Annotated in this window: 63 protein-coding genes, 1 tRNA gene and 1 riboswitch (2 of these 65 cut by a window edge); of the genes, 27 read left to right on the plus strand and 37 right to left on the minus strand. The window is 40.9% G+C overall.

The window, feature by feature from the left end:
- Positions 1-25: the 5' portion of a hypothetical protein gene (locus DFR59_RS20205; protein WP_170137254.1), read on the minus strand. It extends 137 nt beyond the left edge of the window; the window shows 25 of its 162 coding nt (coding positions 1-25); its start codon is at positions 23-25; the stop codon falls past the left edge of the window.
- Between the two features lie 100 nt (positions 26-125).
- Entirely contained in the window at positions 126-1,475 is a 1,350-nt protein-coding gene (locus DFR59_RS01720) for a TrkH family potassium uptake protein (protein ID WP_114743901.1), read from the minus strand.
- 178 nt (positions 1,476-1,653) lie between these two features.
- Here DFR59_RS01720 and DFR59_RS01725 point away from each other — a divergent pair, with 178 nt between their 5' ends.
- The gene (locus tag DFR59_RS01725; RefSeq protein ID WP_114743902.1) at positions 1,654-1,842 is read left to right on the plus strand and encodes an alpha/beta-type small acid-soluble spore protein; all 189 of its coding nucleotides are present in this window, start codon (positions 1,654-1,656) and stop codon (positions 1,840-1,842) included.
- Positions 1,843-1,978: 136 nt separating this feature from the next.
- On the opposite strand, the gene DFR59_RS01730 is transcribed toward DFR59_RS01725, so the two are convergent.
- The 8 genes from DFR59_RS01730 to DFR59_RS01765 all read right to left on the minus strand — a co-directional run bounded on the left by DFR59_RS01730 (position 1,979) and on the right by DFR59_RS01765 (position 13,076).
- Positions 1,979-3,130: an anti-sigma factor domain-containing protein gene (locus DFR59_RS01730; RefSeq protein WP_114743903.1), complete on the minus strand. Its 1,152-nt coding sequence runs from the start codon at positions 3,128-3,130 to the stop codon at positions 1,979-1,981.
- A complete protein-coding gene (gene sigI / locus DFR59_RS01735) occupies positions 3,127-3,873 on the minus strand; it encodes an RNA polymerase sigma factor SigI (protein WP_114743904.1) in 747 nt (248 codons plus the stop codon). Before sigI ends, DFR59_RS01730 begins: the two co-directional genes overlap by 4 nt.
- Positions 3,874-4,029: 156 nt before the next feature.
- Positions 4,030-5,484 (minus strand): DUF5667 domain-containing protein, encoded by a 1,455-nt coding sequence (locus tag DFR59_RS01740; RefSeq protein ID WP_114743905.1) that lies wholly within the window; start codon positions 5,482-5,484, stop codon positions 4,030-4,032.
- Positions 5,485-5,661: 177 nt separating this feature from the next.
- Positions 5,662-6,420 carry a TerC family protein gene (locus DFR59_RS01745; protein ID WP_114743906.1) on the minus strand — a complete coding sequence of 253 codons (759 nt, stop codon included), beginning with the start codon at positions 6,418-6,420 and terminating at the stop codon, positions 5,662-5,664.
- Positions 6,421-6,452: 32 nt separating this feature from the next.
- A riboswitch (yybP-ykoY riboswitch) is annotated at positions 6,453-6,607 on the minus strand.
- A 56-nt stretch (positions 6,608-6,663) separates the two neighbouring features.
- Complete coding sequence (locus DFR59_RS01750; RefSeq protein WP_114743907.1) at positions 6,664-7,128, minus strand: hypothetical protein; 465 nt, start codon at positions 7,126-7,128, stop codon at positions 6,664-6,666.
- A gap of 133 nt (positions 7,129-7,261) precedes the next feature.
- Positions 7,262-8,800, minus strand: a complete 1,539-nt coding sequence (locus DFR59_RS01755) for an aldehyde dehydrogenase family protein (protein ID WP_114743908.1) — start codon at positions 8,798-8,800, stop codon at positions 7,262-7,264.
- A gap of 15 nt (positions 8,801-8,815) precedes the next feature.
- Positions 8,816-9,910 carry an SDR family oxidoreductase gene (locus tag DFR59_RS01760; RefSeq protein ID WP_114743909.1) on the minus strand — a complete coding sequence of 365 codons (1,095 nt, stop codon included), beginning with the start codon at positions 9,908-9,910 and terminating at the stop codon, positions 8,816-8,818.
- A gap of 94 nt (positions 9,911-10,004) precedes the next feature.
- Entirely contained in the window at positions 10,005-13,076 is a 3,072-nt protein-coding gene (locus tag DFR59_RS01765) for an efflux RND transporter permease subunit (RefSeq protein ID WP_114743910.1), read from the minus strand.
- 182 nt (positions 13,077-13,258) lie between these two features.
- Here DFR59_RS01765 and DFR59_RS01770 point away from each other — a divergent pair, with 182 nt between their 5' ends.
- Complete coding sequence (locus tag DFR59_RS01770; RefSeq protein WP_114743911.1) at positions 13,259-14,128, plus strand: hypothetical protein; 870 nt, start codon at positions 13,259-13,261, stop codon at positions 14,126-14,128.
- Between the two features lie 29 nt (positions 14,129-14,157).
- On the opposite strand, the gene DFR59_RS01775 is transcribed toward DFR59_RS01770, so the two are convergent.
- The 4 genes from DFR59_RS01775 to DFR59_RS01790 all read right to left on the minus strand — a co-directional run bounded on the left by DFR59_RS01775 (position 14,158) and on the right by DFR59_RS01790 (position 17,579).
- Complete coding sequence (locus DFR59_RS01775) at positions 14,158-15,738, minus strand: peptide chain release factor 3 (protein WP_114743912.1); 1,581 nt, start codon at positions 15,736-15,738, stop codon at positions 14,158-14,160.
- Between the two features lie 42 nt (positions 15,739-15,780).
- Entirely contained in the window at positions 15,781-16,020 is a 240-nt protein-coding gene (locus tag DFR59_RS01780) for a YueH family protein (protein ID WP_114743913.1), read from the minus strand.
- A 124-nt stretch (positions 16,021-16,144) separates the two neighbouring features.
- Positions 16,145-16,537 carry a M67 family metallopeptidase gene (locus DFR59_RS01785; protein WP_114743914.1) on the minus strand — a complete coding sequence of 131 codons (393 nt, stop codon included), beginning with the start codon at positions 16,535-16,537 and terminating at the stop codon, positions 16,145-16,147.
- A 19-nt stretch (positions 16,538-16,556) separates the two neighbouring features.
- Positions 16,557-17,579: a coiled-coil domain-containing protein gene (locus DFR59_RS01790; RefSeq protein WP_114743915.1), complete on the minus strand. Its 1,023-nt coding sequence runs from the start codon at positions 17,577-17,579 to the stop codon at positions 16,557-16,559.
- 237 nt (positions 17,580-17,816) lie between these two features.
- Between DFR59_RS01790 and DFR59_RS01795 the strand changes: the two genes are divergently transcribed.
- The 3 genes from DFR59_RS01795 to DFR59_RS01805 all read left to right on the plus strand — a co-directional run bounded on the left by DFR59_RS01795 (position 17,817) and on the right by DFR59_RS01805 (position 19,469).
- On the plus strand, positions 17,817-18,515 hold the full coding sequence (locus tag DFR59_RS01795; RefSeq protein ID WP_114743916.1) for a BMQ_0737 family morphogenetic spore coat protein: 699 nt from the start codon (positions 17,817-17,819) through the stop codon (positions 18,513-18,515).
- Between the two features lie 79 nt (positions 18,516-18,594).
- Positions 18,595-19,134, plus strand: coding sequence for a hypothetical protein (locus tag DFR59_RS01800; RefSeq protein ID WP_114743917.1), 540 nt, complete (start codon positions 18,595-18,597; stop codon positions 19,132-19,134).
- A 17-nt stretch (positions 19,135-19,151) separates the two neighbouring features.
- A complete protein-coding gene (locus tag DFR59_RS01805; protein ID WP_114743918.1) occupies positions 19,152-19,469 on the plus strand; it encodes a hypothetical protein in 318 nt (105 codons plus the stop codon).
- 20 nt (positions 19,470-19,489) lie between these two features.
- Here the strand turns inward: DFR59_RS01805 and DFR59_RS01810 are convergent, their stop codons facing one another.
- Positions 19,490-19,963: a glutathione peroxidase gene (locus tag DFR59_RS01810; RefSeq protein ID WP_114743919.1), complete on the minus strand. Its 474-nt coding sequence runs from the start codon at positions 19,961-19,963 to the stop codon at positions 19,490-19,492.
- Between the two features lie 149 nt (positions 19,964-20,112).
- Between DFR59_RS01810 and DFR59_RS01815 the strand changes: the two genes are divergently transcribed.
- Positions 20,113-21,180, plus strand: coding sequence for an FUSC family protein (locus DFR59_RS01815; RefSeq protein WP_158538285.1), 1,068 nt, complete (start codon positions 20,113-20,115; stop codon positions 21,178-21,180).
- 17 nt (positions 21,181-21,197) lie between these two features.
- Here DFR59_RS01815 and DFR59_RS01820 read toward each other — a convergent pair whose 3' ends face one another.
- The 3 genes from DFR59_RS01820 to DFR59_RS01830 all read right to left on the minus strand — a co-directional run bounded on the left by DFR59_RS01820 (position 21,198) and on the right by DFR59_RS01830 (position 23,885).
- A complete protein-coding gene (locus DFR59_RS01820) occupies positions 21,198-22,280 on the minus strand; it encodes a GGDEF domain-containing protein (RefSeq protein ID WP_114743921.1) in 1,083 nt (360 codons plus the stop codon).
- Positions 22,281-22,346: 66 nt separating this feature from the next.
- Entirely contained in the window at positions 22,347-22,811 is a 465-nt protein-coding gene (locus DFR59_RS01825; RefSeq protein WP_114743922.1) for a hypothetical protein, read from the minus strand.
- A 15-nt stretch (positions 22,812-22,826) separates the two neighbouring features.
- Positions 22,827-23,885 (minus strand): M42 family metallopeptidase, encoded by a 1,059-nt coding sequence (locus DFR59_RS01830; RefSeq protein WP_114743923.1) that lies wholly within the window; start codon positions 23,883-23,885, stop codon positions 22,827-22,829.
- Positions 23,886-24,174: 289 nt separating this feature from the next.
- Here DFR59_RS01830 and DFR59_RS01835 point away from each other — a divergent pair, with 289 nt between their 5' ends.
- Positions 24,175-24,627 carry an SACOL1771 family peroxiredoxin gene (locus tag DFR59_RS01835; RefSeq protein ID WP_114743924.1) on the plus strand — a complete coding sequence of 151 codons (453 nt, stop codon included), beginning with the start codon at positions 24,175-24,177 and terminating at the stop codon, positions 24,625-24,627.
- 31 nt (positions 24,628-24,658) lie between these two features.
- Here the strand turns inward: DFR59_RS01835 and DFR59_RS01840 are convergent, their stop codons facing one another.
- The gene (locus tag DFR59_RS01840) at positions 24,659-26,521 is read right to left on the minus strand and encodes a motility associated factor glycosyltransferase family protein (RefSeq protein WP_114743925.1); all 1,863 of its coding nucleotides are present in this window, start codon (positions 26,519-26,521) and stop codon (positions 24,659-24,661) included.
- A gap of 206 nt (positions 26,522-26,727) precedes the next feature.
- Between DFR59_RS01840 and DFR59_RS01845 the strand changes: the two genes are divergently transcribed.
- From DFR59_RS01845 to DFR59_RS01895, 11 genes are all read left to right on the plus strand, one after another.
- The gene (locus DFR59_RS01845; RefSeq protein WP_114743926.1) at positions 26,728-27,729 is read left to right on the plus strand and encodes a UDP-N-acetylglucosamine 4,6-dehydratase family protein; all 1,002 of its coding nucleotides are present in this window, start codon (positions 26,728-26,730) and stop codon (positions 27,727-27,729) included.
- Between the two features lie 13 nt (positions 27,730-27,742).
- Positions 27,743-28,450: an acylneuraminate cytidylyltransferase family protein gene (locus tag DFR59_RS01850; protein ID WP_114743927.1), complete on the plus strand. Its 708-nt coding sequence runs from the start codon at positions 27,743-27,745 to the stop codon at positions 28,448-28,450.
- Entirely contained in the window at positions 28,419-29,453 is a 1,035-nt protein-coding gene (gene neuB / locus DFR59_RS01855) for an N-acetylneuraminate synthase (RefSeq protein ID WP_114743928.1), read from the plus strand. Before DFR59_RS01850 ends, neuB begins: the two co-directional genes overlap by 32 nt.
- Positions 29,450-30,613 carry a UDP-N-acetylglucosamine 2-epimerase gene (gene neuC, locus DFR59_RS01860; protein WP_114743929.1) on the plus strand — a complete coding sequence of 388 codons (1,164 nt, stop codon included), beginning with the start codon at positions 29,450-29,452 and terminating at the stop codon, positions 30,611-30,613. The genes neuB and neuC overlap by 4 nt, the downstream gene beginning before the upstream one ends.
- Positions 30,614-30,627: 14 nt before the next feature.
- The gene (locus DFR59_RS01865) at positions 30,628-31,266 is read left to right on the plus strand and encodes an acetyltransferase (RefSeq protein ID WP_114743930.1); all 639 of its coding nucleotides are present in this window, start codon (positions 30,628-30,630) and stop codon (positions 31,264-31,266) included.
- Complete coding sequence (locus DFR59_RS01870; RefSeq protein ID WP_114743931.1) at positions 31,263-32,417, plus strand: aminotransferase class I/II-fold pyridoxal phosphate-dependent enzyme; 1,155 nt, start codon at positions 31,263-31,265, stop codon at positions 32,415-32,417. The genes DFR59_RS01865 and DFR59_RS01870 overlap by 4 nt, the downstream gene beginning before the upstream one ends.
- A 238-nt stretch (positions 32,418-32,655) precedes the next feature.
- On the plus strand, positions 32,656-34,029 hold the full coding sequence (locus DFR59_RS01875; protein WP_114743932.1) for a peptide MFS transporter: 1,374 nt from the start codon (positions 32,656-32,658) through the stop codon (positions 34,027-34,029).
- A gap of 165 nt (positions 34,030-34,194) precedes the next feature.
- A complete protein-coding gene (locus DFR59_RS01880; RefSeq protein WP_114743933.1) occupies positions 34,195-34,437 on the plus strand; it encodes a FeoA family protein in 243 nt (80 codons plus the stop codon).
- The gene (feoB, locus tag DFR59_RS01885; RefSeq protein ID WP_114743934.1) at positions 34,422-36,419 is read left to right on the plus strand and encodes a ferrous iron transport protein B; all 1,998 of its coding nucleotides are present in this window, start codon (positions 34,422-34,424) and stop codon (positions 36,417-36,419) included. Before DFR59_RS01880 ends, feoB begins: the two co-directional genes overlap by 16 nt.
- 12 nt (positions 36,420-36,431) lie before the next feature.
- Positions 36,432-36,590, plus strand: a complete 159-nt coding sequence (locus tag DFR59_RS01890) for a FeoB-associated Cys-rich membrane protein (protein ID WP_114743935.1) — start codon at positions 36,432-36,434, stop codon at positions 36,588-36,590.
- 109 nt (positions 36,591-36,699) lie between these two features.
- Entirely contained in the window at positions 36,700-37,110 is a 411-nt protein-coding gene (locus DFR59_RS01895) for a hypothetical protein (RefSeq protein WP_114743936.1), read from the plus strand.
- Between the two features lie 68 nt (positions 37,111-37,178).
- On the opposite strand, the gene DFR59_RS01900 is transcribed toward DFR59_RS01895, so the two are convergent.
- Positions 37,179-37,250, minus strand: a tRNA-Val gene (locus DFR59_RS01900).
- A 164-nt stretch (positions 37,251-37,414) separates the two neighbouring features.
- Between DFR59_RS01900 and DFR59_RS01905 the strand changes: the two genes are divergently transcribed.
- From DFR59_RS01905 to DFR59_RS01925, 5 genes are all read left to right on the plus strand, one after another.
- A complete protein-coding gene (locus DFR59_RS01905) occupies positions 37,415-37,708 on the plus strand; it encodes a DUF3243 domain-containing protein (RefSeq protein ID WP_114744233.1) in 294 nt (97 codons plus the stop codon).
- Positions 37,709-37,883: 175 nt separating this feature from the next.
- A complete protein-coding gene (locus DFR59_RS01910) occupies positions 37,884-38,606 on the plus strand; it encodes an alpha/beta hydrolase (protein ID WP_114743937.1) in 723 nt (240 codons plus the stop codon).
- A 147-nt stretch (positions 38,607-38,753) separates the two neighbouring features.
- Positions 38,754-39,266: a YjcG family protein gene (locus DFR59_RS01915; RefSeq protein ID WP_114743938.1), complete on the plus strand. Its 513-nt coding sequence runs from the start codon at positions 38,754-38,756 to the stop codon at positions 39,264-39,266.
- Positions 39,267-39,269: 3 nt separating this feature from the next.
- Complete coding sequence (locus tag DFR59_RS01920) at positions 39,270-39,692, plus strand: GNAT family N-acetyltransferase (RefSeq protein ID WP_114743939.1); 423 nt, start codon at positions 39,270-39,272, stop codon at positions 39,690-39,692.
- A 110-nt stretch (positions 39,693-39,802) separates the two neighbouring features.
- Positions 39,803-40,492 carry a DUF421 domain-containing protein gene (locus DFR59_RS01925; RefSeq protein WP_114743940.1) on the plus strand — a complete coding sequence of 230 codons (690 nt, stop codon included), beginning with the start codon at positions 39,803-39,805 and terminating at the stop codon, positions 40,490-40,492.
- On the opposite strand, the gene DFR59_RS01930 is transcribed toward DFR59_RS01925, so the two are convergent.
- The 8 genes from DFR59_RS01930 to DFR59_RS01965 form a co-directional block, all read right to left on the minus strand.
- Entirely contained in the window at positions 40,489-40,770 is a 282-nt protein-coding gene (locus DFR59_RS01930; protein ID WP_114743941.1) for a hypothetical protein, read from the minus strand. The genes DFR59_RS01925 and DFR59_RS01930 overlap by 4 nt on opposite strands.
- Positions 40,771-40,923: 153 nt before the next feature.
- Positions 40,924-41,178, minus strand: coding sequence for a sporulation-specific transcription regulator SpoVIF (gene spoVIF / locus DFR59_RS01935; RefSeq protein ID WP_114743942.1), 255 nt, complete (start codon positions 41,176-41,178; stop codon positions 40,924-40,926).
- A gap of 147 nt (positions 41,179-41,325) precedes the next feature.
- Complete coding sequence (locus tag DFR59_RS01940; protein ID WP_114743943.1) at positions 41,326-41,451, minus strand: YjcZ family sporulation protein; 126 nt, start codon at positions 41,449-41,451, stop codon at positions 41,326-41,328.
- A gap of 136 nt (positions 41,452-41,587) precedes the next feature.
- Entirely contained in the window at positions 41,588-41,944 is a 357-nt protein-coding gene (gene spoVAE, locus DFR59_RS01945) for a stage V sporulation protein AE (protein WP_114743944.1), read from the minus strand.
- 27 nt (positions 41,945-41,971) lie between these two features.
- On the minus strand, positions 41,972-42,988 hold the full coding sequence (spoVAD, locus tag DFR59_RS01950) for a stage V sporulation protein AD (RefSeq protein WP_114743945.1): 1,017 nt from the start codon (positions 42,986-42,988) through the stop codon (positions 41,972-41,974).
- Positions 42,988-43,458, minus strand: a complete 471-nt coding sequence (spoVAC, locus tag DFR59_RS01955) for a stage V sporulation protein AC (protein ID WP_114743946.1) — start codon at positions 43,456-43,458, stop codon at positions 42,988-42,990. The genes spoVAD and spoVAC overlap by 1 nt, the downstream gene beginning before the upstream one ends.
- 15 nt (positions 43,459-43,473) lie before the next feature.
- Complete coding sequence (locus DFR59_RS01960; RefSeq protein ID WP_114743947.1) at positions 43,474-43,938, minus strand: YhcN/YlaJ family sporulation lipoprotein; 465 nt, start codon at positions 43,936-43,938, stop codon at positions 43,474-43,476.
- Between the two features lie 378 nt (positions 43,939-44,316).
- Positions 44,317-44,673 carry a DUF1360 domain-containing protein gene (locus DFR59_RS01965; RefSeq protein WP_114743948.1) on the minus strand — a complete coding sequence of 119 codons (357 nt, stop codon included), beginning with the start codon at positions 44,671-44,673 and terminating at the stop codon, positions 44,317-44,319.
- Positions 44,674-44,799: 126 nt separating this feature from the next.
- On the opposite strand from DFR59_RS01965, the gene DFR59_RS01970 reads away from it, so the two are divergent.
- The gene (locus DFR59_RS01970; protein WP_114743949.1) at positions 44,800-45,330 is read left to right on the plus strand and encodes a CotY/CotZ family spore coat protein; all 531 of its coding nucleotides are present in this window, start codon (positions 44,800-44,802) and stop codon (positions 45,328-45,330) included.
- Between the two features lie 38 nt (positions 45,331-45,368).
- On the opposite strand, the gene DFR59_RS01975 is transcribed toward DFR59_RS01970, so the two are convergent.
- From DFR59_RS01975 to mgtE, 5 genes are all read right to left on the minus strand, one after another.
- Positions 45,369-45,860, minus strand: a complete 492-nt coding sequence (locus DFR59_RS01975) for a CotO family spore coat protein (protein ID WP_114743950.1) — start codon at positions 45,858-45,860, stop codon at positions 45,369-45,371.
- Between the two features lie 268 nt (positions 45,861-46,128).
- Positions 46,129-46,905 carry an enoyl-ACP reductase FabI gene (gene fabI, locus DFR59_RS01980; RefSeq protein WP_114743951.1) on the minus strand — a complete coding sequence of 259 codons (777 nt, stop codon included), beginning with the start codon at positions 46,903-46,905 and terminating at the stop codon, positions 46,129-46,131.
- Positions 46,906-46,983: 78 nt separating this feature from the next.
- Positions 46,984-47,472: a DinB family protein gene (locus DFR59_RS01985; protein ID WP_114743952.1), complete on the minus strand. Its 489-nt coding sequence runs from the start codon at positions 47,470-47,472 to the stop codon at positions 46,984-46,986.
- 117 nt (positions 47,473-47,589) lie between these two features.
- Positions 47,590-49,449, minus strand: a complete 1,860-nt coding sequence (locus DFR59_RS01990; RefSeq protein ID WP_114743953.1) for a monovalent cation:proton antiporter family protein — start codon at positions 49,447-49,449, stop codon at positions 47,590-47,592.
- A gap of 45 nt (positions 49,450-49,494) precedes the next feature.
- Positions 49,495-50,844, minus strand: coding sequence for a magnesium transporter (gene mgtE, locus DFR59_RS01995; RefSeq protein WP_425454687.1), 1,350 nt, complete (start codon positions 50,842-50,844; stop codon positions 49,495-49,497).
- A 205-nt stretch (positions 50,845-51,049) separates the two neighbouring features.
- Between mgtE and prpE the strand changes: the two genes are divergently transcribed.
- Positions 51,050-51,787, plus strand: coding sequence for a bis(5'-nucleosyl)-tetraphosphatase PrpE (gene prpE, locus DFR59_RS02000; RefSeq protein WP_114744235.1), 738 nt, complete (start codon positions 51,050-51,052; stop codon positions 51,785-51,787).
- A gap of 12 nt (positions 51,788-51,799) precedes the next feature.
- Here prpE and DFR59_RS02005 read toward each other — a convergent pair whose 3' ends face one another.
- The 4 genes from DFR59_RS02005 to DFR59_RS02020 are packed head-to-tail and all read right to left on the minus strand — an operon-like array spanning position 51,800 to position 54,575.
- A complete protein-coding gene (locus DFR59_RS02005) occupies positions 51,800-52,696 on the minus strand; it encodes an RluA family pseudouridine synthase (protein ID WP_114743954.1) in 897 nt (298 codons plus the stop codon).
- A 12-nt stretch (positions 52,697-52,708) separates the two neighbouring features.
- Positions 52,709-53,503, minus strand: a complete 795-nt coding sequence (locus DFR59_RS02010) for an NAD kinase (RefSeq protein ID WP_114743955.1) — start codon at positions 53,501-53,503, stop codon at positions 52,709-52,711.
- 26 nt (positions 53,504-53,529) lie between these two features.
- Positions 53,530-54,174 carry a GTP diphosphokinase gene (gene yjbM / locus DFR59_RS02015; RefSeq protein WP_114743956.1) on the minus strand — a complete coding sequence of 215 codons (645 nt, stop codon included), beginning with the start codon at positions 54,172-54,174 and terminating at the stop codon, positions 53,530-53,532.
- A gap of 26 nt (positions 54,175-54,200) precedes the next feature.
- Positions 54,201-54,575, minus strand: coding sequence for a UPF0738 family protein (locus DFR59_RS02020; protein ID WP_114743957.1), 375 nt, complete (start codon positions 54,573-54,575; stop codon positions 54,201-54,203).
- 128 nt (positions 54,576-54,703) lie between these two features.
- On the opposite strand from DFR59_RS02020, the gene DFR59_RS02025 reads away from it, so the two are divergent.
- Positions 54,704-55,282, plus strand: coding sequence for a CYTH domain-containing protein (locus DFR59_RS02025; protein ID WP_114743958.1), 579 nt, complete (start codon positions 54,704-54,706; stop codon positions 55,280-55,282).
- Between the two features lie 23 nt (positions 55,283-55,305).
- Positions 55,306-55,874, plus strand: the 5' portion of a protein-coding gene (locus DFR59_RS20465; protein ID WP_170137255.1) for a lytic transglycosylase domain-containing protein. Its footprint extends 76 nt past the window's final position; the window shows 569 of its 645 coding nt (coding positions 1-569); it begins with the start codon at positions 55,306-55,308; the stop codon falls past the right edge of the window.

The raw sequence follows: 55,874 nt of genomic DNA on the forward strand, positions 1-55,874 counted from the left end.
TGAATTGAGCTTTTCTTTTCGCCATGATGATCTCCCCTTTTCATATGTCTAGGGTATTATCATTCCTCACTTTCAAAAAAATCAATCCCGTATCAATTTGGATATGCTTGAATTACTTGCCTATACTATCCGATGATGACCCTTTCTTTTGGGTAGCGGTATTTTACTGCTTCTTCCTTCCCGAACATGAATAAGAAGGATAAAATCCCCACTCTTCCAATGAACATAAGAATGATGATGATCCATTTTCCAACTACTGAAAGCTCCGGGGTGATGCCGAGGGACAAGCCCGTCGTTCCAAACGCTGAACAGACCTCGAACATAATGGATAAAATCGACTGATGTTTTTCAGTATATGACATGATGATGACTGAAAAAGAACAAATAAGAAATGCAGTAAAACTGACAACATAAGATTTTATGATATCATCTTCCATTACTTCTCTTCTGAATACCTTGATGGTTTTTCTCCCTCTAGAAAAGTGATAGAGGGTCAACACATTGATGGCAAAGGTTGTCGTACGAATACCACCACCGACAGAACTCGGTGATGCACCGATGAACATAAGTACGCACAGGAGAAGGATGGTTGGTCTGGAAAATTCATTGACATCGAGAGTAGCAAGACCGCCGTTTCTGGTTGTTACTGATTGGAAAAGTGCATAAAATAAGCTTTCGTGCCATGACTTCCCTTTGAAGAAGTGGTCCCATTCCAATATGATAATGCCTAATGTTCCAATGATGATTAGGGCGAAAAATGTGAATGTGGTCAACTTGGTATATAGAGAAAAATGGTTCCTCTTAGGTTTTTTACGATTAAAGAAATAATCTTTTGTTTCAATTAGAACAGGAAATCCAATGGCGCCTAATATTAACAAAAGCATATTGATAATCTGGACAAAATAATCATGTTTGTACATAAATAAGGATGATCCGGTTATGTCGAATCCGGCATTCGTCGTTGCACTGACAGAAGCAAAAAGGCCGTGCAGAAGAGCCTCTTCCCACGTGGGATAATACTTTAAAAAGTAAAGCCCTAAAATGGCGGCTCCAGCCAATTCAATCAGTAGAATCAAACTGAGTATTTCCCTTAATAACCTTACTAGACCAGAAAGACTCGTCTGATTTTGATCCGTCATAATCAGCTGACGTTCTTTCAATCCAATTTTCTTGCGAAGGATAAGCCAAATAAATGTTCCAAGTGTCATAATCCCGATCCCTCCGAATTGGAGGACAAACATAAGAATAAAAATCCCAAGCGTATTAAATGTTTCTGAAATATCGACTGTAGAAAGCCCTGTGACGCTCACTGCACTTGCCGCAACAAATATCGCGTCGAGAAAACTCCAATGTGCTTTTGGATGTCGTGCAATTGGGAGACTGAGCAGGATGGTAGAAACGGTCACTGCAAGGAGATAAAATACTACGATTGCTTGTGCAGGGGATAATCCTCTGATTTTTAACTTTAATGACATTGCAGCAAAATCCCTTTCCTTAGTATCAATTTCTATCTTATAGAAAATAAATGCGAAATAAAAGGGTTAACAGGGAGTTTTATATGAAATATGATACCATTTACCATTCATTAAAAATCATGCGCGCAGCATAATAAGAAAACCAGAAATGGAATACCTTTTGAAAGGGGGAATTTTCATGGCAAACAGAAATAAATTGATTGTCCCTGGTGTTGAACAATATTTGGATCAAATCAAATATGAAATCGCACAAGAATTCGGCGTCACTTTAAGCTCTGATACTGCTGCACGTGCAAACGGTTCTGTCGGCGGTGAAATCACAAAGCGCTTGGTTAAACAAGCACAATCTCAGCTAAAAGGCCAATAACAGGTTGAACACTGCCATAAATGGCACTGGATAGATGCTGCATTCAAGGATGCGCACTGTGCTTCAATCGGTTTTATAATAAAAAATGAGAGCCGAAGAATTTTCTTCGGCTCTCATTCTAAATATGCATTATATTTCAATCTCTATGATTTTCTCTAGAGTTCCCTTTGCCTTGCCCGTGTTCATCATGACCTTCTGGATTCCAGTTATGCCCCTTCTTGCCCCAGCTGTTTCCGTGCCCTTCATCCTTGTTTGAATGACGGTTCCCATCGTTCTTTTCATGGTGGTTCCACTCATGTCCCTTGCCGAAGTCTCCATCATTTTTTGGCGGATACACATTTTTATTTTTCTCTGAACCATTCCCCGGATTGAAAGGATGATTACTAGTTGTAGATCCATTCTTTTTTTGCTGACCGGGATTATTTTGATTCTTGTTGTTCCGAGGAATGACGGCTTCTTTTCCATTGCCTTTTGATGAAGGTGCTTCCCCTTTATTTGCTGCTCCCTTATTTTGTTCAGAAGGACTTTTTTGCTGTTTTGGCTCAGCCTCTTTCTTTTTCGGTGGTACTTTTGTCTTTATTTTTTCAGGATTTTCTTTCTCTGTTAGAGCTTTTTCATTTTGCTCTTTTAAATATTTTCCTGTTGTTAGACCTTTTGCGGCTGCATCTTTTCTTTCTTGTGGCGTCCCTTTAATGGCAACCAAGTGGGCATCCAATGCTTTTGTTTCACTTTCGAGGGTTGTTATGGCATCGTTTAAGGACTTCGTAAAGCCATTAGTAGCTTTTTCACCAGGAACTGTCGCAATCACAATATTATGTTGCGGTTTTAAATATCCCTCTTTTTTGCTCTCTTCCATGATTTGAATAGCAGCTGCCTTGATGGATTGGTGCTTCTTCAAATCAATATTTTTCAAGATGCGTTTGCCATCGTTATTGTAGGCATGTGCTTCAATGACTTTCATACCTTTATTAATATTTAATTCAATGCTTGGATTTATATCAATTGATACGTACGCGTATACTTCTTCTTCATAAAAAAATGGCTGCAGCAGCAGGAATGCCAACATGATAACTGCAGCTGAAGCAGCAGCCATTCCGGATTTTGTCATCCATTTTGAGAATGCTGCATTGATCTTTTTCCTCTTAGACCCCTCATAAGAAAAAAAAGAAACTTCTTCTCCTATCTCATACGTACGCCTTTCTTTCTGCCCCTTCAGAAATTGGCCGTCCGCAGTGAGCATGATAAGGTAATCTTCTTTAATATCCATGATGATTCCCTTTTTATTCATAAGCCTAACCGCCCTTTTAAATAATCCTTTAAAAATATAAAATCCCCTGATAATATCAATACGACTGAAATGATATACTTCCGGTTTCTCTCTATTGTTTTCCGGCTGACATTTACATGCTCTTCTATTTTCTTTATAGGCAGCCTCTTTTTTTCAAAGAGGTAATTTTTAAATTCATCTGTCCCTGCAACGATCTGTGCAACCCCAATTGCATTGATGCGGGCATCTTCATGCTTTGGAGACTCATTCATCAATTCGTCCAGTGACAAGTCAAACTCCAATAGAGTCTGCTGGTAGCGAATTATCTCTTCTTTACGGAGCTCTTGCTCTTTTTTCTTTTTATATTCCTCAAACGATAGTGTTTCTTCAAGTGTCCCATTCGATTGGTCTTCTTCTTTTTCAAACGGGCTTACAGCCAAACTGATATCATTGTACTTCCCATTTTTACGGATATAATCGATTACTTTTCTCTTAATGATGACTTCTGAAAAGCTTAAAAGAGAGTTTCCTTTGTCTTGATTGAATTTCAGTATCGAATCATGGAACGCCATGAGTCCAATGCTGAATTCATCATCGCTTTCTGTGATGTATTTTTTGCATACAGAGGAAACCGTTTTTTTGACAAATGGCTTGTAGGACTGCAGAACTTCTGTAACTGCATCATCATTGCCATTTTGTATTTCCACGGCTAATTCTTCCAACGATTTTTTCTTTTTGCGAGCCATGAACAATAAACCCAGCATTTTCTCACCTCATCCTAGGCCATATTATACCACGATTTAAATTTCATCGTTTTTTAGGATGGAAAGAGGCAGCATTGACTGCCTCTTTTGATCGTTTATCGTTCATGATGAATCTGATCATCATAGTCTCATCCTTGATCAAAGTATTTATGGTTATTAATGATGTCCGCCGTGCTCTTCGTGTCCGTTATTTCCATGATTATGATTTCCGCCTTGGTGCCCTTTGTTTTCACCATCATGATTCTTAGTGAAATCTACATGGCGGTCTTGTTCATCTTCATATCTTTGCACATTTTCATGGGATTTTTCTGCGTTTGCTTTTTTCATCATTTCTCTTGCTTTTTCTTGCATTTCTTTCTTTTCTTGTTGTTCTTTTGCTTTTGCTGCTTTCCATTGTGCTTGCAGCTCATCTTTTTTCTCTTTCCAGGCTTTTGGCTGATGCTTTTGGATTGGAGCGGCTTTAGCAGCGTCGTCGTCTTTATTGTCTGATTCTTTTGTTTGTGTATCTGCATCCTGCGTATCTTGTTTGGAATCTGCTTCAGGAGCTTCTGTCTTCACAGCATCTTCCGTGCTTTGATCCCTTGACTCTTCAGTTGTTGGGGTTTCTGTAGGTATTGTTGGAGCAGTATCATCTGATTTTGCTTCTTCCTTTTCTTTCTTTTCGTGTTTCTTTTTATCTTTCTTTTCTTCCATCTTTGCAAGATGCTTTTCAATAGCATCTAATTTTTTTGCTAGTTTGGCATAGCTTTTTTCGATATTCTTTTCCAAAGCTGCTTTTGCTTTTGGATTTTTGACATGCTCCAAAGCTGCTTTTAGTGCCACGATGTTTTGTGTCATCATTTCTTGCAATTGGTCGATGACTTCTTGATCGCTCAATTGATCTTCATCTTTTTGCTCGTCCTGAACGGCTCCATCATCAGTAGTTGCCTCTTCGTCATCTTTTACTTCAGATGCTTGATCTTGATCGATGACTTCACCATTTTGGTCATTCACTTCTGTGGTTTCGTCTACAGCAGCATCATCTGATTTGTCTTCTGAAGCATTGCTGTCATCTTTGACCTCTCCGCTTTGCTCTTCAGAGGATTGCTCATCTGCAGTGACCGTGTCGTCCTTGTTTTCATCACTTTGTTCAACCGTTGATTCATCAGAGGATTTTTCCTGGTCATTATCCACTTTTTCCTGTGCTTCTTTCATGGAACTTAAAGCATCTTTAATGGTTTTGATTGCCAAGTCTTCTTTTCCTTCTGCAAAAAGAGCCTCAGCTTCTGCCAATCTTTCAGAAGCATATTGGGAAAGCAGTTTTGCTTCCTTTTCATCATTCATGGTAAATGCAAGTTTGATGTTTTCTAAAGCCAGTTTTGCAAAATAAAAGAAGTCTCCAGGCAATAGGGATGGCGCTTCTGTTTTGCTTTCGTCTACTTGTTTGATGGCGTCTTCAATTGCTTTTGAAGCATCTGTTCCGCTCATATTATCCGGCATGGAAACGCTGTCAGCCGGAATCGGATCTGTCGCTTTTGTTTCGGATGCGTGTGCAAATGTGTTAGTTAAAAAGAATGTACCTGCTACTAATAGTGCTAATGATGTTTTTGCTGCTTTTGATTTTTTTGTCATTTTTTTCACCTCTGCGAATTTTTATCCAGCGATCGCTTTCATTAAATTAGAATACGCAGCACCAATCAATTTTTAGGGGGGTTCTATCGAAAAGTATCGTATTTTCAATATTTTTAGTTATATTATCCTAAGTAAAACATGACAAAAGACCGCCCCTAAGGCGGTCTTTTGTTTAGGTTAAGCTGTCATTTTTGAGCTTTGCCGCTTGGAAATGAAGAAGCCTCCAATGGCCAAAGTTAATAGGATAATCCAAAATGTCAGTTTCCATCCTGTGCTTTCTGGGAAGTGATGGTGTAGCAGGCTTACGTTTGGATGAGAAACGGCAAGTACTGCAAGCTTCACACCTACCCACCCCACGATTAGGAATGCGGTGGTTTCTAGTGCAGGGTATTTTTCAAGGAGGCGTACAAACCAATTGGCTGCAAAACGGATGATGACCAATCCGATTATTCCTCCCAGAAACATAATGGTAAATTGCCCGCCATCAATTCCTCCGATTTCTCCCCACCCCGCGGGTCTAACAGTCACAGCAAGCGCCACGGCTGCAAGCATGGAATCAATAGCAAAAGCGATATCAGCAATTTCGACTTTTAATACTGTCATCCAAAAGGAGCTCTTTCTCTTCGGTTTATCCGAAAGAGTATCCTGCTCCTTTGACTTTCCTAGAATATGATGCAGGCATATGTACAATAGATATGCCGCACCAAGCGCCTGCACCTGCCAGATATCAGCCAGGAATGAAATCAGGAACAGCGCTGCAAACCTGAATACAAATGCCCCAAGCAGTCCATAAAACAATGCTTTCTTTTGCTCGTCTTTCGGAAGGTGCTTCACCATGACTGCCATAACGACAGCATTGTCTGCGGCGAGGATGCCCTCAAGTCCGATCAGGACGAGAAGAACCCACCCGTATTCCATTACCATTGATAACTCCATATTGATCCCTCCAATTAAGTATTTGACGAAATTCCTTAATTGACAGGATCCAAATAAAAAGAGACCTCTGCCATTAAGGCAAAGGTCTCGCTAAACCGTTCAAGGTCAATAAAGCCGATGGAATACTCCATGTAATGACGACTTTATTTGGGTGATTAACCCAACGCTACTCCCCTTCGACTTTCGTCTGTGAGTCATTCAATTAATATGATTATAAAAGATATAAATAAATATTTCAATCTTTCAATAAACTTTTTTTCGAACAATTAGTGAACGAATCAGGAACCCGATTCCAAGCCCGGGAAGCAGTGCAAGTATAGGGAGGAAAACAGGTCCTGGGAATAGGTTAAATAAGTAAACTCTTGGAGCATACATCAACCCCACTGTCACTAAATAAGCACCGAAAGCAAACGGAAGATAGGTAAACTGTTCTTTTTCTTTCAGTGATAGTTTATAGGCATCCCACATTGCAAACATATAAAGACATGGATAGAACATAAGCCACTGATAATCAACTATTTCAGCTGCTTGACCCGTTTCTCCCAAAAAACTGAGCATGATGGCTTTATTAAAATGACTCATCATATTAAATAAAATCTCAAGGGAAACGAATAGTATTCCTTTCACAAGTGATCCCGCAAGAAGCTGCGGAAAGCCCGGAAGTGCGATAGACCAAAGGATTGCCTCTAATTTATCAAGCTCTTTCATATATCAATCAGCCTTTATTCTTGGGATTTCGACAATGTTGCTGACAGCAGCAGTTACATTCCCTCATACCAAGTCTTCCCCATTCACTTGTTAATTATCATAAATTCTTCCACTAAATTCGCATGGAGGTTACTTACTTCTTTAAAAGCCTTGCGTATGCATCAACAAATTTTAAATAGTTCTTCCTTTTACCGAAGTAGCTTTTAAACAATTTAATAAACAATGGATATTTCCCTTCATATGGGAACCATTGAACTTCTGTCCTTCTTTTACCGGAATCCTCCAACACGGCTTTTTCGTGGCAGAATATCTGTATCCCCTGCTCTCCATGATATCTTCCAATTCCGCTTTCCTTCACCCCTCCAAAAGGTAGATGATGGTTCGCTACGGATGTGATGACATCATTGATGACAACGGCTCCGGATAATAATCTTCCTGCGGTCATTCTGGCTTTCTCCATATCGCCGGACCAAACGCTTGCATTCAATCCGTAGCGGGTAGAGTTGGCAAGTTCGATGACTTCATCCATTGTTTCAAATGCCATGATCGGGAGGACCGGCCCGAAACTTTCCTCTTTCATGATAGCCATGTCAGGAGAAACATTTGTGAGAATCATCAAAGGTAAAAATAAACTCTCGTCCCATTCCTCTGGATGGACCCCTGTCTCAAGGATGGCACCTGCACTAAGAGCTTCAGTAATCTGTTCCCTGAGAATTTCCTTTTGCGAATGAGAAGTCATCGATCCCAGGTCATCATCAACAGATGCTCCATGTTTGATTCGTTCCGTCTCTTTTTTTATCATCTGCAAAAATTCCTGATAAACAGACTGCTCTACATATAGCCTTTCGGTACTCATACAAACCTGTCCGCTGTTCGTAAAAGCCCCCCAGACAGCCCCTTTTGCCGCTCTTTCTAAATTCGCATCTTTAAAGACGATCATAGGATCCTTTCCACCAAGTTCCAGAGTTGAGGGAATGAGGTTTCTAGCTGCCGCCTCTCCGATTTTCTTTCCGGTATGGACGGATCCAGTGAAAAAAATGTAATCAGCTCCAGCTGAAGTCAAGGCTTCTCCTACTTCCCTTCCGCCTTGCACGACCTGAACGATATGCAATGGGAAGCCTTTTCCGCGAAAAAGTTCTGCCATTATTTCTCCCACGAGCGGCGTTACCTCCGACGGCTTCAGGATGACGGAATTCCCGCCTGCCAAGGCACTAAGAACAGGGACCATGGCTAAATTCAGCGGATAATTCCACGGAGATATGATCAGGACAGTTCCTCTCGGCATCCACTCCACATAGGATTTTTTTCCGATCAGCAGCAATGGGGTTTTTACTTTTTTTCTTTTCAATCCTCTCTCAGCATACTTCTCCATATGCATGATTGCATCGATGGTCGGCATGATATCTGCTGTAATAGCTTCAGTCAATACTTTCCCCGTGCTTTTTGAAATGACTTCCGCTATTTCCTCCATACGGTCCACCATTTCTAAACGCAGTCTTCTAAAGGATTCCATCCTATCCTTAATAGACTTTGAAGCCCAATCTCTTTGTGCCTCCCTGCTTTGAACATAGATATCTTTTATTTCTTCCACCCGGGTCATTTTGACTTCTGTCATTTTTTCTCCTGTGGCGGGGTTTATGGCCGCTAACGTATCAGCAGTAGAAATCTGCATCCTATTCCCTGCCTCTCATTGAATCTTAATATGATAATTTTGATTGTCTTTATTCTTTTTATAAAATTGCACCATGCTTGGCAGTCCATCTAAAAAGTCCGGGCACTTAATTCCTGTTCCTTCTAAATCCATTTTCGTTTGACTGCAGTCAAAATGCCCGTCCCATATGAAATAATCCAAAGCCTCTTTTTCTACACCAAGCATGCGTCTTAAAGTTGGCTTCGATAAGAAATAAGCAATGACGTCCTTAGAGATGGCGCCTAAAGGCTTCTTTCCTACGAGCTGATTCATCATTTCGGCATAAATCGTGCTGACTTTATAAGGGGAGGGATCTGTAATATGGTACGTTTTATTTTCACCAATTGGATGATGTCCAAGGTACATAACTGCCTTGATTACATAATCGACAGGAACCAGGTTCACTTCTGCATCACTCCCTTTTATCGCAGGCAGGAATGGCAGATATCTAAGCCGATGGAGCATATTCATGATAAAATAAGGTCCATCGAATTTGACGGTCTCTCCTGTCTTGGAATCCCCTTTCACAATCCCTGGACGGATGATGGTGACTGGTACTTCCCCTTTTAATTGTTCAACAAGGATTTCTGCTTCAAATTTAGTCTCTTCATAATAATTATGAAACCCTTTCGGCCTAATGAGTTCATCCTCTTTCAAGATGCCCGTTCGATCTCCGGCAACATATGCAGTGCTAAAGTATACGTATCTCTTAAGACGTGTGCAGTTCTTAACAAATTCGTTTACATTTTGCGTGCCTTCCACGTTAACTTTTTGGGCAATATCCCTTGGTACGGCTAAATCGTATATGGCTGCCAGATGCCATATATAATCTATCCGCTCAACGAGATGGTCCCAATCCGAATCTTCCACACCGATTTTATTCTTTGTAATATCCCCGGGAACCAGATTCAATTGATCCTTATGAATGGATGTCTTCTCTGTGATCCTTGCAATTTCAGATTCAGCTTTTTGTTTCATGGACGGTACGTATAGCAAATAAATGATTGCGTCTGGATTCTGTTCCAAAATGCCTTCAATTAATTTCCCGCTCAAAAAGCCTGGAAAACCTGTTATGAAATAATTCTCTCCCATCAGGCACACTTCCTTTTTCCTATTTACTTTCTATACCCATTATAGTATGAAATTTCAGAAAAAAAAGAAAAAGTTAGCTGTATTGCATATACAGCTAACTATGTTTGTGTATTTTTCTTGTTGCTGGATCGAAATAGCTATAAATGACCGGAATGACAAATAGTGTAAGGAATGTTGAACTGACCAAACCTCCTATTACCGTAATGGCCATAGGCTGATTGATTTCCGTCCCTTCTCCAATACCCATTGCTAATGGAATCAAGCCTAATATAGTGGTTAAAGCTGTCATGAGGATCGGCCTGGTCCGATCTTTCACTGATTGAATGATGGCTTCAAGACTGTGAATTCCTTCTGACTTTCTTTGATTTATATACTCGACCAGTACAATGGCATTATTCACCACTATCCCTGCCAGAATGATAATTCCAATAATGGAAGAGACACTGATCGGGGTTTGAGTGGCATAGAGGGCTGCGCCTATTCCAATGACCATCAATGGGACACTGAACATTATGACAAAGGGATACTTAAATGATTCAAATTGGGCGGCCATGACCATATAAACCAATATGATCGCAAGCCCAATCGCCATCAGCATGTCATCGATTGAATCATTCAATAATTCACGATCCCCGCCGAATGAGATTTCCGTATCATCCGGAAGATTCAGCTTGGAGATTTCATCATCCACTTTATTAGAAATGGAGCTTAAGTTTTCACCCTCTTTATATTTCAGGGTAAATTGGACTGCTTTCTGTCCATCGATTCTTTCTATCTTTACAGGCCCATTCCCGATTGAGAAATCAGCCAAATCCTTCAAGGCAATGAATTGACCATCCGGCTTGCGTATTTTCATCTCTTTTAAGTTCTCAAGGGTCCGGGTATCATTTGACTGAAACCGGACGAATACTCCTAGTACCTGATCCGAATCTTTCGAGAGAATTTGAGCTGCCTGGACACCTCTCGTTATTTCCGTGACGTTTTTTGCAATTTGGGCAGGTGCCATCCCTGCTTCCATTGCCTTTTCCCTGTTTATTTCTAATTGAACTTCCTTAACGATGTCCATTTGGTCTGTAGATAGTTCTGATACCCCATCGAGTCCCTTTAGACCTGTTGATATTTTTTGAACTGATTGTTCAAGTTCTCCTGCATCATGGTTTTGCACACTGAATGTCAATGTTTGAGGACTGCTTCCTGATGTGGTTTGAAGATTATATGTAAGCACTGCAGTTTCATCCACATTTGCGGCTGCCTTTTCAAGCTTCTTTTTATAGGAATCGACTAAATGGAAAATCGATTGGTCCCTCTCGGAGCTTGGTTTTAATTTAACATTGATTTCTGCTTCACTTGTATTGCCGGTCCCCCTGAACGTATCTTCTTGTGTAGATCCAATGAGGCTTGATACCACTTCAACATCTCTTTCTTTCATGAGCTCTTTTTCAATTGCAGAAACCACTTTTTGAGTACGATCCAGGGAGGCCCCGTTTTCCAGCTTTACCTTTAGAGTGAATGTCCCTTCATCGGTCGGCGGCAAAAATTCCATCCCAACTCTGCTGATCCCTAGAGAACCGATCACAAACAGAATGAGGGTTGCTGCTAATATGGTTTTTCGATGACTTAATGTCCATCGGATGGAACGATCGACCCTGGCCATCCATTTACTTCTGCTTCTTCTTGCATCCCCTTTTTCCCTTTGGGGCTTAAGCCATCTGCTGGCCATCATGGGAATGACAGTAAGGGCTACAATCAATGAAGCAAAAAGGCTGAAAGATATCGTCAAAGCAAATTGGGTGAAAAGCTGTCCGATTAATCCTGTGATGAAAACCACCGGCAAAAATACCGCAACAGTTGTCAATGTAGATGCCGTAATGGCGCCTCCCACCTCTCTTGCTCCATCAATCGCAGCCGTTTTCGGATCCTTTCCGAATGAAAGATGGCGATAGATATTCTCAATCACCACAATCGCATTATCCACGAGCATCCCAATACCTAGGGCCAATGCTCCAAGCGTCATGATATTCAATGTGAAATGTGAAAAATACATCAATACAAATGTCACTATGACTGAATAAGGAATAGCGATCCCTATAATGAGTGGACTTCGTATATTCCTTAAGAAGACAAATAGCACCAGCATAGAAAAAATACCACCGACAAGAAGGGAATTGGTGATGCTCCCTATGGCTTGTTGAATGTAATCTCCCTGGTCAAAAAGGATATCTGCTTTGATTCCTTTAAAATCGTTTTTCTTCAATTGTTGAGTTAAGTTTTCTTGAAACCTTTTCGATACTTCAGCGGTGTTGGCATCTGATTCCTGCAGGACGCTGAGAAGGATAGACGGAGATTGATTGGTCCGTGTAATCATTTTTTCTTTTGGTTCAGCGATTCGGACATCCGCCACATCCGCTATTTTAACTTTTTCTCCTGTCAATGGGCTGATGGTCAAAACCAGTCCCTTGATTTCCTCTTGATCATGAAGGGAACTGATCACCCTTGTCGTCAGTTCTTTCCCTTGAGCCTCCACCGTATCTCCCGGCATGGAGATATTATTGGATCGAATAACATTCACAATATCAGACTGACTAAGTTTGTATTGCTGCAGTTTATCCTGATCAATGACCACATTGATCTGCTCAATGAGCTGCCCTGATAGACTTACATTTGCCACCCCATCCATACGGGAAAGTTCTTCTTTCAGTTTTTCCGCTAAGCGCTTTAATTTTTTCCCATCCTTCTCTCCGCTTAAAGACAATTGGATGATAGGGAATTGCGAAGGGTCAAATTTCAAAAAAGATGGTTGATTGGCTTCATCCGGCAGCGGTATACCATTAATTCTTTGGAGGATTTCATTCTCAACCTTATCTATGGAAGTGCTCCATGAAAATTCCAATATAATCAGATTCGTTCCTTCTTGTGAAGTGGATTGGACTTTCTTGATGCCCGGGAGAGTGGATAGACTTTGCTCCAGTGGCTTTGAAACCTTTTCCACCACTTCTTTAGGGCTTGCACCGGGATAAGTCGTCACCACAACACCGACAGGAGGATTGATATCCGGAATAAGCTTTAATGGAATTTTCAACAGGGATACTGTACCCAGTAAAAGGATTAAAATTATGGTTACGGTAGTAAATACAGGTCTTTTTATTGAAAAATCGCTTATTTTCAAAGTTCCATCCCTTTTCTAATGTTGTGATTAAAAACTTTTCGATTCCTTGGCGTTTGGAAAAATATTCTCATTCACTATAATGCATTGCACTTTATCATTCAACTTATGGATGTGCCATTTTCTTATAAATTTGGATGATTAGGCAATGCTATGATTAATCATTTCTTTCAGAGGAGCTGCACATGCAAAACTGGCTATGGTTCTTGTTGCTGACAATCTTGAGTCTTAGTTTATTCTTTTATAATTACCATAAAATTAAGAGCCCCCGTGTCCTCCTTTTTTGGCTGTTCATTTCTGGATTAAGCTATTTATTGGAACTCATTATTTTTGTTGTATTCGACAGCTACTCTTATCACCCTCATGTTTTTGCAGATTCCTTTAATGACAGTGTATTAGGGGCGATCACTTCTCAGGCATTTTCCGTTCCTATTGCTCTGACATTCATTTCGAGCAGTGATTTTAAACTAAGATGGAAAGCGGTCTTTGTTGCTGCTTTTTTTCTCATCGAGCAATTTTTCCTCTATTTAGGGGTTTATCAGCATTTTTGGTGGCGTACGTGGTATACAGCCATCATCTTAACGATCGCCATCCCATTAGGGCGGATGTGGTATATATCCCTTGAAAAGGCTAAGAGCCCCAGGGTTTACTTCATCACCTTGTTTTTTGTGATATACGCCATCCTTGCTTCTCTGGTCTGGGTGTTGTCCTCCATATTGAATTTATTGACTATGCATCCCGGTTGGTTTGAAGAGGCATCACGGGACAATGTGCTGGGCTTCAGCATTTATTTATGGATTGCAGCGGCATTCTATACTTGTGTCATTTTTTATCAATATGGAAATATCGTCCTGATAGTCGCAGCAGCCTTGTTCCTGTTCTTTATGGAACAGGCAATGGCTTCAACGGGGCTTCTAATCTTCCATCCACATTGGCTGATATACTTAACCCCTTTCGTTCATGTCATTAATATGCGTCTCATGGGGGATATCTATAAAAAACACTTCCCCTCATTCGCTTTTTGGCATTTCAAAAATTCTTCTATATATAAATAAAAGAGAGGCTGCAGCCTCTCTTTTATTTATTATTCAGTTGTTTCCATCGGATTGATGAGTTTAACATCAGGATTCTTATCCTGGAACCATCTGAGTGCAAAATCATTTTCAAATAGGAATAATTTCCTGTCAAAACGATCTTTGACCAACAGACTCCTTGAACTTGAAAGGGATTCATTGATTTGCTCGTCTTCAATCCATCGAGCAACCTTTGACCCCATAGATTCCATATTGACTTCTGCATTATATTCATTTTTCAGCCTGTGCTCAAAAACTTCAAATTGCAAATGGCCGACAGCCCCTAGGATATAATCTTCTGTATGGAGTGTTTTATATAATTGGATGGCCCCTTCTTGTACCAGCTGGTGGATCCCCTTATGGAACTGCTTTTGTTTCATGACGTTTTTCGCCGTAACCTTAACGAACAATTCAGGTGTAAATTGAGGCAGTTTTTCAAACTGAATCGGTTTCTTTCCTGATGTGATTGTATCGCCGATCTGATAGATTCCTGAATCATAAAGCCCGAGAATATCCCCACTCACTGCTTCATTGACCGTACTCCGGTCATCAGCAAGGAATTGAGTTGACTGGGACAGCTTCATCGATTTTCCTGTTCTTGATAAAGTCACATTCATACCACGCTCAAACTGTCCGGAACAGATTCTTACAAAAGCAATCCTGTCACGGTGAGCAGGATTCATATTGGCCTGTATCTTGAAGACAAATCCTGAGAAGTCCTCGGCATCCGGTTGAATTTCACCTTCATTGGACATCCTTGGCTGCGGTGATGGAGCGAATTTTAAGTACGTCTCCAAAAATGTCTGTACGCCAAAGTTAGTCAAGGCACTCCCAAAAAATACTGGCGTCAACGCCCCATTGGCAATCTTTTCTTCAGAGAAATCATTCCCGGCTTCATTCAATAGAAGTACTTCCTCTAATGCCTGCTCATAGATGGAGGATTGCTTCATGGAATTCTCCACTGCCAATTCCCCGTCTTCATTAAGTGGAAGGAAACGCTGATCTTCATCTGTCCTGAATTGTTCGATGCGGTTATAGAAGCGGTCATAGATGCCGAGGAATTCTTTCCCCATTCCGATCGGCCAGTTCATTGGATAGGATTCGATTCCCAATACTTCCTCTAGTTCTGAGAGGAGTTCAAGCGGCATTTTCCCCTGTCTATCCATTTTATTGATGAAAGTGAAAATCGGGATTCCGCGCATCCGGCAGACTTTAAATAATTTGATGGTCTGATCCTCTATACCCTTAGCGGAATCGATGATCATGACAGCAGAATCCACCGCCATCAGTGTGCGATACGTATCTTCACTGAAGTCCTGATGTCCAGGGGTATCAAGGATGTTCACTCGATACCCATCGTATTCAAATTGCATGACAGAGGAAGTGACCGAGATGCCCCTTTGCTTTTCAATTTCCATCCAGTCGGAAGTTGCAAATTTTCCGGTTTTCTTCCCTTTAACGGTACCTGCTGCCCTGATGGCGCCTCCGAATAATAGGAGCTGCTCTGTAAGTGTTGTTTTCCCGGCATCCGGGTGGGAGATAATAGCGAATGTCTTTCTTGAGTCTACTTCTTCTTTAAAGTTTTTTTTCATTGATGTATTCCTTTCTAATCCATATGGAATCTTTAGTGGAGCCTACATTTCACGCGTCCAATTATATATTCTTAATGAAAGTGATTCAGCTTCAGCTCCGTCCAATTTGGATGTCAATCCTTTTTGCATCTTTTTCAAAAGCTCAGCCTTTTCTTCTTCATATGTAAAAAACACGGACCATTCGAGATCAGGAATGGCTGTCATGAAGGATTCTTCCTTTTTATTTTCATATATATATACTTTTGATTCGCGATCTTCAATGTTTGTCTTTCTTATCTTCATCTTATTTACTCCTTTTCAAACACAGAATACGGAAGTTCCATACCCGTTTTCCATCATACCAAATCTCGTATGGATTTGGACAGTCATCAAACAAAAAAGCTTCTTACCAATCAGCAGGAAGCTTTTAATCCATGATAATATAGGGTATTTCAAAATAACGGCTTCCGGCAATCTGAAAAATCTTCAGCTGCGGTTTATCTTTTAATGAAAGAATCGCCATTTTCACACTCTGATCAGGATGAAAATGGATGTCTGCCTGTGATGGGACTGGATTCGAAGTAGGATGGCTGTGATATATTGCAATTAAATCATGGCCGATTTCATTTAAACGAAAGAAAGCCGCCTGCACATTTTCTTCTTTCACAAAGAATTGTCTGTTGGATCCTGCTTCATTTTTCAATGGGATGACGGATAAAATATCACCTCCATTCCCACCCAATAATCCGCATGACTCTCTTGGCAAATCTTTTTCAGCATACCTCACAAGGTGATTGAATAGTTCAATGGACATTTTCATGATGGATTATTCAGCCGTTTCAAGGTTTCTTCTTCCAAAATAATGGAAAGAAGGACATGGAGCTTTCTTGTTCTTTCGGAGAAGTATCAGTTTGTTTCGTGCTCTCCCCAGCGGGTTTTCCCTTTACCTCTGGAGGTGATTGATTTTCATTGGGGGCGGAAATCGGAATCTGCTTTTCTTCAATCTGCTCTTTTTTCTCAACGGATGTTTCAGCGGTGCTTGTTTTTTTTACTGATTTTTCAAGTTTTTTTTTTAGCATATTTGGATGCGGCTGTTTATTATTCATCACAGTGTTTTTAGCCCCACTAAATTTATTTGGGTTATTTTGTTTTGGGGCATAAATACTTTCTGCTCTTTGAATATCCCTGAATGAGAATGAATTAGATCGTGGCGCCGGCGTTGGATATGGCTGTGGATACTGTACTGGCTGCTGGTTCATCTGTGGATATCCATAATTTGATGAAGGCATCTGAGCAGAAGGGGAATAGGATGGCTGGTATGTTTGAAGGGCGGATCTTTCAACGTACTCTGCTTTTACCGGCTGTTGGTTTGATGGGGCTTCTTCTTTTTTCTCCATAATATTGGATAACTGCTTCTGAATATCTGCCAACACGGCATTATTTTTTTCCATCAGTTGTTGGAAGGCTTCTTTTTCCGGCTGCACATTTTCTTGTTTCTGCTCTTCAAACGTATTGGCAATCCCCTGGATTTTACCGGTCATTACAGAAAGCTGTTTCTGAATTTGATTCACCATTCCCTTTAATTCATTCACTTCAACTGATACGGCTTCCACTTCCTTCTCAAGACGAAGATTCTTGAGATTGAGTTCATAATAAAGCTTTTCATTATCAGTACTCATTTTCTTCATTTCCTCCTCCTTTTGTTTAAGTTTCATCAAAAGGTTTTGATGCGACTCTTTAAGCAACAGATAGTCTTCCGTCAAATCATTTTCCTGAAAATCCTTAATGATTTTTTTATATTTTTTTTGTTCATTCAATAATTTGGCATAGGCATCTTTTGTCAGCTGATCTTCCCAGTCCAAATCCGCCCCCCCTAAAACTTAGGACTCCATCATTATATGTTGGTACACAGACAAGTGTGAGCGACATACTATATGACAAATGAAATCCTCCCGTCGTGGATTTCTTTTGATCCCTCATGGAAACAATGGGACAAATGCTTGTTTTCTACTAAAATACACGTTTATCCCAGTACGCATTTACCCTTAGTCTCATACCTTGTAACTGTAAATAAAAACTTTTAAAAGGTGGTAAAAAATATGCAAGCACAGCCATTGCGCGGAGCTCAAGAGCTTTTGTGTATCAATGCAGAAAAAGTTTATGATTGGGTCATTCTTCAATCCAGCGATTCTACAACAATCACACCAGGTGCATCAGGATTAACAGGCATTGGTCTTCCAGCAGGATTCAATCCTTGTGCCAGCGGAATTGAAGATCTTTCAGTAGCATGCATCCTTACAGATGCTTCTGGAAACCCTGTACCTCTTTCTTCTCCAGATGCCGTGACTTTCGAAGAAATCGGCACACGCACTTCTCAACAATTTGTAGTTGATGGAGCGCTAGTAACACTTCAGGATGTTTCTTGGATCAAATCTGTATATGTCGTATTGGAATTCACTGGTGTATCCGGTGTCACTCCATTCATCATCACAAGCGATCCAATCCTTTTCGAAATTCCTGAATCAGCATTCCTTTGTGCACCAGATGGAACAGACCTATTAATCAGATTGACTGACTTCAGCTGCCGCACTCGTGTGAACTGTACTGGAACTACGTTGACTGGCCTTGATATCTTCATCAACGTATGTCAATCTGTACAGACATTTGCCAACGTGACAATCGAGCTTGAAGCAGAGTTCTGCCAGCCGCGAGATATCATCAACGAGCAATGTCCAAACCCAGTCATCCCGCCACAATGTCCAGTTATCTTCCCTGCAAACGGGCCGGTAATGGGTTAATAATTGCCGATATATGGCATACACTTGAAGAGAGGGTTTCCCTCTCTTCTTCTCATTTTATAAAGAATGTGGTGATGTCATGAATGAAAAGTTAATCGAGGAAAAATTTGAGGAGCTGAGGAAGCAGACAAATCATTACATACAGTCAATCAAAAATGAATATAAAAAACCAGAAAAAGTCCCCCATTTTTCATTTGTCAGCTACTTCAGCCATTCTTTATCAATAGCCGATCAAAAGGATGAAAATCATGTTTTAATCGGCAACTACACAGTCAAGAATACCGGCACCCTCCCCATCAACTCACCTGTCATTTTTCTCAGGATTCAATCAGAAGCAGAGTATTCCTTTTTTGGAAAGTTCAAGCAGGGGAGTAAATCTCCAAATATCGTCATCCCCTGGGAAAGAATCGAGGTGGAAGGCTCAAATCCATTCAACGAATATTGGCTAAAGCCTACAAGGGAGACAATTATCGGGGTAAATGAACAGGTTGTCTTTCAGAATTTCCAGATCAAATGGAGCGCTTCCCAAGCTTCCCAGCTCATTTTAGAAGGATTTACGTATTGCAGTGAACTGAAAGAAGGGCTGCCTTCCTTAAATACGATTTCCATCAGAACTTAATAGGAGAGGTGAGGAAATTGGATGAAAATATGGAAAAACTGATTGAACAGGCAGTGAAAAAATATGTGCAGAATTTCTTTCAAAATGAAGGAGACGGAAAAACAAACTTATATGAAGGCCAATCTGTTATCCATATCGATAATGGAAATTTGCCGATCGTATTATTATATTTGTTTTTGAACAGCCAAAAAACCAGCGCTCCATCCCCTTCATACGGTACCCCTTCGCATCTTTCAGGCATCGCAAATTCCCTCGATCAATTTTCACTGGAGCAAAAACAACAGTTTGAAGATCTTCTCAGCGAATTAAGACAGAAAGAAAAGGATGGCTCCTGAATAAAGGAAGCCATCCTTTTTTATAATAATCTTTTTATGTCATTTTCGATTTTTTCCGGCTTTGTCTGAGGTGCATATCTGTCGATCACTTGTCCATCACGATCGATAAGGAATTTTGTGAAATTCCACTTCACTTCTGACCCAATAATGCCTTTTTTCTCCTTTGTGAGGAACTTAAATAATGGGTGTGCATCTTCGCCTTTTACGTCGGTTTTCGAGAACATCGGGAATGTCACTCCGTAGTTCACTTTACAAAATTGCATGATTTCCTCATTATTATCAAATTCCTGATTCATAAACTGGTCGGAAGGAAATCCTAAAATCTCAAGTCCATCTTTATGGTACTTTTCATACAGCTGCTGCAGCCCGTCAAACTGCGGGGTAAATCCACATTTGCTCGCCGTATTGACGATGAGCAGAACTTTTCCTTTATAGTTTTCAAGTGAAACCGTTTCTCCATTAGGTTTTACCGCTGAATAGGTGTATAGTTCCAAGATAATTCCCTCCTGTTTCAATTATTTCCTTTCATTTTACACGACCGCAAATAATTATAGAAATCTTAATACTTTTCCATGTGTCATTGTTTAGGGATCTCATTACGTTATAATTGAATTGTAATCTAATTGAAAAGCAGGTAATACATTTGAGGTATTTTGAACAACTAAAAAAATGGAGAATAATCGGAGGAAGAACATTAAAGACGGGGATTGCTGTTTTCCTAACTTCCTTTTTATGCCATCTGCTTCATTGGCCATCCGTCTTTGCGGTTGTGACCGCCATCGTGACGATTGAACCAACTGCTTCCGATTCAATCAGAAAAGGCATGGTCAGATTTCCCGCATCAGCCATTGGGGCGGCATTTGCAATGATTCTTACTTCATTTTTTGGTGATGAACCACTTACTTATGCATTTGCAGCCATTTTGACCATTTCTTTTTGCCACCGATTTAAATTGTATGATGGAATGGTGGTTGCCACATTGACGGCTGTCGCCATGATTCCTTCTACACACGATCACTTTTTAATCAACTTTTTTGTACGTTTAGGCACCACGACCATCGGATTGGCAGTGTCTACATTGGTCAATCTGTTTATTTGGCCGCCTGACTATTCCACCACCATAAGGGAGAAGGTCAAGAATTTACACAATCACGCCGCTCAATTATTGGAGGCTAGAATATCAGAGCTTCTTCAATTTCAAAAATCGAATAGAAAAACGAAACAACAGTTCAGGGATTTTGTCACCTTGATGAACCATGCAGATAAATTGTGCGAGTTTCAAAGAGAAGAATGGAAATTCCACCGAAATTCTAAACAAAGACTTCGGCAGCTTCATTATTTCCAAAAGAAGCTGCAGCTGATTAGGCAGTTTGCATATCATTTAGGAAATATGATGTATGTTTCCCCCTCTCCCTTATCGTGGAACGAGGAGGAAAAGAAGAAAATCTTGGAGGCATCCCGTCTTTTGGCATTTTTAATAAGGGATCCTAGCATTGACCATCGTAAGGAGCTCGCGTTGCTCAAGGAGGAACTCCCACCTTCTCCAATGTGGACTCCAGGGGTTTCTGAAAATAATAAAGCCTTTATGAGCGAAGAATCCATTATCTTATACGAACTATTATCCCTATTCGACATCATTGATGAGCAGCGCCAGATTTATCAATTTGAAATTCGCAGGATGAAAATTGCAAAAAAAATGTTCTTAAAATAACACCAAACCCCCTGTATTTAGATACAGAGGGTTTCTTTTTTTTCAATTTCATTATTTGTATAAACTGTTCCATTTTCTAATACTGCACAGTTTTTCCCGTTTCCTTTTGCTGTATATAACAACCGGTCTGCATTCGTAATGACCATTTCCACCGATTCGTTTTGTTCACCGGTAACGGCACCTAGACTCATGGTTACTGGTTCATTTTGTTGAGAATAATAGACATGATTGAGGCTATGGAACAATTCCTTAAAAAAGCCCGTTAGATCCTCCAGGTTTTTTGAAAGAATAAAAGCAAATTCTTCCCCTCCATAACGGTAGGCTTTGCCGCCATATTTAGGCAGTAATTCATTAAATACAATTCCTAGCCGCTGCAGGACTTCATCCCCTATTGTATGTCCGAAGGAATCATTGATTTCTTTAAATCCATCGATATCTGCCAATATGAGCGTATAGGATTCATCACTTTCACTGCAATGGCGGATGTTTTCCTGAAAACAGCGATGATTGTACAAACCTGTCAAATAATCATGATTCAATAAACCTTTAATCACTTCTTTTTCTCTGAGATGTGCACGTTCCCTTAATACAATCATAGATCCGAATAAGCCGATGATCCACACAAAGATCAAGTTCATATAAAAGTAGACACTGTTTGTAAAGTTTGCCTCATTAAAGGAGTAAAAAAAGATGGCATACCCCGCTGTTACAGCAGAAGAAGAAATGACCGCCCCTTTTGTTCTCCAATAAATGGTAGCATGCATCACCAATAAATATGCGATTGGAAAAATGGGACTTTTCATCCCGCCAGTCAGCGTCATCAGCCAAAAAAAGGCAATATAATCAAAGACGATCCCGCATTTCGTCAGGAGATTAAACTTTCCATGAGAATCTTTTACTTTTGCAAGAGCCAGTTGAGCTATTGCCATATAGACAATTCCAAATAGGAAAAGGATGGGGAATGTGTCTTTATTAAACGCCAGACTCTCTGCAAATGGGGGAACATAAAATAAAATGAAGGATATGATCAAAAATATCCAGCGCAAAGAGGAAAAGACTTTTTCGATTTCATAATCACTTAAATATAAACTGAATTTCATTGCACTTACCCTTCTTTTCCTATTAATAAAGAATAAAACCAGAAAGTTATTAGCTGGAATTCCCCTTTATGCAGGCCAATGTTCATTGATGAATTTTTCTACCGCAAGATGATTTTCTGCACATGAGTAATGGTCAAGATAATTCAGGGCATTGACCAAAGTTTTCCGGGGAATTTGCCCCCATTCCTCTAATTGATTTGTACGATTATGGACAGGGAATTTAACTGTAATGATTTGCTTTAGAAGAGGGATGAATTCTATAATCTTTCCCTCTCCTTCCTCTGCTGCCTTCATAATGGATTCCCACCTGATGACGGGACGAAGATAAATTTTATTGTATAGTCCAGGGTCTTCAAGAAGGCCGTCCACTTCCCTTTCGCATATTCCCCTTACAAGAAAATCCATCCTGATCTCTTGTCTTTCTTTTTTAAAATCATCATTCCACATTTTCAGCATAAGAAGATCGCAGAATACATTGACAGTCATCCCTTCAGCACGGAGACTTTCCCACACTTCATTCAAATCCTGCATTTTTATAAGAACCCTTTACCGGTTTTCAGTCAATGCGGATTGAACGTAAGCTTCCAGGAGCTTTTCCGTATGGAATAAGGAAGATTTATGTGTCCGTTCAAAAGCATGGGAAGATTCAATGCCCGGCCCAATCAATCCGTGGACTATATCATGTCCGGAACGAATGGCTGCAGAAGCATCCGATCCATAATAAGGATAGATATCTACTTTATACTCAACATCATTTTCTTTAGCGAGTTCGATTAAATGCTTGCGCAGGCCATAATGATAAGGACCTGAAGAGTCTTTTGCACAAATGGAAACGGTATACTCGTCAGAACTTTGTCCGTCTCCGAGAGCTCCCATATCGACCGCTAAATATTCTACTGTCTCAGGGGTAATATTTGAATTCCCTCCATAGCCTATTTCTTCATTATTGGAAATCAGAAAATGTGTTGTGTAAGGAAGGGAAATCTTTTCTTCGCAAATGTGCTGGATTAACTTAATCAAAATAGCCACACTTGCTTTGTCATCCAAATGCCTTGATTTAATAAATCCGCTCTCTGTCATTTCAACCCTGGGATCAAATGAGACAAAATCCCCTACTTCGATGCCAAGGCTTCTGACGTCTTCTGCATTTGAAACTTTTTCATCGATTCTTACTTCGATATTATCCTCATTCCTCGGTGCATCCCCTGCATTTTTATATACATGTACAGAAGTCTGATGCATCAAGATCGTTCCGGTAAATATTTTCCCGCTATGTGTTTGAATCTGGCAATATTCGCCTTCCACTGAATTCCAGCGGAACCCTCCGATCATGGAAAGTTTCAGCCTTCCGCCGGGTGTGATGCTTTTAACCATTGCGCCTAATGTATCGACATGAGCTGTCAACATGCGGTGTCGAGCTGTATCTTGTCCAGGCAATGTAATCAGGAGTCCGCCTTTTCGATTTCGTTTCATGTTCAGTTCATAGCCTGAAAGCTGTTCCTCAACAAATTCTATTATTTTATCCGTATTTCCGGATGGGCTTGGAATGGAAACAAGCTCCTTTATCAATTCCATGGTACTTAAAGTATCTGGATATGTAGTCATAAAAGATGAATCCTCCTTCATTTTTAAATCTATTATTCTATCACTGGCTTTTGTTAGAACTTTTTGCCTATTCTAGGATTTTATCATAAAATAGCAAGTAAACACTGCAGAAAGAGAGAATGAAAATGAGAAATTCCACAGTGACTCCTCATTTTTTAAACTGGGTGGATTTCATTTCTGCTCTTCTTTATTTATTCTTCATCTATAGGGAATTTCCCTATCTTGCCCATTATTTTTTCATATTTTTCTGTTTTTTAATGTTTACTTATTAAAACAAGGAGTGATTGGAATGGCTGAACACGTTTTTAAACTGCATGCAGCGTGGCAGGGCGGCAGAAACAGCATCGGGGAAATTGAATCAGGCCAGCTTAAAACCAAGGTATCCATCCCCCCTGAAATGGATGGTCCGGGGATTGGGACCAATCCCGATGAAATGCTCCTTGGGGCTGCTGCGACCTGCTACATCATCACGCTGGCCGCCATGCTTGAACGTTCAAAAATCAGCACACTCAGCTTAGAAATGAATTCTGAAGGGATAGTGGCTGTCGAGAAAGGTGTCATTACCTATAAAAAAATTCAGCATATGCCCGTTTTGACAATTCCTGAAAACACCTCGCAGGAAACAATCGCAAAAATCCATCGATTGATAACAAAAGCTGAAGAGAGCTGCATGATTTCAAGAGCAGTAAAAGGAAATGTCGAAATAAGTGCAGCAGGAAAAATATTAATTGGGGAACGATGAACTAAAAAACTGAAGCGGGATAATACCCGCTTCAGTTTTTTAATTGACTTCTAACCTTCTCATGAGCGGCAGTCAGGATTTCATCAATCGCTTTTGCATCGTCATAGCATTTTTTGATATATTGTTCCATCGCTGCGATCATCTCGCTTCTTTGTCTATGGAACAATGTGACTTCTCTTGCTTTTTTCATTTTTTCTGCGAAGACTTCATATCCCAGTGGATTTAATGCACTGGCTATTTCCTTATAAAAGTAGTTCTGAGTCCATTCTTTATACAGTGAATTCAGCTTTTGAACAGAATGATTGATGCTTCCGGCAGATTTTCGGTTTTCTACAAGTTTTTTTGCTTTTTCAATTCCCTTTAACAATTCTCTTTCTTGACTGAAAAATTTTGTTTTTTCTTTCTCAAGCTTGGTGGAAGCCTCAACGAAAAACTCTTTTGAATAGCCTTCATCCTCTTCCGTTTTCCATTTATCTGCTGTACATGGATTCTTCAATCTTGAATGAATGACATCAATTAATTCCACAAATGAAGTTCCTTTTATTTTTGCACCGCCTTTTGTCGAATTGATAGTTTCTTTTTGATTCATCTCGATATAGTTTTCCAAAAGGATTCTCATCTCATTTAGCGAGGCATCTGTCTCAATCCATTCACCATCTACATCCTCAACAGGAATATACTGTTTTTTTAATTCTTCTTCACTTAAATCAGCGTCTCTCCAGTCATAAGAAATCCCCTTCGCATAATACTGCCCTTTTCTGAAAGCAAGATTCTGCCCTACCAATATGATAGGGGAGCACCCCAATTTCATCAGCATCTGATAGGCAACAATCGCAATGGAATACGCATCATTTACGGTTTCCGGCAGTGTCCCGTCTGTATTTCTCGCATATAGGCGGGAAATGGGATCCCGGGTGTTAATCAATAAATGAAGCTTTTGACCCGGATATTTCGAAAGTGTCTGATGACAGATGCTTGATCCAAATATCATCGGTATTTCTTTTATCTCTTTCTCCACAATTTCTTTAAAGACGTGCTGGTTTACACTTTGAGGTTCAAATGAACAGACAGCATCCGGGTAAATTCCTGCTTGTATCAGCGGCTTATTGGCGGAACCAACCGCAAAAATATATGCCAGTCTGTTTTCTTTGATATACTTCAGATTTTCAAGTTCTTCCTGCAGTGATGGCCCGGCTGCCACAATAATCGCTGGTCTGTCATGAAAATGGTTTTTTTTCTTCAAAATGTTTGGTGTAGTGAATGTAGCTGGGAAATTGATGATAGAGTTCCTTATCCAGTTCATTTGGTTATTCGCCAACGTCACTAGATTTAATCGTTTTCTCTCAAATGAAGCCTTTAATGCACCCAAGAAATCCGCGTATTCTTCAGGATAGAGCAGCTCGTAGCTTGGGAGGGGGATCACCGCTACCCTTCCACCCAATTGGGAAGCCAATGCATCTGCGTGGAGTTGAGTATCTTTTCCTATTTCTCCTAAGAAGAAGCCACGGGCTCTTTCAACAAAAGAAATGGAACGGTTATTCAAAAGGTGATGAAATATCTCCATGGAGGGTTCGAAGATGGAATAAGGTTGTTTTGGATATAACTCTATGAATTTCTCAATATGATATCCAAGTCCCATTCCATAAAAAAGCACATGAGAATCTTCTTTAATCATTTCCTTCTGGGCAGCGATTAATTTTTCCGCTTCCTCTTTTATTTGCTCCGGGCCGCCATGTATAAAACAGGCTCCGGTATCAGCATCCTTTTTCAAATCGATGACTTTTCCATCCATTTTGACCTGTTCGAAAACATTCCGCGGTTTGTATCCCTTCATCTTTTCATATATTTCTTTATTGTTTGCTTTCAGATAATTTAAATTATCTAATCCGTTCAAATGGATCCTCCTTCGCTAATCATAGTTGGCGATAAATACACACCCATCTTCCTTTATTGCTTCATTGATATGGTATGAATAATAAAAATATGTTCGCCAGCGAGATAAGTACAAGGCGGAGGCTTTTCCACGGGTTCTAATTTGATTTATCCAATTGTATAACAATAATATGGAACACCCATGCCGCTTTTCGGGGGGAGAAGTTCATGTTCAATGGAAAACAAGTACTGATCACTGGGGGAACCGGTTCAATCGGAAGTGAATTAGTACGGCAAATCATCACTCAGTCCCCAAAGGTCATCAGGGTCTACAGCAGGGATGAATCAAAGCATTTTCAACTGCAGCAAGAGTTTGCCGATCATGAAAATATTCGCTACCTTGTTGGGGATATACGGGATAAAGACCGACTCGTCTATGCTGCAAAGGACATTGATTATATATTTCACGCAGCAGCCCTGAAACATGTCCCTGCCTGTGAATTCAATCCATTCGAAGCTGTCAAAACCAATGTCCTCGGGACTCAGAATATCATCGAAGCAGCGATTGCCAATGAGGTGGAAAAAGTCGTATCCATCTCCACAGATAAAGTAGTGAACCCTATTAATACAATGGGGGCAACCAAACTTCTTTCAGAAAAAATCATATCTGCCGCAGAGTTTTATAAAGGATCCAGCCGTACTAAATTCTGCTGCGTCCGTTTTGGAAACGTCATGGGTTCGAGGGGGTCTGTCATCCCTCTTTTCATCCAGCAGTTAAAGAAAAAGCTGCCAATTACATTGACGCATAAAGAGATGACACGATTTATGATGACCATTGAAGAAGCCGCGGGCTTGGTCATAAAGGCTGCCTCTATGGCAAGCGGCGGCGAGACGTTTGTCCTTAAAATGCCGGTCATCCGTATCAATGACCTCGCAGAAGTGCTTTTAGAAGATTATTTAGATTCAGGCAGCTCAGAAAGCCATCCTGGCATTATTAAGGTCGGGATGCGCCCGGGTGAAAAGCTGCATGAAGAATTAATGACCTTGGAAGAATCAGAGCGAGCATATGAAAACGACAGGATGTTCATGATTGTACCTGGAAGGAACAGCAAAAAAAGTCTGCCGCAGGAATTTTCCAAGGCAGCAAAAAAACCATATGCATCCAACGGAGCTGAACCTTTGGATAAAAGCCAATTAAAAGAACTATTAAAAAATACAAGATTCATTTAATCAGAGGTGAAAAATGAAAACAATTGCCATCATCCCGGCAAGAGGCGGCTCAAAAGGATTAAAAAACAAGAATATCCTGCAACTGAACGGAAAGCCGATGATTGCATATACGATCGAAGCTGCATTTAAATCAACCGTCCCGGATGAAGTGATTGTCTCAACTGATTCTGAACAAATCCTTAATATCGCCAAGCAATATGGAGTAGATTCTCCACTCAGGCGCCCTACGCATTTAGCAGAAGATACAACCTCAACAATTGAAGTCATCCAGCATGTTATAGCAGAACGGTATGCAAATGAATCAGTAAACGTCATTTTACTTCAACCTACTTCTCCGCTGCGGACCGCCAGACATATTCAAGAAGCCTATCAAATTTATCTGGAACGCGGGATACCTGTCCTCAGTATAAGTGAGGCAGATACACACCCGATTCTGATGAGAGAAATAAAGAATGGATTCATCGTTCCGTTCCTCCCAGCTTCATCTTTGAACAGAAGACAGGATTATCCCCCATATTATCAGTTAAACGGGGCCATTTATATCACAGATTCAAGTTATATCAAGGCTGGGAGGCTATACAAAGATCTTTCTGCCCCATATGTAATGGATAAAGAATCTTCCATTGATATTGATGATATCTATGATTTTATGCTGGCATCCTACGTTATGGAAAAGAGAGGGGAAAAAAATGATAAATATCGGCCGGAGGATCATCTCTGAAGAATCCCCTGCCTATATCATCGCAGAGGCAGGGGTCAATCATAATGGATCAATCGAAATGGCTGAGAAGCTTATTAAGGCTGCTTATGATGCCGGGGCTGATGCTGTAAAATTCCAAACCTTTAAAAGCGAACTGCTCGTTTCTAAATCAGCCCGTAAAGCGGACTATCAATTAACAAATGAAAGTGATGGAGAGAACCAGTTTGATATGTTGAAAGGACTGGAATTGACTTATGAAGAATTCCACCATTTACAAAGGGTATGCAATTCAATAGGAATTGAATTTCTCTCTACCCCGTTTGACTTAGAAAGTGCCCAATTCTTGAATAAACTTGGCTTGCATGCTTTCAAGATAGGATCAGGAGATTTAACCAACCTTCCGCTGCTTACAGAAATCGGTGCTTTTCAAAAGCCCGTGCTTCTTTCAACCGGCATGTCAAACCTGGCGGAAATCGAAGAAGCAATCCATTCTATCAATCATCCAGCTATCGCCCTCTTTCATTGCACATCTTCTTATCCTGCACCACATGACGAACTGAATCTCCTTTCCATCCAGTCAATGAAACATGCTTTTCAAAAAATTGTCGGCTATTCAGACCATACCTCTGGAATTGAAGCGGCTGTCTCCTCTGTCTCAATCGGTGCAAAAATTATCGAGAAGCATATTACCCTTGATCAACTTTTGCCTGGACCAGACCACAAAGCCTCTCTCTCTCCTGAACAATTTGCAGAATATACAGCGGCCATCCGAAGAACGGAAAAGATGCTTGGGGATGGAAAAAAACGATGCATGCCTTCAGAAGAAAACACTCGTACAACTGCAAGAAAAAGTATAATTGCCTCTTTGCCATTAAGCAGCGGGGATATCCTTTCACCCGACACTCTTTCGATTAAAAGACCCGGAAGCGGAATACCTCCGAAATACCTGCCGCTCGTCATTGGCAGAAAAATCAACAAAGACAAACAGGCAGATGATCCAGTAGATTGGCATGATCTATCATGAATAAGAAAATAAAGAGCATTTGTGTCGTTACGGGAACGAGGGCCGACTATGGAATCTACTATCCTCTGCTGAAAAAATTAAATCGTCATCCAACCTTTAAATTGTCCCTTCTTGTTACAGGGATGCATCTTTCGCCTGAAAATGGCTTTACGTTCGAACTTATAAAAAAAGACAAATTTCCCATTATGGGAATCGTGGACACGATCATGGTACATCAAAATGACGCCAATATGGCGAGATCAATCGGTTTAGGCGTTTTAGGAATGACTCAGCTGTTTGAAACAAATAAACCTGATTGGGTGATTGTCCTTGGTGACCGGGGAGAAATGCTTTCGGCTGCCATTGCTGCAATCCATTTAAATATTCCTGTTGCTCATCTGCATGGCGGAGAGCGCTCTGGATCGATAGATGAAAGCATCCGGCATGCAATTTCTAAACTTTCTCACCTTCATTTCCCTTCCACAAAAAAAAACGGCGCAAGATTGAAAAGAATGGGTGAGGATCCCTCAAGGATTTTTGTCGCCGGTTCGCTTCGAGTGGAAGGAATGTTCGCAGAGCCATTAAAAGACCTCGAAGTGGTTTTGCAGGAATACGGGCTGCCTGAAACAATCTCCTCCAAATCTTATTTTCTTTTCATTTTCCACCCTGTCACGTATGAATGGAAATCCGTATCAGGGCAAACTGAAACCATTTTGAAGCTCTTGACCACGAAAGGAAAGCCGATCATCTGCATCCTTCCCAATACAGATGCCGGGGCAGGTGAGATCTTGAAATGCTACAAAAAATTTGAAAATGATCCACATTTCCATATGGTTAAAAATTTTCACCACCAGGATTATTTAACGATATTGAAAAATGCCCATGCTCTAATCGGAAACTCATCTTCCGGAATCATCGAAGCTGCCACCTACCAAGTCCCTGTTATAAATATAGGATCCCGCCAGAATCATCGTGAACGCTCCTTGAATGTCATCGATGCGGCTCCTGAAAAAGACGAACTGAATCAAGCACTCGCTGCTATAGAAGATGAGGAATACTCCAAAAAACTTAAGCGGGTCAAAAATGTCTACGGCATAGGCGATACTTCCGACATCATCATCAACACAATCCAAAGGACGGCATTTACCCCGGATTTCATTGCAAAAACCAACTCCTACTAAAAAGAGGTGGGCACATGTTTGTCTTAATTGGTGCTGGCGGCCATAGCAAAGTAGTGAAGGATATACTGATTGCAGGCGGGCATAGAGTGCTGGGTTTTTTAGATGATAACAGAAGTGAAACATCCTTCTGCGGGTTGCCTGTGCTTGGAAAAATAAAGGATTTGCCAACGCTAATTGATTCAGAGGATTCTTTATCCTTTATCATCACAATAGGAGACAACAAAAAACGAAAACACATGGCAGATGAACTGAACCAATATCCCATTCGCTTCGGGACAGCCGTCCACCCTCAATCTTTCATTGGAGATAATGTTCATATTGGAGAAGGATCAGTCATTATGCCGTTTGCCGTAATCAATGCTGACACGTTCATCGGGAGCCACTGCATCATCAATTCACATGCTGTGGTGGAACATGACTGCATTGTTGATTCCTTTGTCCACTTATCCCCTCAGTCCACTTTGACCGGAAGTGTGAAAGCAGGCGAGGGTGTTCATTTTGGTGCTTCATCCTGCATCATCCCTGGCAAACAAGTGGGGTGCTGGTCCATCATCGGGGCAGGTTCCACGGTGATTCGTGACATCCCCGCTTTTTCCACTGCTGTCGGTTCGCCTGCGAAAATCATTAAAGCACTGGAGGACGGCCGGACATGAATCATTCAAAACGCATCTATTTGTCACCTCCACATATGAGCGGTGATGAACAGTCATTCATTCAACAAGCTTTTGATTCCAATTGGATTGCCCCGCTTGGTGAAAATGTGGTCCAATTCGAAAATGAAATTTGCCGGTATACCGGTTCCCCATCATCCCTTGCAGTAAGTTCAGGAACCGCCGCTATCCATTTAGCACTGATTTTATTGGGTGTTTCAAGAAATGACTATGTCATTTGCCAGTCCCTTACTTTTGTGGCTACCGCAAATCCCATATTATATCAAGGGGCTCAACCCGTTTTTATCGACTCAGAGCCCGACACCTGGAATATGTCCCCAGCAGCACTTGAAAAGGCTCTTTATAAAATGAACAAAGAAAACTGCCTGCCAAAAGCTGTCATCATCGTTAATTTATTGGGCCAAAGTGCCAAATACGAAGAATTATGCACCATTGCTGAGTATTATCAAGTGCCTGTCATTGAGGATGCCGCAGAATCCCTTGGTTCCAGCTATAAAGGAAAAAAATGCGGGACATTCGGAAAGTTCGGAATCCTATCTTTCAATGGGAATAAAATCATCACAACTTCCGGAGGCGGCATGCTGTTATCAGATGACCACGAAGCCCTGGCAAGAGCTAAATTCCTTGCTACACAGGCCAGGGACCCTGCCATCCATTACGAACATAGCCAAACAGGCTTTAATTATCGGATGAGCAATATCCTTGCAGGAATCGGACGGGGACAGCTGCTTCACATTGAGGAGCGCGTTGAAGCGAGGCGTGAAATTTTCAATCGTTATAAAAGTGGCTTGTCTACAATTGATGGCCTTGATTTCATGCCGGAATTACCGGATTCAAAATCAAACCGCTGGCTCACGGCCCTAACCCTCTCCCCAGAATCGAATCTTTCCCCTCCAGTGCTGTTACATGCTCTTGAAAAAGAAAATATTGAATCAAGGCCTATCTGGAAGCCACTCCATACTCAGCCGTTATTCCGCGGCTCTCCATACTTTGAACATGAAAATGGCAGGGACTTCGCCAACCAACTATTTCAAACAGGAATATGCCTTCCTTCCGGCTCATCCCTGACCTTAGAGGAACAGGAAAAAACTATTGAAATCATAAAGATCACTCTTAAGCAATCGAGTGTATAACATCCCTCTTTCGGGATGTTTTTCTATTTAAAAATGAATAATAATTGAGGAATGGGTGATATTTTACAAGAAGAATCTGTCGCCGTTACATCGCTTCTATAAGATAACAGTGAATCGATCTCTGAATTGGAGCAATACTTTAAAGATTATTACTTCTCCATTATTCATTGATTATAAATTTTTAGTAAATTATAATTTCTAATTGTGTTGAAAAATTTCAGACAACAGAGGTGATTCGGTGGAAGAAACATTGCAGAACAACACAAAAAAACATCCTAAAGGTCTATACTTACTATTCTTTACCGAACTTTGGGAACGCTACAGCTATTATGGAATGAGATCTCTTCTTGTTCTATATCTGACAATTGCCTATGTCAGCGGCGGACTTGGCATGGATGATGCTACCGCATTAAGAATTTACGGACTCTATACAGGTTTGGTCTATTTCACTCCGCTGATCGGAGGATATCTGACGGACAGATTCATCGGATTGCAGCGCGCAATCACAATCGGCGGCATTACGATGGCATGCGGGGATTTTACCGTCTTCGCAACTCATTCTACAACAGGGCTATACATAGGCCTCTTACTATTGATCATTGGAAACGGTTTCTTTAAACCGAATATCTCGACACTTGTTGGGGAACTTTACCCAAAAAATGATAAGCGAAAAGATGCAGCATTCACTATTTTCTATATGGGAATCAACATTGGTGCTTTCTTCGCCCCCCTTATTGCAGGCTTTCTGGCAGAAACATTATTCTTCTCGAAAGATGCAAATGGGATCGAACATTGGGGATTCCAATGGGCATTCCTTGCTTCTTCAATTGGGATGCTGATCGGCCAGATCATTTACAGCTCATTAGGCAAGAAATACCTTGGGGACATTGGGAAAAAGCCATTGCGTCAAGGGCTGGAGAAAGAAAGCAAAGCTCCTGCCCAGCCATTGACACCTGCAGAAAAGAAACGAACTTGGGCAATCATCATTATCACATGTTTCGTTGTCTTCTTCTGGGCTGGATTTGAACAAGCTGGAAGTTCTTTTACATTATATACTCAAAAGTTTGTGGACCGTAATGTCTTCGGATTCAGAGTACCTGTTTCATGGTTCCAGTCAATCAATCCAGTATTCATCATCATTTTGGCTCCGATTCTTTCAGCTATTTGGTCCAAGCTTTCGAATAGCAAACGCGGGGATATTAAAATGACAACAAAAATGGGTATTGGGATGATTTTATTGGGAATTGGATTCCTTGTATTGATTCCAGCCGTACTCCAAACAGGAAGCGATGAATCGAATATTCCAGTTAAAGCAAACCTATTATTCATCGTGTTCACTTATTTCCTTCATACACTTGGAGAACTATTCCTGTCTCCTGTCGGTCTTTCTCTTGTAAGTAAAGTGTCTCCTGTCAAATTGGCTTCTTTATTGATGGGTGTATGGCTATTCTCCAGTTCAGTAGCGAACTTTGTGGCAGGACAGCTTGCAGCCTTGACTGAATCCTTGGGCTACTTGGAAATCTTCCTTGTAATCGGAGCAGCAGCCATCGTGCTGGGGCTTGTACTACTATCTATTTCAAGAAAACTTGTTGCTATGATGGAATCCCGATAAAAATCGATAATGAATCAATGTTAAAAGTCAGACTTTTTGTCTGGCTTTTTTTATATTTTCATTCTCACATAATTAATTCTATGTTAGAATAAAAATGTAATTGAGAAGATTTATCATTCTCATTGCAGTGAAATGAACAAATGATAATTGAATGGGGATTTTCATATGAATCTTACATCATTGAAAAAAGGCCAAATCGGCTATATAAGAGATATTTCTAAAACAACTGGCATCTTGCAGAATCGGCTTCTTCATATCGGAGTCTGCGAAGGATGCCCCATCAAATTGGAGCGTTCCCTTCCATTCGGCGGCCCATGCATGGTGGAGTGCGGAGGACAGATGATCGGGATCCGCCGCAAGGATGCCGAATTCATTAAGGTGGAATTGGAATCATGCAAACAGCATTAATCGGCAATCCCAATACAGGGAAAACATCATTGTTCAACACCTTGACCAATTCATATGAGTATGTGGGAAATTGGAGCGGCGTCACAGTCGAAAAAAAAATCGGTGTCCTATCAAACCAACATGGCCACCTGATTGATTTGCCCGGCGTCTATTCCCTGCAGCCCTTGTCGAGAGATGAATCTGTCGTCATCCATTTCCTGCTTCATGACGACTTTTCAAACATATTAAACATTGTCGATGCGTCACAGCTGGAACGTAATCTCCAACTTACATTGTCGCTTTTAGAATACGGAAAGCCAGTGACCATTGGCTTGAATATGGTGGACGTCGCCAAAAACCGCGGCATCCAAGTCGATACAAATAAGTTATCTTCCCTATTAGGGGCTATCGTAGAGCCAATCATAGCGAGAACAGGTCAAGGCTGTAAAGATCTTCAGGAGGCGCTCTTGGCTTCATCAGATTCTTCTAATGCCTCTCCATTAATCATTGATTATGGAGCAGCAATGGAAGCAGCCATTAATAAAATCAATTCCCTTCTGCCAGAGGACCTTCCATTTCCAAAGCGCTGGCTTGCGCTTCAAGTGTTAGAAGGAAATCAATCTTCTATTGATTATTCTGCTGATTGGATTGATCAGGAAGTTCTTCGCAGCATCGTTGATGAGCTGCGTGCTGAATTGAAGGCGGTCTCCCCGGCAAAATGGATTTTCCAGGTAAGGAAAGCCTGGATTCGAAATGTGATCAAGGAAGTCCAAATCCATGAAGCACCCGGCAAAGAATCAGGTTCTGCCAAGATAGACAAAATTGTCACAAACAAATGGCTTGGCATCCCTATTTTCTTCTTATTCATGTATATTATGTTCATGTTTACATTTGATTGGATCGGCACTCCCTTGTCGGATGCCTTGGATGCATTTTTATCCGGGCCAGTGACAAACATCATATTGGCTACATTGGAGGCCATCCACGCCAATCAATTTATTAAAGATTTATTGATCCAGGGAATTGTAGCAGGGGTAGGCGGGGTCCTCGTATTCGTTCCCCAGATTTTCATCCTATTCTTGTTTATATCCTTCCTGGAGGATTCAGGATATATGGCCAGGGCTGCCTTGGTAATGGACAGACTCATGGAGCGGGTTGGATTGAACGGAAAAGCTTTTATTCCAATGATCATCGGTTTTGGATGCAATGTTCCGGGTGTTATGGCAGCAAGAACAATCGAGCAGCCAAAGGAAAGGCTTTTGACGATTCTCCTTACTCCATTGATGTCATGTTCTGCGAGACTTCCTGTCTATGCCCTGTTTGCCGGAGCGTTTTTCACAAAGCATCAATCAATAGTCGTTTTTTCCCTTTATGTTTTAGGAATTGCGGTCGCGCTGCTCTTAGCCAGCATTTTCTCGAAGACCATTTTAAAAAATGAAGCTTCATTATTTGTGGTCGAGCTTCCTCCGTATAGAATTCCTCATACAAAGACACTTTGGAGGAGTACATGGGAAAAAGGCAAAGGGTTTGTTCGCAAAGCAGGTACCTTCATTTTCGGAGGATCTGTTTTCATCTGGCTCCTATCCTATGCAGGACCTGATGGATTGAATGTCCCGATGGATGATAGTTTTCTTGCCATGATCGGTGGAATCATCGCTCCGCTGCTTGCCCCGCTTGGATTTGCTTCCTGGCAGGCTGGAGCATCACTATTAACCGGCTTCCTTGCAAAGGAAGTTGTCGTATCAACCATGAATATCATTTACCACACTCCAGATACAAATACTTTGCAGGGCTTATTGGCAGATCATTATACTGCTTTAAGCTCATATAGCTTCATGGTGTTTATATTGCTATATGTACCATGTGTAGCAACAGTTGCAGCTATCAGGAATGAATCAGGTTCCAAGAAGTGGACTTTGTTCTCCATTGGATACGCACTTGCTATTGCTTATCTGCTTTCCTTTATCATTTATCAGACAGGGAAACTCTTCATAACATTCTAAGGAGGCGTTATCATGATTGCCAGCATCCTGATCGGACTGCTCATCTTTGGTTATGCCGGATTCACACTATATAAGTTTATCAAGAAGAGTAAAGAAGGAGTATGCGGGACATGCTCCCTTAAGAAAAGCTGCAATTCAAAATGCAGTGCATTTCAAGATGAAACGAGATGACAAAAACCGGCCTGTAACTTCGGCCGGTTTTCTATTTCTATTATTTTTTTTGTAACTTATCACCTTAATTTGCGTCTAAAAATATATCAACGTGAGATAAGGAGAATTTATGCAGACCGTCAATTTAAGCAAGCCACAGCCAGAACCTGATTTTATGTACATAATGGATGAATTGATTTCATCAGAAGACATCCAGGAAGACACTCCCCTGCAAGAGCAGATGAAGACAGTGATGATGATTGAAGTGATTGATCCGGAAAAGAACGGGTCTGTGATTGAGCAAGACACCGTTAAAATGCTCGGTGCCATCGGAAATCCCTTGAAAATGAATACAGAGACAGATGGCCAACTCTACTCATACAAGGCATCTAATTCACAACAGACTGCCTTCTCATATGTAGTTCAATCCCCATCAGAAAAGGCATTGATCCGCTATACAGTCCTTAATCAAAAGCAGGACTTCACTTTGGACCCTTTCAAACAAATGCTGAATTCTACTGTCAGACTTATAAAAAGATAGTCTATGGACTCCATTTGAAAAAACAAAAAAGCATCCTGATAAATCAGGATGCTTTTTCTTTTAATCGATGATCTGAGAGGGATTCGAACCCCCGACCCCTTCCCTGTCAAGGAAGTATTCTCCCGCTGAACTATCAGATCGCTATCAGCTACATATTCTATTATATTTATTTTTCATAGAAAGTCAATTGGTTTTATGAAACTTTTTTATTTACAGAAAATCCTATCTAATTCAGTTTATGATCTGTCCATTGTGGTAAACACTCTATAACATTCACAAGGAGGCTTTTATTTTGGAAAATCATATGAATAAAGTTGAAGACAAATTAGAAAACGTTGATGAGGCCAAAAAGGAACAGATCTTAAAGTCTTTTGAAGAATTTAAATCGTACCTCTCTAAAAAAGTGGAGATGGGTGAAAAGCTTGGTTTAAATGAAGAACAGCTTGCTGTGGCAGCGGAGAAAGTAGCTGGTCATCTTGCTAATAAAGAGGAACCGCGTAATGCTGAAGAAAAGCTTTTGAATGAGCTGTGGGAAGTCGGAACAAAAGAACAGCAGCATCATTTAGCGCATATGCTTGTGAATCTCGTTAAGAAATAAATAATATATCATTTAGAAGCCTCCATTTTTTGGAGGCTTTCCTTATTTCTTTGAAAAATTCAGCTCTTTCCCTAAGCATCGACTGCTTAAATCAAGAATTGGGAAAACAGTCTTCATTTATGATAAAATCAAATGTATACGCTTTATTTATTTGCCATAGTTGGAGGTATTCATCATGTCTACACCAAAAGGAACAATCAATGAAATATCGTTTCAAAGTATGGAACTTGGGGAAGAAATAAAATTACTGGTTTATTTGCCAGCCACTTTTTCACCCCTATACAAATACTCGCTGCTCATTGCACAGGATGGCAAGGATTACTTCCAACTAGGAAGAATCGCACGGCTTGCTGACGAGTATTTGGATAACAGGGAGATAGAAAATCTTATTATAGTGGGAATCCCTTATAAAGATGTGGAGGACCGCAGAAGAAAGTATCATCCGGACGGCGAACAGAACGCAGCCTATATTCGATTTCTTGCTCATGAGCTGGTCCCATTCCTGGATAAAGAATATCCAACCTACCATATGGGGCTTGGCCGAGGGTTGATCGGCGACTCACTCGGGGCAACCGTATCACTCATGACCGCAGTGAAGTATCCTAATACGTTTGGAAAAGTCATCTTGCAGTCGCCGTATGTCGATGAAAAAGTACTTAAGGGCGTGGAGCAATTAAGCCAGCCACAGCTTCTTAATATCTATCATGTCATTGGAAATGGCGAAAAAGAGGTAAAAACGACCGATGGAAAAGTGAAAGATTTCCTCGCTCCAAACAGATCCCTTCATGAATTGATGGAAGAAAAAAACTATACTTGCTTCTATGAAGAATTCAATGGCGACCATACTTGGAAGCATTGGCAGCCCGACCTAAAAAGGGCATTGAAATTTATGTACTGAGCCTTATAGTCCAAAAGCAATATTTTGGTGCACCCTGTATGAAAAATATTGGGGTGCCTCCTCAATTTATATTATAATATTCAAAAAAATGTTATAATAATTTATAAAAGATTGTACTCTCTATAGAAAAATAAGGAGGACTACACTATGAAGTATGGTGTCGCTATTTTCCCATCCAAAAAGCTTCAAGATCTTGCTAACTCTTACCGTAAACGCTACGATCCCCATTATGCATTAATTCCACCGCATCTTACTTTAAAAAACGCATTTGAATTGTCAGAAGAAGAAATAAAAAATGCAGTAGAAAAGTTGGAATTTGTGGCAAAAAACCACACTCCATTCAAAATGAGTGCTTTTAAAATCAGCTCATTTCAACCAGTGAATAATGTCATTTACATGAAAGTGGAACCAACGCCGGAACTGGAAAGCCTTCATCAGGAACTCAATGCAAATCTTAATGGCGAGGATTCAGAGTATTCTTTTGTCCCGCATATCACAATCGCACAAAAGCTATCCGATGAAGAGCATTCCGATGTCTATGGCTCACTAAGAATGCTTGGCGTAGAGCACGAAGAAGTCGTTGACCGCTTCCATCTGCTTTATCAATTGGAAAACGGCTCTTGGACAGTATATGAAACATTCCGTTTAGGAGAGGGATAAACATTGAAATTGCAAGTGGTGCAAAATAAACAAGAATTAGAGCAGGCCTTTTTAATTCGTACGAAGGTATTCGTTGAAGAACAGAAAGTGCCGGAAGAAGAAGAAATCGATCAATTTGAAAATGATTCCACACACTTTTTGCTGATGAATGATGGAGACCCTATAGGTGCAGGCCGCTTCAGGAACCTTGAAGGCAAAGGAAAAGTAGAAAGGATTTGCGTCCTTTCCTCCCAAAGGGGTACAGGTGCCGGTAAAATCATCATGTCAGGAATTGAAGAATTTGCAAAAACGCAAGGTCTAAAAATTCTGAAGCTCAATGCCCAGACCCAGGCCATTCCATTTTATGAGAAACTGGGCTATGAAGTCGTTTCAGACGAATTCCTTGATGCCGGAATTCCACATAGAACAATGGAAAAAGCCATTTAAAAAACGAAGCAGCCACTAGAAGCTGCTTCGTTTTTTATTTATGTATGTTCCATAATCCCATTGACCATAATGATGAACAGTGTATATCTGCACGTTAAGGGGGATTGAAAATGGATTACTTGCATATCGGCTTTGAACTTATCGTAGGATATGTTGCCTTATTTATATTGACAAAAATCATAGGGAAAACGCAGATCACTCAAATCACTGCATTCGATTTTATCTCTGCACTCATTTTAGGTGAATTGGTGGGAAATGCTTTATATGATGGAAAAATAGGTGTCAAGCAAATCCTTTTTGCTGTATTTCTCTGGGGGCTCCTCTTATATCTGACAGAATTCATCACACAGAAATCCAGAAAAGCGAGGCACTATCTTGAAGGTACACCAACCATTATCATTCATAAAGGAAAAATCGACTACGAAGCACTAAAGAGGAATCATCTTGATTTGAACCAGCTCCAGCATTTACTGAGAACTAAAGATGTATTTTCAGTCAGAGATTGTGAATTTGCATTATTAGAGTCAGACGGAAGTGTATCCATCCAAAAAAAATCACTTCTCCAAAATGTAACCAGAGAGGATTTGAACCTGACTCCAAGCTCTGTTTCCATCCCTGTAGCTGTCATATTAGAAGGACATATTATCTACGACAATCTAAAGGTGTATGACAAGTCAGAAGAATGGTTAAAAAATGAGCTGAAGCTGCAAGGATATACTGATTATAAAAACGTATTATTCGCTGAATGGAAAGAAGGAGAATCCCTTTTTGTACAAGAGTATGATGCTTTAAACAGCTAGATGACTTCGTTGATATACTTCCCTTTCCCTGTATACGGATAAAAATCATTAAGCATTCTGTTTTTATTTTTTGTTTTTGGAACAGCAGCGGCATAAGAATCAGACTGCTTCCTCTTCTTCGCTTCTTGATTTTCCGGCAAATCTTTATCAATTTCAAATGCAGCAGTTGGAGTCACCTTTGTTATCGGCTGCAAAAAGAATGGATCGTATTGCTTGCTGGTCACTCTTTCTTGGTATTGCTTATACTGATAATGTGGGATTGGTGCAATGTATCCCATGGTCTCCACCTCCTGTTTATATTGGATATTCCCCATTTTCATATAAAGGAAACGGCCTTTGTATACAATTTACGAGTTAAGAACAAGTTTTATGCGGGTATTTCTAAATAGAAAAGCACTGGTCAATATTCTATCGATCAGTGCTTTTGGCTATTATTTTTTATTAATCATTTTTGAAATGGTTCCAAAGTCAAGCTGCTTCCCATCTTTTATGATGGATTGAACGATTTTGTCTTCCATTTCTTTTGATACAGGCTTATTTGCTATTTGGGAAACTCGTTTGATGACTCCACGAACTGTCTGCTCATCTTTGAAATTTGCATTTTGCAAAGAGTTTGCCAACTCAAATACATCCTTCATGTTGACTCCGGTTTTCTTTTCCAGGTTTTTAAAAAACTGATTTTCCATTCTCTCACGCCCTCTCTTTCAACTACTCTATAGTATGAGAAGGAATTCAAAGGGTGAATAAAAAGGGAGAAATCAACAGCGGCGTTATCACAACTATAGGAAAAAAAGGACAAAACCCGAGGGTTTTGTCCTTCCTCCTTTATCTCATTAGCAGAAGCTAGCTCCAACAATAATCAACAAGATAAACAACACCACGATCAAAACAAAAGTAGAACCTCCACCGAAACCGCCGCATCCATAACCGCAGCCGCCCCATCCATAACCATAAGGCATTGACTGTCACCTCACTTTTCTCTTTAGTACACTCATAACATATGTGAGATGATGAAAATGTGTATGGGCGGATTCCCTAAAACTTTAAGGTATAGTATCTCTCCTAAATCTTGATGCTTTGTCCATTCCGCTTGGCTCAGCCCTTCGGCTTAAAAATGAGGGCTCCAATAAATCCAAAAATTATTGCAGCGGATATTCCAGATGAAGTCACTTCAAACATTCCTGTCAGCACTCCGACAATCCCATGCCTTTCTGCTTCTTGCATGGCACCGTGAACGAGCGAGTTGCCAAAGCTGGTAATGGGAATAGTGGCACCTGCGCCCGCAAAGTCAACAAGGGGATCATAGAGGCCGAACACAGAGAGGATGGCACCGATCACAACAAGCAGGCTCAACGTGTGGGCAGGCGTCAGCTTTGCAACGTCAAACAAAAGCTGCCCAATGACGCAGATGGCGCCCCCAATGATAAAAGACCATAAAAACATGGCTAACATCGCTTTACATCTCCTTTCTTATGCATATCACATAAATTCGATGGATACGGCGTGGGCTATGCATGGGATGGATTCATTTTGCTGAAAGGTCAATGGGGAAAGAAGCGCCCCTGTGGCGACAACGAGAATCCGCTTATACACTCCCTGTTTCATTTGGTTAAGAAGATGGCCGTACAAAACTGTAGCAGAACATCCAGGTCCGCTTGCACCAGCTTGTACAGGCTGCTCCGAACTATAGATCATCATGCCGCAGTCCTGAAATTGCTCCTCTTTTATACCCAGACCTTTTTGTTTAAGTAAATCCAGTGCCGTCTGACGCCCTATCTTAGCTAAGTCGCCTGTCACAATCAAATCATAATGGGAAGGATCCAGTTGAAGGTCCTTGAAATGCGCCTGGATTGTATCTGCTGCTGCAGGAGCCATTGCGCCTCCCATGTTAAATGGGTCCGTCAGCCCCATATCAATCACTTTGCCGATGGTGGCCGATACGATCCTCGGATGCGGTCCAATGACGCTTTGTCCTGCACCTATCAGAGCATAACCTGCACCAGTGACTGTCCACTGAGCTGTAGGGGGCTTCTGTCCGCCATATTCAGTTGGATACCGGAACTGTTTCTCTGTTGCCGCATTATGGCTGGAAGCCCCTGTCAAAATATATTTAGCCCCTTGATAGTTGGCCATGAACGCAGATATTGCGAGTCCTTCCATAGATGTAGAGCAGGCTCCGAAAAGGCCTAAATATGGTATTTGGTGAGTCCTTGCTGCAAAACTGGAAGGAGTAATTTGATTAATCAGGTCTCCGGAAAGAAAATACTGTACCTGATTTTGCGTGATTCCGCTTTTTTGAAGTGCAAGCTGAACTGCATCTTCTATCAATACTCTCTGTGCCTTCTCATACGTATCCTGCCCCATCCAAAGATCATCATGGAATTGATCAAAGTCGGATGCCAAAAGTCCATTTTTCTCAAATGGCCCCCCTACAACTCCTGTGGATAAAATAACGGGCCTGTTGGCGAAATACCATGATTGGTTTCCTTTAAGCATTATAAAATCCCCCATTTCATCAGGAGGGTTTTAATCAATACCAGAACAAAAGCTGAAAATACCCCGAATACGATGACGGAGCCCGCAAGTTTAAAAATATTTCCCCCAACGCCAAGGACATAGCCTTCCGTGCGGTGTTCAATGGCTGCAGAGATGACAGCATTCCCAAATCCTGTAACAGGGACCGCACTTCCTGCACCCGCGAATTGCCCTAGGCGGTCATATATCCCAAATCCAGTTAAGATCATGGAGAGAAACACCATTGTTGCCACGGTTGGGTTGCCTGCGGTCTGTTCTGTAAAATCAAAAAAATAGATATAAAAATACGAAATTGCCTGTCCAATTACACAAATGATTCCACCGACCAGAAAAGCTTTGATGCAGTTGGCCAATACTGGACGTTTCAGTTCATATTTTTGTTCCAACTGCTCATATTGCTTCTGTTCCGGTGTTTTTTGTGATTTGGCCATAATACACCCCTCTTTCTACGTTTGTTCCATTTGCAGTTCTTTTATTTCCTCAAAGCGCTTGGAAGCATCCTTTTTACTGATTGTGTCAGCTTCCATTTCCTCTTTAAGTCGAATTGCTTCAAGGAAGATCTTATAATCGCTCGAAACAATGAAGTTTTCGTCCGGGTATTCTTTTTCAAGCCTGGAATTGATTTTCTTTTCGATTTTTTTCATTCTAAAGCGCTTTGAATGTTTCACTTTATAAGCAACGATGATTTCATCCTTTCCTTCAATGACAGCTGCATCATATACTTCCGGAATGCTGTCTATTTCGTGCTTCACCCTGGCGCCGATTGATTTGTTGTCTGGCCGCACCTTCAATTCGATTGGTTCCGGATTGGTTGTTTTTATCAATGCCAATTGACTATCATGCTTCGGTTTAGATGAACAACCGCCTGCTGCCAATAAACTTACGCACAATATCACAATTCCTATTTTCATCAAATATATCTCCTTCCCTCATTCATTGAAGTATCCGCAATATATATTTTGGTTTAAAAAACCGTTTTTATGAACAAAGTTAAACAAAAAGACTTCCATTTTAAGGAAGTCCTCTCGCCAATAAGTAATTCATTTAATTGTATGGTCCATTTGGAGTCAATGATCCCTGATGAACGTGCTTTCCAAACGAAGCACTTATTTTTTCTTTCCGCATCCACAGCCTTTTTTCTTAGGTTGTACGGCTTGAACAGGTTTGACAGATGTGCCATAGACTTTCGTTTTCTTCTGCATTCATATTTCCCTCCAATCAAAAGAAAAAGACTCTATACAGCATATGAAAAATGTGAGTGCCTGTTTGAATCATTGGCCCACTTTTCATTATTCTCCACCCCATTTTTGAACAGCTGATTCGATTAGTGATGCCACACCTGCAATCGCAAAAATAATGATCACTGGTTCAGCCCATTTCGGAAAATAGAGGGCAGATAAAAATAGCGCAATGCTGACCCATATCCCGGTACACCAATAGCAGCTTAACAACTCACCGATCCATCCTCTTACCCCGCTTTTTTTGGGAGCAATATATACGGCATCATTGCCGTCTTCATCTTTCATTGTAAACTCGTCAAAAAAAGGAGCCCGAAGGAAAGCTGTTATTTTATCAAAGACAATCAAATGAGTTATTCGGAAAGAAGCGAATCCCAATATAAAGAATTGAATGAATGTTAATCGCACAGACCTGTCCCCTTTTGCTTATATTCATGCCTATTTTAAGAAAAAACAGGCGTTTGTCCGTTACTCATGATAGGTAATTGCAATATGTTAATAATGTAAAATCAATTAATCTAAGGAGGAAAAAACATGGGTTGTGGTAGTCATGATGGCCATAAGGACCGTAACTGTGTATGTGAAGTAGTCCGCGCAATTAAAGATATACAAGATAATGCAGTAAACGATGAGTGCTTGGAGTGTTCATCTAATTGTTTCTTGGAGCCGCTTGGAGATTTGGTGAGCCCTGCTCGCCGACGCCGCGCTGATACACGTGTATTCACGTTGACTAATAAAAACGGCGATCTTTTCAAAGGATTATTCAGGGAACATCACGATGATGCTGCTGATACAAGAGATACTCATCACAAAGAGAAAGCTTGTGCTTCCATCTATTTCAGAGTAGAAGATGTTTTCGATAATTGCTGCGCTACTCTTCGCGTTCTAAAACCTTTCAAGGGTTCATACCAAGTTGGAGTTGTGGATGAAAAGGGACGCGTGAATTATGAAAAAATCTGTGAAGTAAATCGTTTCGAAGCAACTAATTCCTGCATCACTGTTGATCTTGATTGCTTCTGTGCCATTCAGTGCATCAAAGACGAATACTTGGGAATCTGCGACTAATACACAGATGGAGCGGCCGGAATTTTCTCCGGCCGGTCTTACATAATGCCAATCATTTTGATTTCTAATAGATCATTTTGATGAACAACAAAAAAATCGTCTGTAAATGTTTTGATTTCAATCAGCGGTCCATGAATACGATGAATGATTCCCTTCACTCTAAGTTCATTTGTCATAAACTCACAAGGGAATGGGGCCTTTCCTCCGGAAAATTTCGCAAGATACGCTATTTTTTCATCCAGTTCCATCATTCTGAAAGGTTTTACCGGTTTGAATTCGTATGTTCCTGTTTGACTGATTGAATCTGACGTATTCTCTACTTCCTCTTTTGGGCTATTATTTTTATTCTCATGAGCTGTCTGGGCTTCTTCATTCAATTCGCTGTTCGGTTTAACCGCCTGCTTCAGCTCAGTCTCTTCCTTTGAAATGTAAATTTCCTGCATATTCGTTTTTTCAATATGGAAGTCCGGCTGCTGAATATAGATGAGCGGTCCTTTTATACCCTGGTTGGTTTTTGAATCATTCTTCACCTAATTTCACCTCCTGCCTTCCCCTGCCATTCTATATGTATGCAATAAATTGAAATACGTTTCCCAATGAAATCTTTAACGAAAAATTTACTGGGTCCTCATTAATTTTTAATTTTCAGGTGGTATCTTTATCACATGAAGGAAAAGAATCTTCTCCTTCCCCCCTATTTATGGTCCGCCTTCCTTTGGAGGCGGGCCTATATTTTTGAGCATAACAAAGGCGGCCATCATCGACGGCCGCCTTTTTAATATTTATTATTCACTTGTATTATCCCAACACGTGGTATCCGGAATCTACATGGATATTTTCGCCTGTGATTCCTCTTGCAAGGTCGCTGAATAAGAATGCAGCTGTGTCGCCCACTTCTTCTGGAGTAGTCGTTCTTCTAAGCGGAGATCTTTCTTCAATAGTTTTAAGAATGGTATTGAAGTCGCTGACTCCTTTAGCAGATAGTGTACGGATTGGCCCAGCTGAAATGGAATTGACGCGAACTCCGTATTTCCCAAGGTCGCTTGCCAAATATCTGACACTCGCTTCAAGTGAAGCTTTTGCCACACCCATAACATTGTAATTCTCAAGGACACGCTCTCCTCCAAGATAAGTAAGGGTGACCATGCTGCCGCCTTGGTCCATTAGCTCAAGCTTTTGTGCTGCCTTCGCCACAGCCGTCAATGAATATGAGCTGATATTTTGAGCTAAAAGGAATCCTTCTCTTGTTGTGTTCATGTATTCCCCGTTCAACTCTTCTTTATTTGCAAAAGCAATACAGTGAGCAATCCCATGTACACTGCCTGTCTGTTCTTTGATTTGAGCAAAACTCTTTTCAATCTCTTCATCATTTGTTACATCGCATGGAATGACTAGATATTCTGGGTTCAAGCTTTCAGCCAACTCGCGTACACTCTTCTCCAAGCGGTCACCGGCATATGTAAAGACTAAATTTGCACCAGATTGATGCAGCGAACGTGCGATTCCCCAAGCAATGCTTCGCTTATTTGCCACACCCATAACGATAAATGTTTTATTCTCTAACGATAAGTTCATGATTTAACCTCCGTTTATCACAAGTTATTAGTACCTAGTACTAATATTACCTCATTTTATAGGAATTGAAAAGAGGACTCACAATCCCAGCTGCTTCTTTATGTCTTCAACTTGATGAATATGCCGATTCTCATGTTTTCCGACGAGCTCAAAAATCTGCCAGATCGGCATTTCCCCAAAACGATGATGATTAAGACTAATACCGGAAAGATCACTTTCTTTATACTTGTCAAGAAATTCAAAGGTCATTTCCCTGGAATTCTTCAAGACCTCCACAAGTTCATCCTTCCCTTTCCACTCTTCAGGAGGCTCAATGGGAGCTTTTAATTTCTTGGATGGATCATCAAAGACAGAAAGATCAACATCAGCTGGATTTGTTTTTTTATTTTCTTTAAGACCTTGGAACGCGGCATGCATAAAACGCGTCTCTGCTCCGGCGACGTGGAGTACGACTTGGGAGATGCTCCATTTTTCATGACCTGGCTTCGTATTAATATCACCTTTATTGAGTGTGATGAAACTATCCAATAACTTTTGTCTAATCCTTTCAAGTTCCTCTTTATTCATTGCCGTTCATCCCCTTTAATTTATTTGATATGAAAAGGCTCTTTTCTCAAAGTTAACAAAAATGTTTACGAAAACAGCCTATGAAAAAGAGAGGTTTTTAAACCCCTCTTTTCTTTTCTAACAACGTTCACAGAATTCAAGTTCCCGCTTCAATTCGTCTACATATTTTTTTGATCCCGTGACAATGAGGCGGTCGTTTTCTTTAAGCTCTGTATCCCCATGCGGTACGATAGAATCCTTGCCCCTGAAAATCCTGACAAAAATGATATCCCCCGTGAACGGGAATTCCCTCAGAGTCATTCCGTGGAACTGCATATTCGTCATCCTGATTTCATATAGGGAAGTTTCTTTATTCGTCAGGATATTAATTAAGCTCGGCGACTCGATGAGACCTCTTAACAATGTCTTATTGGAAAGGAGTGCGGAGAAGATTTCAATATCATGCTCCAAAAGGCTTTCTTCCAGGTCAGGACTTTCCACCAGCGCAATGACTCGCTGAACGCCATTTTCTTTGGCTGAAAGAGCGAGCATGGCATTAAGTTCCTCGCTGCCGGTCGACATGACAATGATATCGAATGAAAACAGCTCTTCTTGTTCCAATGTTTCCAGTTCATAATCCTCAATTTCACGGATCTCAAATAAAGAGTCGGAAATTTGCTTATCGGATTTTTCCAATTTCGTATGGAATAGGATTGGCTGATATAAGCTTGATTCCAATTCTCTTGAAACTGGAAGGGTAAGCTGATTCGCACCAACAAAAGCCACCTTGATTTTTTTGGCCTGGGCAATTTCCTTCGGGAAGTATTTTTTGAAGAAAATTGGTGTAATCACACAGGTGATGACTGCCACTAATATGAGTGTTCCGCTTATTTCAGTTGAGATGATATTCAGTCTTTCTGCGATCTTGGCAGCTGCAATGACCAATGACAGTGTTGATGTCAGAAGGAATGCAGAAGCAATGACGGTCTTGGAATCATACCACTTCTTCAAAGCATAAACCGGGATGAATTTAGAAAGAAGGAATGCTGCTATCAATAAGGGAATGAGCAAAAGCATTTTCTTGTCGCTCAAAAGCGTCCAAAGATCGAGATCTACCCCGACCATTACAAAGAATATGGGAATGAGGAATCCATAGCCAAATGAATCGAGCTTTTGAACCATTTCCTGATTCGGGGACAAGAGTGAAACTAGTACCCCTGCAAGGAAGGCGCCAAGGATATTTTCAGCTCCAAGGGACTCTGATAATGCCACTAATAAAATAATTAGCGTGAAGACCGCACGAGTGCCAATTTGAACGGTTCCAGCTGATAATTTTTCAAATATATTAAGGTTTTGAAACCTTCTACCAAGGAAATAAAGTACGACACCTGCACCAAATAATATCAGCAAGAGCCACATATTTCCCGATCCCTGATCGTTTAATGACACGAATACGGAAAGCAAGACCATAGTCGCCAAATCGGCAATGACAGCGATCAACAAAATGATCTGTCCGATTCCGGTATTCATCAGATGCTCTTCCTTGAGAGTTGGCACGACCACCCCAAGGGAAATGGTCGATATAATCAATGTCATTAAAAGTGCATTTTGTATCAATCCAAAAAATACAAATAAATAGGATAGTCCTAGTGAGATGACAAAGATCCCCGAAAAAATTACGCAAGCGACAAGAAAGCGATTCGGCTCCAATCTGCCGCTGGGAAGCATTTCTCTTTTTTGGCTCCCTTTAAACGCAGCAAAATCGATCTCTACACCACTCAAGAACATCAAGAAAATAAAGCCAAGGGTGGAAAGCGTCCCAATCCACATATCTTGCTCCACAAGATTAAACCCTGATTTCCCTATAATTAGTCCCACCAATATCTCTGCAACTACTACCGGAATGAATGTCAGTTTAAATCTGTGCAGGAGTATCGGTGTAATGAATGCAGCCAATATGACGATAACAAGCGATGCTACGGAGGCATGCTGTTCCATCAAGACCACCCCTTTCCCCAAAAGTCTCTTTATTTTTGTTATCTTTTAAGTCAATTTACTCATAAAAGCAGTGGCGATCCCAAAATAAATCAATATTGAAATGATGTCATTGATTGTTGTGATGAACGGACCGGAAGCCACAGCGGGATCTATCTTCAGCCGGTGCATCAGTAAAGGGACAAGGGCACCAGCCAGAGTGGCAACAATCAACGAGGCTAATATAGAAATGCCGACCAATATGCCAAGAAAGAACTCCCCTTGCCATAAATACACGACTAGCATCACAATTATTCCACAAGTGGTCCCAGTAATGAGGCCAGTCCCGAGTTCTCTTAATAGGAGTTTCCACTTGCTTTCCCTTTCTAAGTCCCCTGTTGCAATCCCGCGGACCACTACAGCAAGTGCCTGTGTCCCTGTATTTCCGGACATACCGCCAATCAGTGGAATGAATACGGCCAAAATAGCCACTTTGCTCAGTGTTTCTTCAAACCTTCCAATCAGACTTGCAGTGAACATACCGAGAAATAATAGGACAATCAGCCAAGGAAGGCGCTTTTTTGCTGCGGAAAATGGATTTTTATCCAATGTATCGACATCGGAAACACCCGCAAGCTTTGAATAATCGTCAGATGCTTCTTCATCAAGGACATCAATGATATCATCAACCGTGATGATCCCCAGCAAATGCCTTTGAAAATCCACGACAGGAACAGCAAGAAAGTCGTAATCCTTCATTTTCTTGGCTACCTGCTCCTGATCTTCTGCTGCTGAGACAGCCATCACACGCGTATACATGATTTCAGATATCATGGTATCATCATCGCTGATAATCAAATCCCTTAGAGAAATGACCCCCACAAGCCTTTTTTCATCATCCACTACATAAACATAATAGATTGTTTCAGCATTCGGGGCTTCTTTCTTAAGAATATACATAGCAGATCGGACTGTCTGATTCGCTGCAATGGAAATGAACTCCGTTGTCATGATGCTTCCTGCTGTATATTCTTCATAATGAAGAAGTTCTTTTATTTCATCTGCTGCTTCTTCATCCATTATGGTTAAATAGCTTGCCACATGATCTTTATCAAGCTCGTTCAAGACATCTACAGCATCATCTGTGTACATGCTCGAAATCATATCTGCGGCATACTTGGGATTCATTTCTTCAAGGATGTCCTGATAGTCTTCTTCCTCTACTTCTATATTTTGGAATATTTCCGACATTTCATCAGGGGATAAAAAATGGTAAAGTTCCCTTCGATCATCTTTATCCATTTTCAAGAAAAACTGTGTTTGATCATAAGGATGCATATCCATGAATTCACTGCGGAATGCATCAATATCATTGTTTTTGAGAGCCGCTTCTAATTTTTCGAATGCGCTGCGCTCCAGCTCCTTTGTATTTTCACTCAACAATCATCCCCTCCTTTAGCTTCATTCCAATATACTAGCAAAATTGCCCTTGATTGTCTTGTTAAAAGACTGATCCTCTTCTTCATTATTTCCTATTTTTATCACCGTCATGTTACAGTATGATTGGATGAATATGTATACAATAAGAATGTTGATAGTAATAACCGGGAGTTGAGTGATCTTGCTGAAAATCGATATTATTGGAGATATTCATGGATGCATAGATGAATTTAAAGAACTTACCATTAAGATGGGCTACGAGTGGATCAGCGGCATTCCAATCCATCCTGAAAATAGAGTGCTCGGTTTTGTCGGTGACTTGACAGATCGGGGCAAAAATTCAATGGAGGTTGTTCAGATTGTATATGACCTCTGGAAAAATGGGCTGGCACACTATGTCCCTGGGAATCACTGCAATAAATTGTATCGCTACTTATTAGGAAATAAAGTGATGATTGCCCATGGACTTGAAACGACAGTGGAAGAATTGGATCGGCTTGCTCCTGCTGAACGTTCAAAAATCACCGATGCATTCAAAATACTCTATGAAGAAGCCCCGCTTTATTCCTTGCTTGATGAAGGAAACCTCATTCTTGCGCACGCAGGAATCCGTGGGGACTATATTGGAAAAATGAATGAAAAAGTAAAGACATTCGTTCTGTATGGCGACATTACAGGGGAAAGAAATCCAGATGGATCGCCTGTTAGAAGGGACTGGGCGAAACATTATAAAGGCAGCTCATTGATTGTCTACGGGCACACTCCTGTCCAGGACGCACGGTTCATAAACCGGACCGTCAATATTGATTCAGGAGCTGTATTCGGCGGGAAACTTACGGCATTGAGATATCCTGAAATGGAAATCGTGGATGTGCCATCATCCATGCCGTATGTTCCGGAGAAATTCAGGGATTTTGATTAAAAGGCAGACTTATTAGAAGTCTGCCTTTGCCAGTTGTTCCATATCCTTCGGCAGATCTGCTGTGAAAATGAGTTTTTCATCTTGTATCGGATGATAAAATTCAAGTTTCACGCAATGGAGGGCCTGCCTTTTTATATGTTCCGTGCTGCCGCCATACAGGTCGTCTCCAGCGAGTGGATGGCCTATATAAGACATGTGTACACGGATTTGATGTGTCCTGCCCGTTTCAAGCTTTAACTCCACCAATGAGTGGGAAGGCTGCGAACGGATTACTTCATAGTGCGTCACTGCTTTTTTCCCCTGTTCATTGACTTCCCTCTCAATGATGCTTGTCGGCTTTCTTCCAATCGGGGCATCAATGACCCCTTTTTCAGGACTGATATTGCCTTCTGCGACTGCTAAATACGTCCGGGTCAATTGATTCGTTTTTTGCTGTTTTGATAGGAGGTGGTGGCAGTACCTATTTTTAGCGATAAGAAGCAGACCTGATGTATCACGGTCCAGCCTTGTCACTATATGGATGGTCGCACCTATCATTTTTTTGTTGTAAAGCCCGAGGACAGCGTTTGCGATGCTGCCATCTGGTCGGTCTCTCGAAGGTATAGTATTCATTCCTGGTGGTTTATTTATTACCAGCACATGATCATCTTCATATACGATATCGAGCGGGATATCCTGTCCCAATAGCCCGCTGCTCGGTATTTCCGGAGGGAAAAGGACCGTCAGCTTATCCCCTGTCTTGAGAAGATACCTTACATTTACTACCTGTCCATTGACTTCAATGCGTCCACCTGAAAACTTAATATCCGTCAATGCTCTTTTGGAGATCTCCCTGGCAGCAAGGAAATCTTTAATGCTCATTTCTTTGCCGGCGTCATCTATCTCCCACGTAAGAACAAATGAATTCATGCCGATTCCCTTTCAGTCTGCCACGAATGAATCATGGACCCTTTTCCAGAATGGGAACGGACGGAACCTTGCAAAACGGATTTTTTCATCAGCCACCCTGAATTGAATGGACTTTACATCTTTATGCAGTAGAGTCAGATGGTCAACTGTAATTAAAAAATCTGATTTATTAACAGGCTTAAGCATACATGTATGATGAGCTGGCAATATCAATGGTGATCCAATGGTGCGGAAAACCTTGTTATTGATCGAAGCCATTTCCGCTAGCTGAATGGACGGAAGGGATGGATGAATGATCGCTCCGCCAAGGGCTTTATTGTAGGCTGTACTTCCTGATGGCGTGGAAACGCACAATCCGTCGCCGCGGAATCGCTCAAAGTGCTCTCCCCTGATTTCCACATCCATGACAAGGGTCCCTTCTACTGCTTTCACGGTAGATTCATTCAGTCCGAGATACCTTGTCTCTTTGCCCCCATGCTCATACCGGATGATCACTTCAAGAAGAGGGTATTCAATGATTTGATAAGGGGTCTTGGCTATTGCAATAACTAACTTTTCAATTTCCTCAGGCACCCAGTCGGCATAGAACCCCAAATGCCCAGTATGGACCCCGACAAATGCCGTCTTATCCAACCGTGAGCTGTAGCGGTGAAAAGCATAAAGCAAGGTGCCGTCACCACCAACGGAGATGACAATATCCGGCTGTTCTTCGTCATACTCCAGCTCAAAGTCCTGCAGATATGTCCTCATTTTGTGCATTAATGTATTTGATTTCGAATCGCCCTTCGATTTAATGGCAAATTTCATTATGAGCACCCTCTTCATTCATTGGACTAGGATTTCTTTTTACTTTCATTATGTATTTCTTTCTTTTTTGAGAAAAACACCTGCGCTTCTTGAATTTCTTCCCTGATCTGAGACATCTCTTCATCCAATTGGAATGCAGCTTCAGCAGCTCTTTTCAGCCGCATTTTAATCTCTTCAGGAAACTGCCCCCGATATTTATAATTCAATGAATGTTCGATTGTCGCCCAGAAATTCATGGCAAGCGTCCGGATTTGAATTTCCATCAGAATCTTCTTTTCTCCATCGATCGTCTGCACGGGATATTGAATGACAAGATGGTAGGAACGATAACCGCTCGGCTTTTTATGTGAAATATAGTCTCTTTCTTCAACAATTTCAAAATCATTCCGCTTCCTGAGCATCTCAACAACCGGCTTGATATCATCTACAAATTGACACATCATTCGAAGGCCGGCGATATCCTGCATCTCTGACTCAAGACGATCAAGGGGAATCCCTTTCTGGTTGGCTTTATCTAAAATGCTCGCTATCGGTTTGACCCTGCCTGTAACAAATTCTATCGGGGAATGTACACCATCCATCTCGAATTGTGTCCGCATCCCTTTCAACTTGATTTTCAATTCGTCAACAGCCTGTTTATATGGCGCTAAAAAAAGCTCCCAGTGTTTCATCACATTCACCTCATTCAGCCTGCTATTTACTTAGAAAGGAAGACACTCTCTGCTTTTTTGACCATTTCTTCGCCATAATTGCTGTTGCCTTCTATATTTTCAATCAGATAAGCCAGTTCCTCATGGATATTTTCAAGGACAAGCTCCTCATCCCCTGAAACGGCTTTAATCGTGATTTGTTCATCAAGTGCCGATTTCATATCTCCCCATACACTCTCCGGAAGGTAAATGTATACATAGTCTTCTTCCGTTTCTGCCAAATAAACAAATGCCACTGCATCAGAATCAACAATTAGTTGTCCAGCCGGCTTCAACTCGCTGAGGGGATACTTTTCTTCACTATGTAAAATAAGTGCATTGCTGAGTTTTTCAGCATTCTTCAGTTGTAATGTCTTTCTCATAGTAAATCTCCTTCCTATTGCTTCTTTTAGTATTTTACCATATGATTCTCAATACATCTAAGGATTGATGAAATAGACTTTTAAAGGAATAATGGAATAGAATTTTCTTGTTGAAAAGGAGTTTCGGTATGTCAAAGGAAATTGAAATTGAATTCAAAAATCTATTAAGCAAAAAAGAATTTGAATCTTTGAAGAAATCATTCGGGATAGAAGACCGATCCTTTACCTCTCAAGTGAACCACTACTTCGATAGTGAAGACTTTAAGTTGAAAGAGCTGGGTTCTGCTCTAAGAATAAGGATGAAAAATGACAAAGCTGTGCTGACGTTAAAGGAACCTGCGGAAGTAGGGCTGCTCGAAACTCATCAGCCGGTTGAGGCGGAGGAAGTAGATTCTTATTTGAAAGGTCATGCCTTTCCTCCCGGTGAAGTTGTCGATCGTTTAACGGAACTATCTATTGATATGGATTGCCTCAGCTATTTTGGCACCCTGCAGACGAATCGGGCCGAAGCAGATTATAAAGGCGGCCTGCTTGTTTTGGACCATAGCTCCTATTTAAATTTTGAAGATTATGAGATAGAATATGAAGTGAAAGATTTCCAATCCGGGAAAAATTTATTCAATCAATTATTGGAAGAACATCGAATCCCCATTCGGGAAACGGAAAATAAAATCAAACGCTTTTACTTAGCAAAATTTAATTCATAAAGCTCAATCCAGGAGGTTCACTAATGACTTCTATTAACTCTCTTAATTCCTTGATGCAGCTGCAGGCAATCAAAAATATAACCGGGAACGGAGAAACATCCATATTTAATAAGGATACCGAAGATAATCTGTTCTCAGATCTATTAAATGAAATCATTCAATCAGCAGAAAACGGCACGCAAAAAATAGGTGAAGGAACTTCGCTTTTATTATCTAAATTGAATCAAACCGTCCCTATCCAGTTAAATGATCGTTTGAAAACGCCGATAACAGGCAAGTCGGACAGTGAATTTCATTCTATTGACAGCATCATACAAAAAGCTTCTGATGCATTTGGCCTGCCGGCGAAATTGATTCACGCCGTCATCAAACAGGAGTCTAATTACAATCCCGAAGCCAAAAGTGCGGCAGGAGCAGCTGGATTGATGCAATTGATGCCTTCAACGGCAAAAGCGCTGGGAGTATCCAATATCCATGATCCGGAAGAAAATATCTTTGCAGGGACCAAATATTTAAAGCAAATGATGAACAAGTACTCCGGCAACGTAGATTTGGCATTGGCAGCGTATAACGCCGGTCCGGGAAATGTCGA

The organism is Falsibacillus pallidus (assembly GCF_003350505.1).
GTDB lineage: Bacteria > Bacillota > Bacilli > Bacillales > DSM-25281 > Falsibacillus > Falsibacillus pallidus.

Excerpts from the sequence above, each read along its gene's own strand:
- DFR59_RS01720 (WP_114743901.1), bottom strand. The coding sequence starts at position 1,475 with ATGTCATTAAAGTTAAAAATCAGAGGATTATCCCCTGCACAAGCAATC.
- DFR59_RS01725 (WP_114743902.1), top strand. The coding sequence starts at position 1,654 with ATGGCAAACAGAAATAAATTGATTGTCCCTGGTGTTGAACAATATTTG.
- DFR59_RS01730 (WP_114743903.1), bottom strand. The coding sequence starts at position 3,130 with ATGAATAAAAAGGGAATCATCATGGATATTAAAGAAGATTACCTTATC.
- sigI (WP_114743904.1), bottom strand. The coding sequence starts at position 3,873 with ATGCTGGGTTTATTGTTCATGGCTCGCAAAAAGAAAAAATCGTTGGAA.
- DFR59_RS01740 (WP_114743905.1), bottom strand. The coding sequence starts at position 5,484 with ATGACAAAAAAATCAAAAGCAGCAAAAACATCATTAGCACTATTAGTA.
- DFR59_RS01745 (WP_114743906.1), bottom strand. The coding sequence starts at position 6,420 with ATGGAGTTATCAATGGTAATGGAATACGGGTGGGTTCTTCTCGTCCTG.
- DFR59_RS01750 (WP_114743907.1), bottom strand. The coding sequence starts at position 7,128 with ATGAAAGAGCTTGATAAATTAGAGGCAATCCTTTGGTCTATCGCACTT.
- DFR59_RS01755 (WP_114743908.1), bottom strand. The coding sequence starts at position 8,800 with ATGCAGATTTCTACTGCTGATACGTTAGCGGCCATAAACCCCGCCACA.
- DFR59_RS01760 (WP_114743909.1), bottom strand. The coding sequence starts at position 9,910 with ATGGGAGAGAATTATTTCATAACAGGTTTTCCAGGCTTTTTGAGCGGG.
- DFR59_RS01770 (WP_114743911.1), top strand. The coding sequence starts at position 13,259 with ATGCAAAACTGGCTATGGTTCTTGTTGCTGACAATCTTGAGTCTTAGT.
- DFR59_RS01775 (WP_114743912.1), bottom strand. The coding sequence starts at position 15,738 with ATGAAAAAAAACTTTAAAGAAGAAGTAGACTCAAGAAAGACATTCGCT.
- DFR59_RS01780 (WP_114743913.1), bottom strand. The coding sequence starts at position 16,020 with ATGAAGATAAGAAAGACAAACATTGAAGATCGCGAATCAAAAGTATAT.
- DFR59_RS01785 (WP_114743914.1), bottom strand. The coding sequence starts at position 16,537 with ATGAAAATGTCCATTGAACTATTCAATCACCTTGTGAGGTATGCTGAA.
- DFR59_RS01795 (WP_114743916.1), top strand. The coding sequence starts at position 17,817 with ATGCAAGCACAGCCATTGCGCGGAGCTCAAGAGCTTTTGTGTATCAAT.
- DFR59_RS01800 (WP_114743917.1), top strand. The coding sequence starts at position 18,595 with ATGAATGAAAAGTTAATCGAGGAAAAATTTGAGGAGCTGAGGAAGCAG.
- DFR59_RS01820 (WP_114743921.1), bottom strand. The coding sequence starts at position 22,280 with ATGAAATTCAGTTTATATTTAAGTGATTATGAAATCGAAAAAGTCTTT.
- DFR59_RS01825 (WP_114743922.1), bottom strand. The coding sequence starts at position 22,811 with ATGCAGGATTTGAATGAAGTGTGGGAAAGTCTCCGTGCTGAAGGGATG.
- DFR59_RS01830 (WP_114743923.1), bottom strand. The coding sequence starts at position 23,885 with ATGACTACATATCCAGATACTTTAAGTACCATGGAATTGATAAAGGAG.
- DFR59_RS01835 (WP_114743924.1), top strand. The coding sequence starts at position 24,175 with ATGGCTGAACACGTTTTTAAACTGCATGCAGCGTGGCAGGGCGGCAGA.
- DFR59_RS01845 (WP_114743926.1), top strand. The coding sequence starts at position 26,728 with ATGTTCAATGGAAAACAAGTACTGATCACTGGGGGAACCGGTTCAATC.
- DFR59_RS01850 (WP_114743927.1), top strand. The coding sequence starts at position 27,743 with ATGAAAACAATTGCCATCATCCCGGCAAGAGGCGGCTCAAAAGGATTA.
- neuB (WP_114743928.1), top strand. The coding sequence starts at position 28,419 with ATGATAAATATCGGCCGGAGGATCATCTCTGAAGAATCCCCTGCCTAT.
- neuC (WP_114743929.1), top strand. The coding sequence starts at position 29,450 with ATGAATAAGAAAATAAAGAGCATTTGTGTCGTTACGGGAACGAGGGCC.
- DFR59_RS01865 (WP_114743930.1), top strand. The coding sequence starts at position 30,628 with ATGTTTGTCTTAATTGGTGCTGGCGGCCATAGCAAAGTAGTGAAGGAT.
- DFR59_RS01870 (WP_114743931.1), top strand. The coding sequence starts at position 31,263 with ATGAATCATTCAAAACGCATCTATTTGTCACCTCCACATATGAGCGGT.
- DFR59_RS01880 (WP_114743933.1), top strand. The coding sequence starts at position 34,195 with ATGAATCTTACATCATTGAAAAAAGGCCAAATCGGCTATATAAGAGAT.
- feoB (WP_114743934.1), top strand. The coding sequence starts at position 34,422 with ATGCAAACAGCATTAATCGGCAATCCCAATACAGGGAAAACATCATTG.
- DFR59_RS01890 (WP_114743935.1), top strand. The coding sequence starts at position 36,432 with ATGATTGCCAGCATCCTGATCGGACTGCTCATCTTTGGTTATGCCGGA.
- DFR59_RS01895 (WP_114743936.1), top strand. The coding sequence starts at position 36,700 with ATGCAGACCGTCAATTTAAGCAAGCCACAGCCAGAACCTGATTTTATG.
- DFR59_RS01905 (WP_114744233.1), top strand. The coding sequence starts at position 37,415 with ATGAATAAAGTTGAAGACAAATTAGAAAACGTTGATGAGGCCAAAAAG.
- DFR59_RS01910 (WP_114743937.1), top strand. The coding sequence starts at position 37,884 with ATGTCTACACCAAAAGGAACAATCAATGAAATATCGTTTCAAAGTATG.
- DFR59_RS01915 (WP_114743938.1), top strand. The coding sequence starts at position 38,754 with ATGAAGTATGGTGTCGCTATTTTCCCATCCAAAAAGCTTCAAGATCTT.
- DFR59_RS01925 (WP_114743940.1), top strand. The coding sequence starts at position 39,803 with ATGGATTACTTGCATATCGGCTTTGAACTTATCGTAGGATATGTTGCC.
- DFR59_RS01930 (WP_114743941.1), bottom strand. The coding sequence starts at position 40,770 with ATGGGATACATTGCACCAATCCCACATTATCAGTATAAGCAATACCAA.
- spoVIF (WP_114743942.1), bottom strand. The coding sequence starts at position 41,178 with ATGGAAAATCAGTTTTTTAAAAACCTGGAAAAGAAAACCGGAGTCAAC.
- DFR59_RS01940 (WP_114743943.1), bottom strand. The coding sequence starts at position 41,451 with ATGCCTTATGGTTATGGATGGGGCGGCTGCGGTTATGGATGCGGCGGT.
- spoVAE (WP_114743944.1), bottom strand. The coding sequence starts at position 41,944 with ATGTTAGCCATGTTTTTATGGTCTTTTATCATTGGGGGCGCCATCTGC.
- spoVAD (WP_114743945.1), bottom strand. The coding sequence starts at position 42,988 with ATGCTTAAAGGAAACCAATCATGGTATTTCGCCAACAGGCCCGTTATT.
- spoVAC (WP_114743946.1), bottom strand. The coding sequence starts at position 43,458 with ATGGCCAAATCACAAAAAACACCGGAACAGAAGCAATATGAGCAGTTG.
- DFR59_RS01960 (WP_114743947.1), bottom strand. The coding sequence starts at position 43,938 with ATGAAAATAGGAATTGTGATATTGTGCGTAAGTTTATTGGCAGCAGGC.
- DFR59_RS01970 (WP_114743949.1), top strand. The coding sequence starts at position 44,800 with ATGGGTTGTGGTAGTCATGATGGCCATAAGGACCGTAACTGTGTATGT.
- fabI (WP_114743951.1), bottom strand. The coding sequence starts at position 46,905 with ATGAACTTATCGTTAGAGAATAAAACATTTATCGTTATGGGTGTGGCA.
- DFR59_RS01985 (WP_114743952.1), bottom strand. The coding sequence starts at position 47,472 with ATGAATAAAGAGGAACTTGAAAGGATTAGACAAAAGTTATTGGATAGT.
- DFR59_RS01990 (WP_114743953.1), bottom strand. The coding sequence starts at position 49,449 with ATGGAACAGCATGCCTCCGTAGCATCGCTTGTTATCGTCATATTGGCT.
- DFR59_RS02005 (WP_114743954.1), bottom strand. The coding sequence starts at position 52,696 with ATGAATTCATTTGTTCTTACGTGGGAGATAGATGACGCCGGCAAAGAA.
- DFR59_RS02010 (WP_114743955.1), bottom strand. The coding sequence starts at position 53,503 with ATGAAATTTGCCATTAAATCGAAGGGCGATTCGAAATCAAATACATTA.
- yjbM (WP_114743956.1), bottom strand. The coding sequence starts at position 54,174 with ATGAAACACTGGGAGCTTTTTTTAGCGCCATATAAACAGGCTGTTGAC.
- DFR59_RS02020 (WP_114743957.1), bottom strand. The coding sequence starts at position 54,575 with ATGAGAAAGACATTACAACTGAAGAATGCTGAAAAACTCAGCAATGCA.
- DFR59_RS02025 (WP_114743958.1), top strand. The coding sequence starts at position 54,704 with ATGTCAAAGGAAATTGAAATTGAATTCAAAAATCTATTAAGCAAAAAA.